This window comes from Aeromonas piscicola, assembly GCF_000820005.1.
GTDB classification, from domain to species: domain Bacteria; phylum Pseudomonadota; class Gammaproteobacteria; order Enterobacterales; family Aeromonadaceae; genus Aeromonas; species Aeromonas piscicola.
In genome coordinates, this window is sequence record NZ_CDBL01000052.1 from 224,241 (window position 1) to 280,938 (window position 56,698).

The 56,698-nt window shown below is 61.6% G+C and carries 52 protein-coding genes (2 of these 52 only partly in view); 26 read left to right on the top strand and 26 right to left on the bottom strand.

The window, feature by feature from the left end; all coding sequences use genetic code 11:
- The 11 genes from BN1128_RS11680 to BN1128_RS11735 all read right to left on the bottom strand — a co-directional run.
- On the bottom strand, positions 1-139 hold the 5' portion of the coding sequence (locus BN1128_RS11680; RefSeq protein WP_042868885.1) for a hypothetical protein. It extends 110 nt beyond the left edge of the window; only the first 139 of its 249 coding nucleotides appear in the window; its start codon is at positions 137-139; its stop codon lies beyond the left edge, outside the window.
- A gap of 64 nt (positions 140-203) precedes the next feature.
- The gene (locus tag BN1128_RS11685) at positions 204-788 is read right to left on the bottom strand and encodes a DNA-J related domain-containing protein (protein WP_042868887.1); all 585 of its coding nucleotides are present in this window, start codon (positions 786-788) and stop codon (positions 204-206) included.
- Entirely contained in the window at positions 785-2,572 is a 1,788-nt protein-coding gene (locus BN1128_RS11690) for a cation:proton antiporter (protein ID WP_042868889.1), read from the bottom strand. The genes BN1128_RS11685 and BN1128_RS11690 overlap by 4 nt, the downstream gene beginning before the upstream one ends.
- 175 nt (positions 2,573-2,747) lie before the next feature.
- Positions 2,748-3,269 carry an MltR family transcriptional regulator gene (locus tag BN1128_RS11695; protein ID WP_042868891.1) on the bottom strand — a complete coding sequence of 174 codons (522 nt, stop codon included), beginning with the start codon at positions 3,267-3,269 and terminating at the stop codon, positions 2,748-2,750.
- Between the two features lie 127 nt (positions 3,270-3,396).
- The gene (locus tag BN1128_RS11700) at positions 3,397-4,542 is read right to left on the bottom strand and encodes a mannitol-1-phosphate 5-dehydrogenase (protein ID WP_042868893.1); all 1,146 of its coding nucleotides are present in this window, start codon (positions 4,540-4,542) and stop codon (positions 3,397-3,399) included.
- A gap of 37 nt (positions 4,543-4,579) precedes the next feature.
- Positions 4,580-6,502: a PTS mannitol transporter subunit IICBA gene (locus BN1128_RS11705; protein ID WP_042868895.1), complete on the bottom strand. Its 1,923-nt coding sequence runs from the start codon at positions 6,500-6,502 to the stop codon at positions 4,580-4,582.
- Between the two features lie 455 nt (positions 6,503-6,957).
- The gene (locus BN1128_RS11710; protein ID WP_042868897.1) at positions 6,958-8,004 is read right to left on the bottom strand and encodes a heparan-alpha-glucosaminide N-acetyltransferase domain-containing protein; all 1,047 of its coding nucleotides are present in this window, start codon (positions 8,002-8,004) and stop codon (positions 6,958-6,960) included.
- Between the two features lie 34 nt (positions 8,005-8,038).
- Positions 8,039-8,632, bottom strand: coding sequence for a TetR/AcrR family transcriptional regulator (locus BN1128_RS11715; protein WP_042868899.1), 594 nt, complete (start codon positions 8,630-8,632; stop codon positions 8,039-8,041).
- Positions 8,633-9,052: 420 nt separating this feature from the next.
- Complete coding sequence (locus BN1128_RS11725; RefSeq protein ID WP_042868903.1) at positions 9,053-11,104, bottom strand: exoribonuclease II; 2,052 nt, start codon at positions 11,102-11,104, stop codon at positions 9,053-9,055.
- Positions 11,105-11,190: 86 nt separating this feature from the next.
- Positions 11,191-12,090 (bottom strand): LysR family transcriptional regulator ArgP, encoded by a 900-nt coding sequence (locus BN1128_RS11730; RefSeq protein ID WP_042868905.1) that lies wholly within the window; start codon positions 12,088-12,090, stop codon positions 11,191-11,193.
- Positions 12,091-12,356: 266 nt separating this feature from the next.
- Positions 12,357-12,980 carry an acyl-homoserine-lactone synthase gene (locus BN1128_RS11735; protein WP_042868907.1) on the bottom strand — a complete coding sequence of 208 codons (624 nt, stop codon included), beginning with the start codon at positions 12,978-12,980 and terminating at the stop codon, positions 12,357-12,359.
- A 62-nt stretch (positions 12,981-13,042) separates the two neighbouring features.
- On the opposite strand from BN1128_RS11735, the gene BN1128_RS11740 reads away from it, so the two are divergent.
- From BN1128_RS11740 to BN1128_RS11750, 3 genes are all read left to right on the top strand, one after another.
- Positions 13,043-13,825, top strand: coding sequence for a LuxR family transcriptional regulator (locus BN1128_RS11740; protein ID WP_042868909.1), 783 nt, complete (start codon positions 13,043-13,045; stop codon positions 13,823-13,825).
- 202 nt (positions 13,826-14,027) lie between these two features.
- Entirely contained in the window at positions 14,028-14,648 is a 621-nt protein-coding gene (lysE, locus tag BN1128_RS11745; RefSeq protein WP_042868911.1) for an L-lysine exporter, read from the top strand.
- A gap of 127 nt (positions 14,649-14,775) precedes the next feature.
- Entirely contained in the window at positions 14,776-16,755 is a 1,980-nt protein-coding gene (locus BN1128_RS11750; protein ID WP_042868913.1) for a bifunctional 2',3'-cyclic-nucleotide 2'-phosphodiesterase/3'-nucleotidase, read from the top strand.
- A 75-nt stretch (positions 16,756-16,830) separates the two neighbouring features.
- Here BN1128_RS11750 and BN1128_RS11755 read toward each other — a convergent pair whose 3' ends face one another.
- From BN1128_RS11755 to hslR, 8 genes are all read right to left on the bottom strand, one after another.
- A complete protein-coding gene (locus BN1128_RS11755) occupies positions 16,831-17,307 on the bottom strand; it encodes an outer membrane lipoprotein (RefSeq protein ID WP_042868915.1) in 477 nt (158 codons plus the stop codon).
- 98 nt (positions 17,308-17,405) lie between these two features.
- Positions 17,406-17,900, bottom strand: a complete 495-nt coding sequence (locus BN1128_RS11760; protein WP_042868917.1) for a GNAT family N-acetyltransferase — start codon at positions 17,898-17,900, stop codon at positions 17,406-17,408.
- A gap of 125 nt (positions 17,901-18,025) precedes the next feature.
- Positions 18,026-18,421, bottom strand: a complete 396-nt coding sequence (locus tag BN1128_RS11765; RefSeq protein ID WP_042868919.1) for a nitrous oxide-stimulated promoter family protein — start codon at positions 18,419-18,421, stop codon at positions 18,026-18,028.
- Between the two features lie 113 nt (positions 18,422-18,534).
- Entirely contained in the window at positions 18,535-20,337 is a 1,803-nt protein-coding gene (locus tag BN1128_RS11770; RefSeq protein WP_042868921.1) for an aminopeptidase P family protein, read from the bottom strand.
- Positions 20,338-20,370: 33 nt separating this feature from the next.
- Positions 20,371-21,036 carry a GntR family transcriptional regulator gene (locus tag BN1128_RS11775; protein WP_042868923.1) on the bottom strand — a complete coding sequence of 222 codons (666 nt, stop codon included), beginning with the start codon at positions 21,034-21,036 and terminating at the stop codon, positions 20,371-20,373.
- A gap of 178 nt (positions 21,037-21,214) precedes the next feature.
- Positions 21,215-22,840 carry a phosphoenolpyruvate carboxykinase (ATP) gene (pckA, locus tag BN1128_RS11780; protein ID WP_042868925.1) on the bottom strand — a complete coding sequence of 542 codons (1,626 nt, stop codon included), beginning with the start codon at positions 22,838-22,840 and terminating at the stop codon, positions 21,215-21,217.
- A gap of 149 nt (positions 22,841-22,989) precedes the next feature.
- Positions 22,990-23,874 carry an Hsp33 family molecular chaperone HslO gene (gene hslO / locus BN1128_RS11785; RefSeq protein WP_042868927.1) on the bottom strand — a complete coding sequence of 295 codons (885 nt, stop codon included), beginning with the start codon at positions 23,872-23,874 and terminating at the stop codon, positions 22,990-22,992.
- A 108-nt stretch (positions 23,875-23,982) separates the two neighbouring features.
- A complete protein-coding gene (gene hslR, locus BN1128_RS11790; protein ID WP_005315870.1) occupies positions 23,983-24,381 on the bottom strand; it encodes a ribosome-associated heat shock protein Hsp15 in 399 nt (132 codons plus the stop codon).
- Positions 24,382-24,595: 214 nt separating this feature from the next.
- On the opposite strand from hslR, the gene exeC reads away from it, so the two are divergent.
- From exeC to exeN, 12 genes are all read left to right on the top strand, one after another.
- On the top strand, positions 24,596-25,444 hold the full coding sequence (exeC, locus tag BN1128_RS11795; RefSeq protein ID WP_276325062.1) for a GspC family type II secretion system variant ExeC: 849 nt from the start codon (positions 24,596-24,598) through the stop codon (positions 25,442-25,444).
- A gap of 21 nt (positions 25,445-25,465) precedes the next feature.
- Positions 25,466-27,505, top strand: coding sequence for a GspD family T2SS secretin variant ExeD (gene exeD / locus BN1128_RS11800; RefSeq protein WP_042868931.1), 2,040 nt, complete (start codon positions 25,466-25,468; stop codon positions 27,503-27,505).
- Complete coding sequence (gene exeE / locus BN1128_RS11805; RefSeq protein ID WP_042868933.1) at positions 27,505-29,010, top strand: GspE family T2SS ATPase variant ExeE; 1,506 nt, start codon at positions 27,505-27,507, stop codon at positions 29,008-29,010. The genes exeD and exeE overlap by 1 nt, the downstream gene beginning before the upstream one ends.
- 71 nt (positions 29,011-29,081) lie before the next feature.
- Positions 29,082-30,302 carry a GspF family T2SS innner membrane protein variant ExeF gene (exeF, locus tag BN1128_RS11810; RefSeq protein WP_042868935.1) on the top strand — a complete coding sequence of 407 codons (1,221 nt, stop codon included), beginning with the start codon at positions 29,082-29,084 and terminating at the stop codon, positions 30,300-30,302.
- 151 nt (positions 30,303-30,453) lie between these two features.
- A complete protein-coding gene (exeG, locus tag BN1128_RS11815; RefSeq protein ID WP_042868940.1) occupies positions 30,454-30,885 on the top strand; it encodes a GspG family T2SS major pseudopilin variant ExeG in 432 nt (143 codons plus the stop codon).
- Between the two features lie 56 nt (positions 30,886-30,941).
- Positions 30,942-31,493, top strand: coding sequence for a GspH family T2SS minor pseudopilin variant ExeH (gene exeH / locus BN1128_RS11820; protein ID WP_156140238.1), 552 nt, complete (start codon positions 30,942-30,944; stop codon positions 31,491-31,493).
- Positions 31,490-31,849, top strand: coding sequence for a GspI family T2SS minor pseudopilin variant ExeI (gene exeI / locus BN1128_RS11825; protein WP_021139454.1), 360 nt, complete (start codon positions 31,490-31,492; stop codon positions 31,847-31,849). Before exeH ends, exeI begins: the two co-directional genes overlap by 4 nt.
- 20 nt (positions 31,850-31,869) lie before the next feature.
- A complete protein-coding gene (gene exeJ / locus BN1128_RS11830; RefSeq protein ID WP_043140839.1) occupies positions 31,870-32,493 on the top strand; it encodes a GspJ family T2SS minor pseudopilin variant ExeJ in 624 nt (207 codons plus the stop codon).
- Positions 32,483-33,508 carry a GspK family T2SS minor pseudopilin variant ExeK gene (exeK, locus tag BN1128_RS11835; RefSeq protein ID WP_042868945.1) on the top strand — a complete coding sequence of 342 codons (1,026 nt, stop codon included), beginning with the start codon at positions 32,483-32,485 and terminating at the stop codon, positions 33,506-33,508. The genes exeJ and exeK overlap by 11 nt, the downstream gene beginning before the upstream one ends.
- Positions 33,509-33,629: 121 nt before the next feature.
- Positions 33,630-34,814, top strand: a complete 1,185-nt coding sequence (gene exeL / locus BN1128_RS11840; RefSeq protein WP_156140240.1) for a GspL family type II secretion system protein ExeL — start codon at positions 33,630-33,632, stop codon at positions 34,812-34,814.
- Positions 34,811-35,302: a GspM family type II secretion system protein ExeM gene (gene exeM, locus BN1128_RS11845; RefSeq protein ID WP_042868949.1), complete on the top strand. Its 492-nt coding sequence runs from the start codon at positions 34,811-34,813 to the stop codon at positions 35,300-35,302. Before exeL ends, exeM begins: the two co-directional genes overlap by 4 nt.
- A 97-nt stretch (positions 35,303-35,399) precedes the next feature.
- Complete coding sequence (gene exeN, locus BN1128_RS11850; protein WP_042868951.1) at positions 35,400-36,158, top strand: GspN family type II secretion system protein ExeN; 759 nt, start codon at positions 35,400-35,402, stop codon at positions 36,156-36,158.
- 62 nt (positions 36,159-36,220) lie between these two features.
- On the opposite strand, the gene BN1128_RS11855 is transcribed toward exeN, so the two are convergent.
- Entirely contained in the window at positions 36,221-37,042 is an 822-nt protein-coding gene (locus BN1128_RS11855; RefSeq protein ID WP_042868953.1) for a response regulator transcription factor, read from the bottom strand.
- 160 nt (positions 37,043-37,202) lie between these two features.
- Between BN1128_RS11855 and tyrS the strand changes: the two genes are divergently transcribed.
- Positions 37,203-38,471 carry a tyrosine--tRNA ligase gene (tyrS, locus tag BN1128_RS11860; protein ID WP_042868954.1) on the top strand — a complete coding sequence of 423 codons (1,269 nt, stop codon included), beginning with the start codon at positions 37,203-37,205 and terminating at the stop codon, positions 38,469-38,471.
- A 208-nt stretch (positions 38,472-38,679) separates the two neighbouring features.
- Here the strand turns inward: tyrS and yrfG are convergent, their stop codons facing one another.
- The gene (gene yrfG, locus BN1128_RS11865) at positions 38,680-39,348 is read right to left on the bottom strand and encodes a GMP/IMP nucleotidase (RefSeq protein ID WP_042868956.1); all 669 of its coding nucleotides are present in this window, start codon (positions 39,346-39,348) and stop codon (positions 38,680-38,682) included.
- A 148-nt stretch (positions 39,349-39,496) separates the two neighbouring features.
- On the opposite strand from yrfG, the gene nudE reads away from it, so the two are divergent.
- The 3 genes from nudE to BN1128_RS11880 all read left to right on the top strand — a co-directional run bounded on the left by nudE (position 39,497) and on the right by BN1128_RS11880 (position 42,695).
- A complete protein-coding gene (nudE, locus tag BN1128_RS11870) occupies positions 39,497-40,150 on the top strand; it encodes an ADP compounds hydrolase NudE (RefSeq protein WP_042868958.1) in 654 nt (217 codons plus the stop codon).
- A gap of 45 nt (positions 40,151-40,195) precedes the next feature.
- Positions 40,196-41,017 carry a 3'(2'),5'-bisphosphate nucleotidase CysQ gene (gene cysQ / locus BN1128_RS11875; RefSeq protein ID WP_042868960.1) on the top strand — a complete coding sequence of 274 codons (822 nt, stop codon included), beginning with the start codon at positions 40,196-40,198 and terminating at the stop codon, positions 41,015-41,017.
- Positions 41,018-41,423: 406 nt separating this feature from the next.
- The gene (locus BN1128_RS11880) at positions 41,424-42,695 is read left to right on the top strand and encodes an aromatic amino acid transport family protein (protein ID WP_042868962.1); all 1,272 of its coding nucleotides are present in this window, start codon (positions 41,424-41,426) and stop codon (positions 42,693-42,695) included.
- A gap of 71 nt (positions 42,696-42,766) precedes the next feature.
- On the opposite strand, the gene BN1128_RS11885 is transcribed toward BN1128_RS11880, so the two are convergent.
- From BN1128_RS11885 to metJ, 3 genes are all read right to left on the bottom strand, one after another.
- Positions 42,767-43,105 carry a tRNA-binding protein gene (locus BN1128_RS11885; RefSeq protein WP_042868964.1) on the bottom strand — a complete coding sequence of 113 codons (339 nt, stop codon included), beginning with the start codon at positions 43,103-43,105 and terminating at the stop codon, positions 42,767-42,769.
- 84 nt (positions 43,106-43,189) lie between these two features.
- On the bottom strand, positions 43,190-43,948 hold the full coding sequence (locus BN1128_RS11890) for an AraC family transcriptional regulator (protein WP_042869352.1): 759 nt from the start codon (positions 43,946-43,948) through the stop codon (positions 43,190-43,192).
- A gap of 39 nt (positions 43,949-43,987) precedes the next feature.
- Positions 43,988-44,311, bottom strand: a complete 324-nt coding sequence (metJ, locus tag BN1128_RS11895; protein ID WP_005315809.1) for a met regulon transcriptional regulator MetJ — start codon at positions 44,309-44,311, stop codon at positions 43,988-43,990.
- A gap of 210 nt (positions 44,312-44,521) precedes the next feature.
- Here metJ and metB point away from each other — a divergent pair, with 210 nt between their 5' ends.
- The 3 genes from metB to BN1128_RS24650 all read left to right on the top strand — a co-directional run bounded on the left by metB (position 44,522) and on the right by BN1128_RS24650 (position 48,891).
- Complete coding sequence (gene metB / locus BN1128_RS11900; RefSeq protein WP_042868966.1) at positions 44,522-45,694, top strand: cystathionine gamma-synthase; 1,173 nt, start codon at positions 44,522-44,524, stop codon at positions 45,692-45,694.
- The gene (locus tag BN1128_RS11905) at positions 45,694-48,150 is read left to right on the top strand and encodes a bifunctional aspartate kinase/homoserine dehydrogenase II (protein WP_042868968.1); all 2,457 of its coding nucleotides are present in this window, start codon (positions 45,694-45,696) and stop codon (positions 48,148-48,150) included. Before metB ends, BN1128_RS11905 begins: the two co-directional genes overlap by 1 nt.
- Positions 48,151-48,462: 312 nt before the next feature.
- Positions 48,463-48,891, top strand: a complete 429-nt coding sequence (locus tag BN1128_RS24650; RefSeq protein ID WP_209428559.1) for a hypothetical protein — start codon at positions 48,463-48,465, stop codon at positions 48,889-48,891.
- A gap of 137 nt (positions 48,892-49,028) precedes the next feature.
- Here BN1128_RS24650 and ppc read toward each other — a convergent pair whose 3' ends face one another.
- Together ppc and argE are read right to left on the bottom strand one after the other, a co-directional pair.
- Complete coding sequence (gene ppc, locus BN1128_RS11910) at positions 49,029-51,662, bottom strand: phosphoenolpyruvate carboxylase (protein ID WP_042868970.1); 2,634 nt, start codon at positions 51,660-51,662, stop codon at positions 49,029-49,031.
- A gap of 214 nt (positions 51,663-51,876) precedes the next feature.
- The gene (argE, locus tag BN1128_RS11915) at positions 51,877-53,022 is read right to left on the bottom strand and encodes an acetylornithine deacetylase (protein ID WP_042868972.1); all 1,146 of its coding nucleotides are present in this window, start codon (positions 53,020-53,022) and stop codon (positions 51,877-51,879) included.
- A 287-nt stretch (positions 53,023-53,309) separates the two neighbouring features.
- Between argE and argC the strand changes: the two genes are divergently transcribed.
- The 4 genes in view from argC to BN1128_RS11935 are tightly spaced (at most 57 nt apart) and all read left to right on the top strand, a layout consistent with a single transcriptional unit that may run on beyond the window.
- Positions 53,310-54,317, top strand: coding sequence for an N-acetyl-gamma-glutamyl-phosphate reductase (gene argC, locus BN1128_RS11920; RefSeq protein WP_042868974.1), 1,008 nt, complete (start codon positions 53,310-53,312; stop codon positions 54,315-54,317).
- 24 nt (positions 54,318-54,341) lie between these two features.
- Positions 54,342-55,121 (top strand): acetylglutamate kinase, encoded by a 780-nt coding sequence (gene argB / locus BN1128_RS11925; RefSeq protein WP_042868976.1) that lies wholly within the window; start codon positions 54,342-54,344, stop codon positions 55,119-55,121.
- 25 nt (positions 55,122-55,146) lie between these two features.
- Positions 55,147-56,064, top strand: coding sequence for an ornithine carbamoyltransferase (locus tag BN1128_RS11930; RefSeq protein WP_042868978.1), 918 nt, complete (start codon positions 55,147-55,149; stop codon positions 56,062-56,064).
- Positions 56,065-56,121: 57 nt separating this feature from the next.
- Positions 56,122-56,698: the 5' portion of an argininosuccinate synthase gene (locus tag BN1128_RS11935; RefSeq protein WP_042868980.1), read on the top strand. Its footprint extends 659 nt past the window's final position; only the first 577 of its 1,236 coding nucleotides appear in the window; its start codon is at positions 56,122-56,124; its stop codon lies off the right edge, out of view.

A 56,698-nucleotide genomic window follows, 5' to 3' on the forward strand; every position in this document is an offset into this window, starting at 1 on the left:
GGGTGTCTGTCATCTCGTACAACCTGCCATCCTGACCCCTGAACTCCACGATCCAGCCCGGCAGTATGGCATCCTGCAGGATCTCGGCTTCCTTGAAGGCTTGCTGTTGGTAGAGCAGGCGAAGTTCACTGACTGTCATGACGTCCTCCTGTGACTCATAGCGCCTCTTCAAGTCTAGTGGCTGGTACCGGTGGCGGCCCGGCTCATTTGGCCGTGTTCAGGCACTCCCAGGCCCAGCGGATGCGGATGAAGGTCTCGGCATCGCCACCGCGATCCGGGTGGTGTTGCAGCGCCAGTTCCCGCCAGCGGCGGCGCACCGTCTCCTGGCTGGCATCTGCGGTCAGCTCGAACAGGGCCAGCGCCTCCGCTCTGTGTCCTGTTCCGTCATAAGCGCGCCAGAAACGGGTGAGCAGGGCCTCCACCTCCTCCCTGTCTGTCTGCCAGAACACCCGCCAGTCCAGGTAGTAACTGCGCAGAGGCTGGCCGAGGGCCAGCCTCTGGCGAGTATCTGTTGCCCCGGCAAGGGGTTCGAGCCGGATATCCAGGGTGCTGATCACCAGCCACCAGCCCTCGTCATGGAGCTCGGCCTGCAGCTGGTAGAGGGCGTTCATGATGAGGAAATTGACCCGAAACAGCTGCAACTGCTCATCCTCCGCCAACGTTGGAACCGCCCCCTGCCGGCGCAGGGCGGCCAGCAGCTCATGCACCTTGTAGCCGCCCCTGGCCTGTTGCAGCAGGGCCAGCAGCGGTGCGAGCAGCGGATTGTGGTGGTGTGACGTCTCGCTCATGAGCTGGCTGTCTCCTTCGGCGGTTGCAGGGCGATCAGCAGCTCCCCCGCCAGCGGCGTGACAGGGCCCGTTACGATGCGGGGCCTGGCCTTGCCATCCAGCACGAACAGCGGGATGGCACCGGGATTGGCCGCCTGGTATTGCGCCCAGTCAAACGCCTCGCTCAGGCGGGTCGCCTTGATCTGGCCGCCCCGGCTCAGCAGGCCGCTCAGGCGGGCATAGTTGACCTCGGGTCCGAACAGGTTCTGGCGGGCGCGGAAGGTGGCGCTCTCCCGGTTCGCCTTGCCGTGCTGCTCGCTGGAGCGCAGGGAGTAGACCTTCTCCTCCCCGTACAGATGGGCGAAGTGCAGCACGCCGAGGGCGTTGTTGTGGCGGTTGGGGGAGAGCGCCAGCACGGTACTGATGCTGGTGAGCGGCAGGTGCAGCTCGGCATGCTCCGACTGGGGGTTACCGAAGTAGCAGGGCAGGTTGCTCATCCGCGCCTGTTTGCAGAACTCCCAGGCGGGATCGCAGAGCTGCACCGGCACCCCCTGCTCCGCCAGCGCCCGGCCTATGGCCCGCGCCACCGAGTTGGCCCCTATGATGAGCCAGGTGTTGGGGGCGCTCTGGCGCATCTTGAGCAGGCCCGCCAGTGGCGCCGAGGTGAGGCTCTGCAGCACCACTGTGGAGATGATCACCGCGAACACCAGGGGCACCAGCTTGTCCGCATCGGGAATATCAGCCTGATGCAGGCTGATGGCGAAGGAGGCGCTGACCGCCGCCGCCACTATGCCCCGCGGTGCTATCCAGCTGAGCAGGGCGCGGGCTCGCCAGGAGAGATCCGAGCCCCAAGTCGAGACCAGGATGCAGAGCGGGCGCGCCACGAACTGCACCACGCACAGCAGCGCCAGCACCATGGGACCGAGCTGCCAGAGCTGGGCCAGGTCGAGGCGGGCCGCCAGCAGGATGAACAGGGAGGAGATAAGGATGACGGCGAGATCCTCCTTGAAGGCCAGCACCTCTTCCAGGTCCAGCCCCTCCTGATTGGCAAGCCAGATGCCGAACACTGTGACCGCCAACAGGCCGGATTCGTGGCTGAGCCAGTTGGAGAGGCTGAAGGTGACCAGCACCAGCGCCAGCACCCCGAACTTGTGCAGGCTGATCGGCAGCCAGTCCTTGCGAATAAGCAGTGTGGTAAGCCAGCCGGCGGCCACCCCGATGAAGGAGCCGACCCCCACCGTTTTTGCCAGTGCCAGCAGGGTGTGGCCGATGAGATCCCCCTGGCTGCCGAGGCGCACCGCCTCGAACACCAGCACCGCAAACAGGGCACCGATGGGGTCTATGACTATCCCTTCCCAGCGCAGTATGCGGTCCACCTCCCGGGTGGGGCGGATCACGTTGAGCATGGGGGCGACCACGGTCGGCCCCGTCACCACCAGCACGGCACCGAGCACCATGGCGACCCGCCAGTCCAGCCCCAGCAGAAAGTAGCTGGCGCTGCCGATGACGGCGAAACTGGCCAGCATGCCCACCGAGCAGAGGTTGCGCACCACCTTGCCTATTCCCTTGAGTTCGGCCAGATGCAGGGTCAGGGCCCCTTCAAACAGAATGATGGCCACCGAGAGGGAAACCAGCGGAAACAGCAGGTCGCCGAGCAGGTCATCGGGGTCGAGCAGGCCGCTGACCGGGCCCAGGGTCAAGCCGGTGAGCAGCAAAAACAGGATGGCGGGTACTCGCAGCGACCAGGCGAGCCACTGGGCCAGCACTGAGACCAGGGCGATCCCGGCCAGGGAGAGAGCAGTCATGCAGACCTCGATTCAGCTAATGGACTAGGGGAAGTGTAGCGGGGAAGATGGCCAGATTGACACCCTGCGGCGGCGGGAGCAAGGGCGGCGGGGATAAGCGCGACAGCCGGCGTCATGGCCGTCGGGAAGAAGGGGTGGGCAAGGGGAGGCTGCTGACCTGTCGTCACCAGCCGGATTAGATGGGGCTCTCTTTGTGGAGATCGGTGACGCAGTCGGCCACCGCCAGCACCAGCGCCGAGCGCACCACCTGATCGAGCCGGTTGAGCTGCATCTGGTAGAAGGGCCAGTCTTCCTCGTTGGCCGGGGGATCCTGCGGCATCATGCTGCCCTGGTTGAGACCGTGCAGACGATTCAGCAGATCGCGGATCGGCTTGTCGCTGAAGCGGTAATCCTTGGGATCGCGCACCAGAAAATCGCGGATCTTCAGGTAGGCTTCCAGATCCTGATAGCGCTCGAGGGAGATGAGACCGAGGGCGAAGATAAGTTTGAGGCGCACCTCCAGCTGGCCGAGGGGGCCGCTCTGGTTGAGCAGGGGTTCGATGGCGTATTTGACGGCATACTCCTCCTGGCGGAACGCGCGCCGCATCAGGGAGTCGACCGCCTCTTCCAGGATGGTCACGACTTCGAGAAAGAAGCCGCGGGGGCCATCCTGCTCGTTCAGTCGTTCCAGTACTTCATCTTCCTGGTGTGTGGTCATAGGTGCTTAGGGTCCAGCTGACTGGGAGAGAGAGTGCCTCTCTCCCGGTTTTTATCATATGGGGCAAATTTCCATGCCATTCAACCGGTTGAGGCGGTTTCCTGGCGATGAGTACGCCCCATCAGGGTCACTTCAAGCTGTCATAACGGGCGACGATGGCACGCACGATCTCGCTCTCTTCATCCAGTCCGGTGACGCGGGCCAGCGCTTTGGCCGGGCCAAGATCCGCCAGCAGGCTCTGCAGCTCCACCGCCTGGGGGTCATCGGCGTTGCAATAGTGCAGCGCCGCGGCGATCCCCTCCTGCAACTGTTCGCTGGGCAGGCCGTACTCCAGGGTGCCGAGCAGCGGTTTCACCAGCCGGTCTCCCGCTGCCAGCTTGCGCAGCGGCTGACGACCGACCCGGTCAATCTCGTCCACCAGATAGGGGTTGGCGAAGCGGGAGAGGATCTTCTCGATGTAGGCGGCGTGCAGACGAGGATCGAAGCCGTAGCGTTTCACCAACACGGCACCGCTCTCCTCCATGGCGCGGCGCACCTTGCTGCGGATCACCGGATCCTCGATCGCCTCACGAATGGTGCGATAGCCCCGCAACTTGCCGAGGTAAGCGGTGACGATATGGCCGGTGTTGAGGGTGAACAGCTTGCGCTCGACGAAGGCCATCAGGTTGTCGGTGGGCTCCATGCCCGCCACCTGGGGCAGTTCGCCCTTGAACTGGGTCTGGTCGACGATCCACTCGCTGAAGCTCTCCACCGTCACTTCCAGCGGATCGTCGTTGGCCGCAGCAGGCGGCACTATGCGATCCACCGCCGAGTCGACGAAGCCAACGCAGGATTCGAGCGTGGCATGATACGCGACCGGCAGGTACTTGAGTACCTCCTGCTTGAGATGGCTGGTGCCGCGCACCATGTTCTCGCAGGCGATGACGTTGAGCGGGCTCAGGTTGCCGGCATCGAAGCGGGCCTGTAGCCCCTTGGCCAGGGTGCTGGCAATTTTGTCCAGGATATTGGGGCCGACCGCTGTGGTGACCAGATCGGCGGTGATGATGCGGGCGATCACCTCGTGACCGGCGGAGCTGACTGCCGCCACGTTGCGCACCACGTCCAGCTTCTGATCCGCCCCCACCACGTGCACCTTGTACTCCTGACGGTGGTTGAGCTGATCGATAAGGGTCTCGTTTACGTCGGCGAAGGTGACCTGATGGCTGGCGTCCGCCAGCAGTTTTCCGATGAAGCCACGACCGATATTGCCGGCACCAAAATGCAATGTTTTCATGATATTAACCTCTACAACCAAAGACGATGAAGGACGATTACGCAGCCTGTTCGGCACCCAGCAGATCCAGAAACTCCTGGGGATCCTGGGTGCTGGCCAGCCGGTCGATGAGACCGGGTTCATCCAGTGCATTGGTCAGGCGGGTTATCACCTGCATGTGTTCGTCGTTGCGGGCGGCGATGCCGATCACCAGGCGTGCCACTTCATCGGCGCCATCGCCAAAGGCGACCCCGGCCGGATACTGGCAGATGACGATGCCGGTACGCTTCACGAACTCCTTGGCGGCTATGGTGCCGTGGGGCACGGCGATGGATTCGCCGAGGTAGGTGGAGACCAGCTGCTCGCGCTCCAGCATGGCGTTGACGTAGTCGGGCGCCACGTAGCCCCGCTCCGCCAGCAGCTTGCCGGCAGCGCGGATGGCGGCCTCCTTGTTGTCGGCCTTGAGCCCCAGGTGCACGTCCTGACGGCTCAGGGTGAATACCTCGCTGGCCTGCGGCTCGTAGTGGTCGTCGTTGGCCGCGACCAGCAACTGCGGGTTGGCGACGTCATCGTTGGCAGCCTGGGTCAGGCTCTGCACCAGCTCCTGATAGAGGCCGTTGTCGAGGAAGTTGGTGAGCGAGATGTGGTGGGCGTTCGGCGCATGGCGACGGGCCCGCTCGGTCAGATCCTTGTGGGTGATGACCCAGTCCACCTGATCGTCGAGCTGATCGATGGCGCGGTTGGTGACGCTGATGTCGAGCCCTGCGGCCTGCACCCGCTTGCGCAGCATGCCGGCACCCATGGCGCTGGAACCCATGCCCGCATCGCAGGCAACCACTATGTTGCGCACCGCCATCAGTTCGCCGCCCGGCTTCTTGGCCGCCGCGGTTTCGGGTTTGGCACCCTTCATGGCTTTCATCTTGCGAGTGGCTTCACCCAGGGCATCGGCCTCGTCGGCTTCCGGCTGCTGGGCACGCACGAACACGGCGGCGACCAGGAAGGAGACCAGGGTCGAGCAGATGATGGAGAGAGCGACCCCGATCAGGGAGGCTTTCGGCGTCATCAACAGCACGGCGAAGATGGAGCCCGGCGAGGCAGGGGAGACCAGACCGGCGTTGAACAGGGTCAGGGTGAAGACCCCGGTCATGCCACCGGCGATCACCGCCAGTATGAGGCGCGGGTTCATCAGCACATACGGGAAGTAGATCTCGTGGATGCCACCGAAGAAGTGAATGATGGAGGCACCGGCGGCGGACTGCTTGGCGGCGCCACGGCCGAACACCATGTAGGCCAGCAGCACGCCCATGCCCGGGCCCGGGTTCGCTTCTATCAGGAAGAAGATGGATTGACCATGCTCGGTCGCCTGCTGGATCCCCAGCGGCGAGAAGATGCCGTGGTTGATGGCGTTGTTGAGGAACAGGATCTTGGCCGGTTCGACGAAGATGGAGGTGAGCGGCAGCAGATTGTTGTCCACCAGGAAGCCAACGCCACCGGCCAGTACGCCTGAAAGTACCTTGACGAAGGGACCGATCACGAAGAAAGCGAGGATCGCCAGCAGCATGCCGATGAGGCCGGCGGAGAAGTTGTTGACCAGCATCTCGAAGCCGCTTTTGACGCGCCCTTCCATCACCTTGTCGAAGCGCTTGATGGCCCAGCCACCCAGCGGGCCGACCATCATGGCACCCATGAACATGGGGATGTCGGTCCCCACTATGACACCCATGGTGGTGATGGCACCGACCACGCCGCCGCGCTCACCGCCCATCAGCTTGCCGCCGGTATAGCCAATCAGCAGCGGCAGCAGGTAGGTGATCATAGGGCCGACCAGCTTGGCCAAGGTTTCACTTGGCAGCCAGCCGGTGGGGATGAAGAGTGCGGTAATGAAGCCCCAGGCGATGAAGGCGCCTATGTTGGGCATGACCATATTGGACAGGAAGCGTCCAAAATTCTGTATCTTGACTTTGGTATCCGGTGATAACATGTCGGGACCCCGTTTTAAGCCTGTTTGATTAAAAGTGGTAGTCGGGATGACGGGTTTTGCCGAACCCCCATCCCAGTCGTCTAAGCAACTTCAATCTACCAGCTTGTGATCAAATTAGGCTGAAAACGGGGTGTCTTGTGACCCACCTCTCAAATACCCAGGCCACCCCCCTCCCTTCATGGTGACGTAGATCACATTCAGGCGCTGTAGTTTGGCTACATTTCGATCTTTCCTGCTAAGTACACAGATTTAATGTGAGCAATATCACCTTATGTGGTTTGCGCAAACCAGCTGTCAATGTGATTTGAGTCACAAATACATTATTTGTATTCAAATGGGGCGATCGTAGTGACCTCCAATCGGCGAGTCTGAGCGATGGATTCTTCGATTTATGTCGTTAATAACCAATGAGTCAATTATTTTGTAACCCACTTTCAGCTTTCCACTCAGCTCCTTCAGCCGCACAGCCGGCGCATCACCCCTTCCAGCAGGCCCCGATCGAAGCGTTGACTCCACAGATTGGCAAACAGCAGTGCCGCCAGGGCGAAGAGGACGGCGGCCAGCACCACCTCGGGCAGATTTTGCCCCTGCAGCCAGCCCAGCGCCTCCAGCACGCCCATGCCGAGCATGATGTGGGCAATATAGAGGGTCAGCGTCTGCCGTCCGACCGGCAGCCAGACCCGCCACCAGCGCGCATGGGGCAGGGCGCGGTCAAGCCAGAGGCAGAGCGCGATCAGGGTGCTGGCCGCTCCCATGCCAAACAGCAGGTAGAGCGGGGCCGGAGGTATGGGTTGGGTCGCCAGCAGAGGCGCCAGCTCAGGCAGGGGAAACAGTGCCTGCAGCCAGAGCGACAGCCCCTTGGCCAGCCCCATGGCACTCAGCCCGCCGACCAGCAGCCAGCGCTGTACGGTTGCACTCGCGAGGGCCTGGCGGCTCAACCAGAGGCCGTAGAGCAGAAAGCCCAGCCAGGGCACCACGGGGTGCCAGCCATTGAACAGCAGATTGCGGACGAAGCAGTGCAGGGTCCAGAACTCGGGATAGCTGAAGCTGTGCCACTGCCAGCCCTGATCGTAATTGAAGTGAAACAGCAGGCTGACGAAGCCCGCCGCCAGCAGTGGGATCAGGGCGAGCAGCCAGAGGGAGGGCAGCCGCAGACAGCAGGTCCCCAGCAGGAAGTAGACGGCGTAGTAGTGGATGATATCGGCGGGAAATACCAGATAGTTGAGCAGCCCCAGGATCAGCAGGAACAGAGCCCGCCTGGTCGTGTGGCGCATGGCTGCCGGCCAGCTCAGCTTGCGGGTCGAGAGACCCAGGCCTATGCCTGCCAGCACCACGAAGCTGGCGGCGGAGCGCCCCTCCAGCGCATCCAGCAGGGCTTTGAGCCAGTCAGGCCCGCCCGTCAGCACCCCCATGGCGATGCGAAAGTTCACCAGTACCATGCCGAGCAGGGCCATGGCACGGGCCAGATCCACTCCTTCCAGTCGGTTGGATGACGATGTCATGAGCGGTTTGCCTCGCAGGAGATGAATCCATGGCTCAGTTGGCCGGGCCCAGCAGCAAGTCCAGCAGCTGTGGCAGCCGTTGCGCCGCTGAGGGCTGATCCGGATGGAGAGCAAGTGCATCGCGCACGGCCTGCCCCTCCAGTGCGTCCAGCAGCAGCTGGGCGGTGAGAGCGGGGTCCAGTCTTGCCTCCAGACATCCCTCCTGCTGTCCCCGCCGTACCGTATTGGCAAGGGCATCGCACAGCTGGCGCTGGTTGCTGGCGAAGGTGGCGGCCATCTCGGGGTGGCGGGTCAGCTCGGCCAGGATCTCGGTGCCGAGCAGCAGGTTCTCCGGGATCAGCGACCAGGCCAGGTAGCCGGCGGCGAAGCGGGCCAGAGCGGCACGGGCTGGTCCCAGGGTCAGCTCATCCAGCAGGGGTTGCAGCTCGGCGGCCTCCAGCGAGGCGATCAGGGCGATCAGCTCCTCCTTGCGGGCGAAGTGGTTGTAGAGGTTGCCCAGACTCACCCCGGCGGCGGTGGCTATGTCGCGCATTCCGGTCTGGTGGAAGCCCCGCTCGATGAAGCAGCCGAGGGCAGCCTGGATGATCTGCTCCCGCCGCTGCTCCAGGCGGTTGTGATTGATGGACATGGTCGGCTTCCTCTCTGCTGGTCGATATTTAGTGAGCGAACGTTCGTTCATTTGTGATGTTCACCTTATCTCCGGTGTGAAAAAGAAGCAAGCCACAGTTAGCCAAGAGGAGGCATCTCCTTGGTCGGAAGACTCCAGGGCGAGCCATGCGTCCGCCGAGCGGCCAGTGACGTTCTCGAATAACCCGGTCCCCAGGCCGGTCGGCGTCATGGCTGGCCTCCCCGTGGCAGAGGGTGAGTCTCCCCTGGCCATTACTTCGTCGGGCCGCCTGCTCATCACAGAGCATTCGCCTGCTGGCTCAAGGGAGTATGGAGGCTGGTTGCGGGCGGGGGCATTCTCTTTCTGCTGGCCGTGAACAACGGCTATAAAAAAGCCCGCAGGGTTGCGGGCTTTATAGATATCCAGTTGCTGACGCCGGGCTTATTCCGCTTTGGGGGCGGCCTCTGCAGGAGCGTCAGTGCTCTCGGCTGCAGTGCTCTCGGTCACTGCGCTGTCGGCCACAGGGGCTTCCGGTGCCGGACCCGGCACCAGATCCACCGCCGGTTTGGCGATGAGGGAGCGGGTATCTTCTACCGCCTCGGTCAGCTTGACCTCGATGATCTGGCCCAGCTCATAGACCACTTCGGTCTTGTCCAGGTAGACGCGGCCGTTGTCCCAGTTGCACTCCAGTCGCTCCTTGTTGTCCAGGATATGGCGGGCGGGCATGAAGACCACGGCGCCGTTTTCCTGCAGGCGCAGTTTGAGACCGGCGCGCATCACGTCAATGATCTCGGCATTGAACACCTTGTCGGTGCCGGCATCGGCCTTGAGGTAACGGACATAGAGCCAGTCGCCGATGTCGCGTTCCACCCTGCGGTGCAGGCGGCGGCACTCGGTCAGGTGCTCGGTCAGCTCCTGGCTTGGGCGCTCACCCGGGGTCTTGCCGGCGATGACGGCTTTGAGCAGGCGATGGTTGACCATGTCGCCGTACTTGCGGATCGGGGAAGTCCAGGTGGCGTAGGCATCCAGACCCAGGCCGTAGTGGGCGCCCGGCTCGGCGGACATCAGTGCATAGCTTTGGAAGCGGCGGATCTTGCCGTCCAGCCAGCGGGTGTCCAGGTTGTCTATCCAGCGGCGCAGGGCGCAGAAACCGGTCAGGCTGGCGATCTCTTCCTTCTCGAACGGGGCCTCGGCGCTTTTCAGCAGGTCGATGGCGCCGTCGAGGGACTCTTCATCGAACCCTGTGTGGACGTTGAAGATGCCGTAGCCGACGCTCTTGCCCAGTACGCGACCGGCGCAGATGTTGGCGGCGATCATCGACTCTTCGATCATGCGGTTGGCGATGCGGCGCGGCTCCACGTGGATGGCCAGCACGGCACCGTTCTCACCCAGCTCGAAGTCGTAGTCGGGTCTGTCCGGGAACACCAGGGCATGCTCGGTGCGCCACGCGATGCGTGCCTCTGTCATGGCCTTCATCAGCGGCAGCTGGGCCATGACGCCTGCGTCTATGGTCAGCTCCTTGCCATGTTCGGCCCAGTCGGAGACTTCGTCATAGTTGAGGCGGGCGTGGGAGCAGATGCGGGCGGCGAAGAACTCGGTCTCTTCCAGCAGCAGGCCATCTTCGGCGATCAGCAGACGGGCGCACAGGGTGTTGCGCTCCTCGCCCTCTTTCAGGGAGCAGAGCTCATCCGAGAGGGTGCGCGGAATCATGGGCACGTTGCGGCCCGGCATGTAGACGGTGAAGGCGCGCTGGGCGGCTTCCTTGTCCAGCTCGCTGCCTTCGGCCACATAGGCGGTCGGATCGGCGATGGCGACCAGCAATTCCCAGCCGTTGTCCAGCTTGCGGATGGACAGGGCGTCATCCATGTCCTTGGTTTTGGCGCCATCTATGGTGAAGAAGGGGACTGCGGTCAGGTCGGTGCGCGGCAGCTCTTCCTCTTCGATGACGTTCCACTCGGGCAGGTCGGCCGGTTCAATCTGGGCCAGGTTGTGGCGCGCCAGCACTACCCACCAGGGCACGTTGTGGTCTTCCTGATCGGCGATCTTGTGGCTGATCTCGGCGGAGAAGTTGCCATCACTCAGGGCGTGGCGCTTGAGGGTCGCCACCACCCAGTCCCCTTCCTTGAAGGACTTCTCATCCAGACCCTTCTTGGCGCGGGCCTTGATGGCGTCCTTGATCAGCGGATGGTCCGGCACCACGTTGAGGCGGTCGCGGAACATCTTCACGCGACCGACGAAGCGGGTCACCGCCTGCTCCAGCAGGGCATCCGGCTCGGCCACTTCCTTCTCTTTTTCGGTACGGATCAGGGCGCTCACCCGGTCACCGTGCATCACCTTTTTCATGTAGGGGGGCGGCACGAAATAGCTGGTCTTCTCATCGACTTCCAGAAAGCCGAAGCCCCGGTCCGAGGCGCGGATAACACCCTCTTTCTTGGGGATGTTTTCGCGGATTTGTTGCTTGAGCTGGGCCAGCAGCGGATTGTCTTGGAACATAAGTGAGGAACCTGAGTGGAGACCTGATGAAGAAACGCCCAGCACTATACGTTTTTACCCCCTCAAAGCCAAGGTGAATGGCCCCGTCAACCGGGTTGCAGTGCGCGGCGCCCCTCGCTGATCAGACGCTGGGAGATCTGCTTGTGCAACCCGCGCTCCAGCACCCAGCGGTGCCAGTAGAGGCGCTCGATGAGGTGATATGAGGGGCTGAGATCGAGCAGTCTCCCCTGGGCCAGCTGCTGGCGGATCTGCAGTTCAGGGATGAGACAGTAGGCTAGCCCCTGCTCGGCCATGGCGACGAAGGCTTCCGACGAGCGCACCGTGTGGCAGGGATAGCCGCCGGGTTCCAGCCCGAAGTGGCGCGCCATGAAGCTCACATGCATGTCGTCGCGCTGATCGAAGGCCACTGCAGGTGCCTTTGCCAGTGCCGACGGAGTGAGCCCGGCGGGAAAGTGACGGGCGACGAAGGCGGGGCTGGCGGTGAGCAGGTAGCGCATCTCGCCGAGCTCGTCGACGCAGCAGCCCGCCAGTGGCTGGCCGTGCAGGCTGACGGCACCGAAGGCTTTACCCTCGCGTACCCGGTCCAGGGTGCGGCACTCGTCATCCACCAGCAGGTTCAGCTCTATGGGGTGCTGCTCCAGCAGAGGGGCGAGGGCTGGCAGGAACCAGGTCGCCAGGCTGTCGGCGTTGACCGCTATGCTGACCCGTATCGGGGCCTGCGGTTCGTCGGGTGCGATCTCGCCTGCCAGCTCCAGTTCCAGCTGGCGCACCTGGCGGTAGTGGGCCAGCAGCTTCTGGCCAAGAGGGGTCGCCTGTAGTGGCTGGCTGCGAATGAGCAGTGGCTCGGCAAACTGCTGTTCCAGCTGCTTGATGCGCTGGGAGATGGCGGACTGGGTGATGTGCAGGCGCTGGGCGGCGCGCTCGAAGTTCTGCTCCTGCATCACGGCATCCAGTGCCAGCAGCAGCTTGTAGTCCAACGCCTTCATCAGCATTCCTTATCAGAGAAAGTATTTAGAAGAAATGCTACTGGAGAGATGGCAGGACGACAACGTAACTCTGACCGGATCGCCGAGAGGCACGGTTGGCGTGGTGTGCGGGGTGAAAGCGGGTTTGTCACTGCGAGATGTGACAGTGGTGGTCAAAAGGTATTCGGTGGATACTCTTTTGCGTCCGTTTTTGCATGGGGTGGAAACGGGCCATAGCGAGAACTTTTAATCCCGGGCCTTATCCCGGGATTTTTTTTATGTGGCGTTTACTCGGTGACCAGTTCCCTGGCATCGGCATACTCGCCCTGCATGGGGTGGCCGACGGCACGGGCAAAACGTTCATCCAGATGAAAGCGGATACCGACCCCGCGCACGGCGCCCAGATCCACTGCCTGACGGTGACCGAGTCGCTCGATGGGCAGGCCGAGACGGCGGAAGATGCGCTCCACCGGCAGGCTGACCACGGCGACCAGTTCCCGGATCCCCTTCGCCCTGGCGAAGGCATAGACCTCGCGGAAGATGATGCAGGTCAGCTCGCTCACCCCGTTGCTCATGCGCGGCGCCCGGTTGGCGTCGATGGCGAGGCGGGTCAGTTCCCACACGTCGTTGCTGCGCGGCGGTGCCTCACCGGCGAGAGCGGTGGGGAATATGCTGGGCAGCATGTAGTCCTGGGCGCAACTGAGCAGCCGGATGCAGCCGCACAGGCCCTCTTCGTCCTCGATCAGCACCCAATGGGTGTCCGGGGTGTCGAAGCTGTCCTGCTCCAGACCACGGTGGGACTCCACATCCCAGCCGAGGCGATCGGAGAAGACGCGATTACGGAAGCGATAAAGCTCGTTTTCTACCTCCCATCTGGGGTGTTCTTTTAATTTTCCTTTGAAAACAAGCATTCAGATGTCTCCATTTCAGTGTTCGGCGCTATAATCGAGGCCCTGGCCAGGGGGGCTAGCATATGAAACAAGACCAACTGCTTGAGTACCTCGAACATTTCACTTCGGTAACAGACGGGGATCGTTTGGCCGAGTTGATCGGTCGATTCACGCTCGGTATGGGCTATGACTACTACCGGTTCGCGCTGATCATTCCCATGTCGATGCAAAGGCCCAAGGTGGTGCTGTTCAATCAGTGCCCCGACTCCTGGGTGCAGGCCTATACGGCCAACCATATGCTGGCCTGTGATCCCATCATTCAGCTGGCCCGCAAGCAGACCTTGCCCATTTATTGGAACCGGCTGGAAGGACGGGCGCGTTTTCTGCAAGAGGGCAGTCTGGATGTGATGGGGTTGGCGGCGGAGTTCGGGCTACGCAACGGCATCTCGTTTCCGCTGCACGGTGCGGCGGGGGAAAACGGCATACTGTCGTTCATCACCGCCGAGCGGGCGTCGAGCGATCTGCTGCTGGAGTCCTCGCCCATCCTCTCCTGGATGTCCAACTACATCTTCGAGGCGGCGATCCGGATTGTGCGGGTCAGTCTGCGGGAAGATGACCCTCAGGAGGCCCTGACTGACCGGGAGACGGAATGCCTGTTCTGGGCCAGTGAAGGGAAAACGTCGGGTGAAATTGCCTGCATCCTGGGGATCACGGAACGAACCGTGAACTACCACCTCAATCAGGTCACCCGTAAAACGGGGTCGATGAATCGCTACCAGGCCATCGCCAAGGGGGTGAGCAGTGGCATTTTGCTGCCCAATCTGGAGCAGGTCGTTGTCACCAACTTCCCCAAGCTGATGCAATAAAACCCAATGATTCTCGGGGCAGAGCGACAGGCTCACAATTGTCAGATCATGCAATTGACAGTTGGTGTCGGATGGAATTCATCCCTGCCCTCAGGAATCGAGCTGATTAGGAAAATGAATCCATCAGCAGATTTATGAATTTCTCTGGACACCCCGCCACCCTTTATAGTGCCGTCCAATTCCTCTTCTGGACGTTCACTCCATGTTCGCAACTACCCTGCAAGGCTTCACTCTCGGCCTTGCCATGATCATTCCCATCGGTGCCCAGAACGCCTTCGTGCTGAGCCGGGGCATACACCGCAACCACCATCTGCTGGCGGCAACGCTCTGCTGCCTGTGCGATCTCATCCTGATCGGGATCGGGGTGTTCGGCGGGGCCAACCTGTTGGCAGCCAGCCCTATCGGACTGGCGCTGCTGACCTGGGGTGGCGTGCTGTTTCTTTGCTGGTTCGGCATTCGCTCTCTGCGCAGTGCCTGGCAGGGGCAGGGGGCTGCGCTTGCGGATTCACCCCAGCTGATGGGGGTCAAGAGTGTGCTGGCCATGACGCTCGGGGTGACCCTGCTCAATCCTCACGTCTATCTGGATACCCTGATGCTGCTCGGCTCCTTTGGCAGCCAGTTTGCCGAGGAGTTGCGGCCGGCCTTTGCGGCCGGGGCCATGCTGGCCTCCCTGGTCTGGTTCTACAGTCTCGCCTTTGGCGCGGCCGCGCTCTCGCCCTGGCTTGCCCGCGGCAGGGTACAGCAAGCTATTGATACTATTGTTGGTTTCATCATGCTGGGGTTGGCATTGCAATTGGCGAGCGGGGCTTTGCTGGCCTCATAAGGCTATTTTTGTGCCGTACCTCATAAAAATTAATCCCGGTTTCATGCCCTGACATATTCGTCTGTTAAATTCCCGTCGCTGGTAAAGCGACACTCATAATAAAAGGGACAAGACAGTGAATAAAACCATGAAGCTGGGTGCTATTGCAGCCATCGTGCTGTTGTCTGCCTGTAGCAACGAAAACGATAGCAAGGCGCAACCGGGAGCGGTTGCCCTGCGTCTGATCCAGACCTCCGATATCCACTCCAACGTGCTGGGGTATGACTACTACCAGAACAAGGAGGATTGCAAGTTTGGCTTCTCCCGCACCGCGCTGCTGATCCGCGCGGCCCGCGCCGAAAACCCCAACAACCTGCTGCTCGACAACGGTGACCTGATCCAGGGTACGCCGCTGGCGGATTACATCTTCGAGCAATCCGGTGCCGGCTACCTCGACAAGCAGGCCCATCCTGTGTTCAAGGCCATGAACGAGATCGGCTATGACGCCGGCAACCTGGGCAACCACGAGTTCAACTACGGGCTGGATTACCTCACCAAGACACTGCAGGGCGCCAAGTTCCCCTATGTGAACGCCAACGTGTTCGAGGCGGGCGCCTTCAAGCGCGATGCCAAGGGGCAGATCGACTGGAGCGGCAACAAGTTCAAGCCTTACCTGCTGCTGGAGCGCAAGGTGAAGGATGACAAGGGCCAGCTGCAAACCGTCAAGGTGGGCATACTGGGACTGACCCCGCCGCAAGTGCTGCAGTGGGACAAGCGTCATCTGGAGGGCAAGGTGGTGGTGGCCGACATGGTCGAGACCGCCAACCACTATGTGCCCGAGCTGCGCGCCAAGGGCGCCGATATAGTCGTAGTGGTGGCCCATACCGGCATCAACGCCAGCAGTTACGAGGCCATGATGGAGAACTCCGCCTGGCATCTGGCCAAGGTGAAAGGGGTGGATGCCCTGATGCTGGGCCATGCCCACAAGAACTTCCCGGGCGACTTCCCGGATATGCCGGAGGTGGACAACCAGGCCGGCACCCTGAGCGGCGTGCCGACCGTGATGCCCGGCTACTGGGGTAACCACCTCGGTATCATAGACCTCAAGCTGGAGCAGATAGACGGCAAGTGGCAGGTGAAACAGAGCCAGGCCAGCCTGCGCAAGATCGACTCCAGCGAAGGCAGCGCCGTGGATCAGCGGGTCGTGGACCTGGTGCAGGCCGATCACGACGCCACCAACCAGTGGTTGGATGAGCCGCTCGGCAAGATCACCTCCTCCATCCACAGCTTCTTCGCCCTGGTGCAGGATGACCCTTCGGTGCAACTGGTGAGCGATGCCCAGCGCCGCTACGCCGAACAGCTGCAACAAGACGGTCTGCTCAAGGAGTCCTACCCGATCCTGTCGGTGGCGGCGCCCTTCCGTGGCGGTCGCAACGGCATCAACGACTTCACCTATGTGGCCCAGGGTGACATCTCCCTGCGCAACGTCTCCGACCTCTATATCTACCCGAACACCCTGCAAGTGGTCGAGGTGAACGGCGCCACCGTCAAGGAGTGGCTGGAGATGAGCGCCGGTCAGTTCAACCAGATCGACACCGGCAAGACAGAGGTGCAGTGGCTGGTGAATGAGAAGTTCCCCACCTACAACTTCGACGTGATCGACGGGGTGAACTACGAGGTGGATATCACCCAGCCGGCCCGTTACAGCAAGGAAGGGGCCAAGGTCAGCGATGGTCAGCGCATCAGCGGGCTCACCTTCAACGGTCAGCCCATGGATCCGGCCCAGAAGTTCTACGTGGTGACCAACAACTACCGCGCCAGCGGTGGTGGCCATTTCCCGGGCATAGATGGCAGCAACATAGTGCATGAAGATCCCTCCGAGACGCGGGAGATCATCGCTCAGTACCTGAAGGCCCAGTCTGCCGACAACCCGGGTGGTTTCAGCCCGGCGGCCAACAACAACTGGCACATGAAGGCACTGCCGGCCAACGTGGACGTGCGGCTCTACTCCTCCCCCCGCGAAGAGGCCAAACAGCTGGCCGGCGCGGATCTGGAGTACAAGTCCACCCTGCCGATGGACGATGCCAAACACCCCGGCTACGCCATCTTCCGCCTGATCCGTCAGTAATGCCTGACTGACACCGGCGATAAAAAAAGCCCTCGCAGTGCGAGGGCTTTTTCGTGGGCGGCTGGTGGCCTGTGCTTAGTTCACCACAGCTACGTTGATGCTGCCGTTGCCCTGAGTCATGCGTACCCGGGCGCCCGGCACGAAGGTGGGACTGGCTTTTTGCACCACCACGATGGATTCGCCGTTCTCTTTCTTGATCTCGAGCTCGACGCCATCGACCTGATTGAACTTGTCACCGGCAGCCTTGCCGGCGGCAGCCCCGGCGATGGCGCCACCGGCGGCGGCGATGTCGCTGCCGCGACCGCCCCCTATGGTGCTGCCGAGCAGGCCGCCGACCACGGCGCCGCCTATGGTGCCGACCAGGGAGTTGTCATCGGCCTGGATCTTGACCGGACGGGTGGAGAGTATGGTGCCGTAGCTGACGGTCTGGACCTGCTTGGCACGATCCTTGGTGTAGACATCGCCGGAGTAGACGTCGCTATTGGCACAACCGCTGAGGGTGGTGGCTGTGGTGGCGGCCAACAAGGCGATAAGGGTGATACGTTTCAACATGATGGGCCTCCTGGGCTGCATGCAATTTGAACAATTCGGTTGATGAGATGAACTCTACTCCAACCCCGTCACACATGAAATCGGCAAAATGTAACCAATTATGCGTTCTGTAACCGGTTTTGTCCTTGAATTGCAGCTGTACCGGAGAGGGTTTTGACCAGTAGCAGACGGTCTTCTCCGGGGCCAAAATAGTCGGCTACCTCCTCCTGCAATGTGTAACCGAGCCGGTAGTAGAGGCGCTGGGCCGGATTGGCCGGATCGACCGTGAGCCGCAGCTCGCTGATCTGCAGCGCCTGCTGGTTGGCCTCCATCTGGCGCATCATTCGTTCCGCAAGGCCGAAACCGCGCGCCTCGGGCAGTACCGCCAGCGAGAGTACCCAGCCTTGCGACCGCTGCTGACCAACGCCACCCAGCACATAACCCACCAGATGCCCCTCGTATTCGGCCACCAGCAGCAGCTCGGGCCAGAGATCCATGGCCTGACGGAAGAAGAAACCGGGGTAGACATCCTTACCGAAGACGGCGACGTCTATCTGCCAGATGGCGTGCATGTCGGCGTGGCGTGCCACTCTCAAAACGGGGGGCTGATGCATCCGGGCTCCTGTCATTGCGTGCGTGCTGCCGTGCGGCAGTCAAAAAAGAAGTCACAGGTTAGTAGGCCATCCGGGCTGATGCAAGCGGGTCTGGTAATGGAGCCGGGCGTGGCAGCTTGCCCGATTCAGGGCGGCAGGGGCCGATTGCTGGGCAATCTGGGGGCCTTGCGGCGGCGGTCCAGCAGGTGGCGCAGGGCGAGCCAAGGGTGATGCCACAGCATGCGCGGGCCGCTCCACTTCATGATCAGCTGTATCTGTTTGCGCATGGCCGGGGCATAGCAGTGGATGTTGCAGTTGGCACAGGTGGGTTTGTGGCCGTGGCCATAGCGGCAGCGCCGCAGGCGCTGGTGGGCGAAGGCTTGCAACTGCTGGCAGTGGCGGCAGGCGGGATCCTGATGATGGTGGTCGCAGTAGAGGCGGATCATGGCGCTGACCGTCTGCTGCTCCCGCTTGAGCCTGGGGTGCTCGGGTGCCTTGCGGGCACGGGGCTGGCGCACGGGATCGGGGTGATGGATTTTCATGGGGGGTCATTGTCCTGACCTGCCCCGGCGGGGCCTTGATACAGGTCAAGCCGGGGGACAAAAAAACAGGGCCCTTGGGCCCTGTCTCATCAGACAACCTCGATTGTCTGCAGTTAGATGAGGCTGGTTGCCTGTTCCAGCCAGGCGAGATCCTCGCCCTCGAGCAGCGGGCTCAGGCGGCGGAACACCTCGATATGGTATTCGTTGATCCAGCGGAACTCAGCCGGGCTCAGCAGGTTGCGCTCGATGAGGCGGGTATCGAACGGCACGTAAGTCAGCCGCTCGAAGCCCAGCATGGACAGCTCGCCGATCTGCTCCTGCTCGGTCACCACCACCAGGTTCTCGCAGCGGATGCCGAACGCATCTTCCCGGTAGTAACCCGGCTCGTTGGAGAGCACCATGCCCGGTTGCAGCGCCACCAGGCTGCCCTTGGGGGCGATGCGCTGCGGGCCTTCGTGTACGCTCAGGAAGTGGCCGACGCCGTGGCCTGTGCCGTGGTCATAGTTGTAACCGGCCTGCCACAGCGGCATGCGGGCCAGTACGTCGAGCTGGATACCGGCGGTGCCGCGCGGGAAGCGGGCCTGATCCAGCGCGATATGGCCCTGCAGCACCCGGGTAAACATGGCCTTGTGCTCATCGGTGACCTCACCCACCTTGACGGTGCGGGTGATGTCGGTGGTGCCGTCCAGATATTGGGCGCCGGAGTCCACCAGATAGATGCTGTCCTGACCGAAGGCGCGCGGTGTGCCGTTGGTGTGACGGTAGTGGCACATGGCGGCATTGGGGCCCAGTGCCGAGATGGTATCGAAGCTCGGCTCGACGTAGTGCTCCTGCTCGTGGCGGAAGGCTTCCAGCTGGTCCGCCAGCGTGCCTTCGTCCACCCCTTCAAACTCGCCGGCGGCGATCAGCCGATCCAGCCAGGCGAGGAAGCGGGTGACGGCGACGCCATCGCGCAGGTGGGCACGCTGCATGCCGGCCAGCTCAACGGCGTTCTTGCACGCCTTCGGCAGCATGGTCGGATCCTGGCCGGCCACCAGGATGGCGCCTGCCTCTTCCATGATGAGCTGGGTCCAGGCGTTGGCCGTGTTGGGGTCGGCCAGCACTTTTTGCTGGTCTTCACCTATGCGTTGCAGCACGTCACCCAGCTTGTCGATGGGGTAAACGGAGACATCCTGCCCCACGTGACGGGAGAAGGCGATGCAGTCGATTTTGTCGGTGTCGACGAAGAAATCCATGCTGGTGTTGGCGTATAGCACGGCAAAGCCCAATACCACGGGCAGCCGCTCCACGTCGCGACCACGCAGGTTGAGCAGCCAGTTGATGGGCTCGGCCTGGGTCAGCAGTACCGCATCCAGCCCGCGCTTGCGCAGATCGCTCGCCAGCAGTTCACGCTTGGCCTGGCTCGACTGGCCAGCCAGCTCCTCGCTGTAGAGGATGACAGGGGTCTTGGTGGGGGCGGGGCGATCGCTCCAGTGCAGGTCGATGGGGTTCTGCTCCACGCGCACCAGCTCTATGCCACGCTCGGTCAGCAGGGCCTTGGCGTGTTGATACCAGGCCAGGCTGTGCAGGCGGGCGTCAAAGCCGACCCGGGAGCCGGACGGCAGCTGATCCGCCAGCCACTGGACGTGGGGATCTTCGTTCAGATGGAGAAACTCAAACAGCTCGGCCGGTGCCTGCATGCGCGCCTGCACCGTGTAACGACCGTCGATGAACAGGGCCGCCCGCTGCGCCATTATGATGGCGAGCCCGGCGGAGCCGTTGAAACCCGTGATCCAGTCCAGACGCTCGGCGTAGGCGGGAATGTACTCGCCCAGGTGCTCGTCATCGTGGGGGACTATGAAGGCGTCCAGCTCTTGTGTGGCCAGTGTGGCCCTGACCTGGGCGACGCGGGTTTCAATAATCTCGAAATGATTCATGTCGTTAATGCCAGATTGTTGTGATGTGAGTGTTCAGTGGTGGTGGCCGCTGTCCAGGATCCGCTTGATCGACTGGCCAGCCGCCTCGATATGTTGCTTGAGCAACACCACGGCCTCGTGTTTGCGACGGGCGCGGCACAGTTCCAGCAATTGGGCGTGTTCACGCTCGGCCTTGTCCACTCCGTCGCTGGCAAACAGCAGCTCGAAGCGTACATAGCGGTCACAGCTCAGATTGATCTGGGCAATCAGCTCCAGCGCCTGGGGGCGACCGGCAGCCTGATAGAGGGTGGCGTGAAAACTGTGGTTCAATTCGGCCCAGTGTTCGATCTGGGTGCCTGACTCGAGCGCCTGATCAAACTGGGCGAGGATGGCTTGTGCCTTGACGAAGGTCTCCTCCGTCATCATATCCACGGCGTGAAACAGGGTATCGGCTTCCAGCAGGGCTCGCAAATAAAAGAGCTCCTCGATGGCCGAGGCGTCCAGCATGGTGACCACGGCGCCGCGATGGGCCTCGAATTTCACCAGCCCCTGGGCCTCCAGCTGCATCAGGGCTTCGCGCACCGGAATGCGGCTCACCGCCAGTTCCTTGGCGATGGCGTCCTGACGCAGGGGGGCGCCGGCGGGGAATTCGCCACGCAGGATCCGGCCACGGAGATTTTCCATCACCATCTGGGTACGGGTCTTGTAGGGTGGGGTCATGGTCGGGTCACAGGGGAATCGTTACAAAATTGTATATTGTATAAAGTTGGGCTGAATCTAACGCGCAACTGCCCACAAGGCAAGGTTTGGCGGGGATCAAACGCCGCCCTCTGGTCAAAAAAATACCGGTCAGCAGGGCTGACCGGTATGGATGTCGGCAAGAGAAAGGAGGCTGGTGTTACAGCTGCGGACCCGCAGCAACCAGGCGCTTGCCCTCTTCGTTGTCGGTGAAGCGCTCGAAGTTCTTGATGAAGCGCTGGGCCAGATCCTGGGCCTTGGCATCCCACTCGGCCTTGTTGGCGTAAGTGTCGCGCGGGTCGAGGATTGCCGGGTTCACGTCGTGCAGCGCGGTCGGCACTTCCAGATTGAAGACTGGCAGCACCTTGGTCTCGGCCTTCTCGATGGAACCGTCCAGAATGGCATCTATGATGGCGCGAGTATCCTTGATGGAGATGCGCTTGCCGGTGCCGTTCCAGCCGGTGTTGACCAGATAGGCTTCTGCACCTGCGGCTTCCATCCGTTTCACCAGCTCCTGACCGTACTTGGTCGGGTGCAGGCTGAGGAAGGCCGCACCGAAGCAGGAGGAGAAGGTCGGGGTCGGCTCTGTGATGCCACGCTCGGTACCGGCCAGTTTGGCGGTGAAGCCGGACAGGAAGTGGTACTTGGTCTGCTCCTTGGTCAGCTTGGAGACTGGGGGCAGCACGCCGAAGGCATCGGCAGTCAGGAAGATCACCTTGTTGGCATGACCCGCCTTGGAGACCGGCTTGACGATGTTCTCGATGTGATAGATGGGGTAGGAGACCCGGGTGTTCTCGGTCTTGGAGCCATCATCGAAGTCGATGGTGCCATCGGCGGCAACGGTCACGTTTTCCAGCAGCGCATCGCGACGGATGGCGTTGAAGATGTCCGGCTCGGCTTCCTTGGAGAGCTTGATGGTCTTGGCGTAGCAACCCCCTTCGAAGTTGAACACGCCGTCATCGTCCCAGCCGTGCTCGTCATCGCCGATCAGCTGACGCTTGGGATCGGTGGAGAGGGTGGTCTTGCCGGTGCCGGAGAGGCCGAAGAAGATGGCAACGTCGCCGTCCTGACCCACGTTGGCGGAGCAGTGCATGGAGGCAATACCGCGCAGGGGCAGGAAGTAGTTCATCATGGAGAACATGCCCTTTTTCATCTCGCCACCGTACCAGGTGCCGCCGATGAGCTGGATCTTCTCGGTCAGGTTGAAGGCAACGAAGTTCTCGGAGTTGAGACCCTGCTCCTTCCAGTTCGGGTTGGTGCACTTGGCACCGTTCATCACCACGAAGTCAGGTTTGAAGGCTTTCAGCTCTTCATCGCTCGGGCGAATGAACATGTTCTTGACGAAGTGAGCCTGCCAGGCCACCTCGGTGATGACGCGCACGGCCAGACGGGTATCCGGGTTGGCACCGCAGAAGCCATCGACCACAAACAGGCGCTTGCCGGAGAGCTGTTTGGTCACCAGGGATTTCAGATGTGACCACACTTCCGGGGTAATAGCTTTGTTATCGTTTTTACCCTGGTCAGACCACCACACAGTATTCTGGGTAGTGGCGTCTTTGACGATATATTTATCTTTCGGGGAGCGGCCGGTGAAGATGCCGGTGTTTACGTTGACGGCGCCCAGCTCGGTCACCACGCCGCGCTCGAACCCTTCCAGGTCAGAACGTGTCTCTTCCGCGAAAAGCTGATCGTAAGAGGGGTTGCGAACGATTTCTTGGCTGTTTTTGATACCGTACTGGTCCAGTCCTAATTGTTGGGCCAGGGTGGGTTCTGCCACGATTGTCATTGTATTCTCCTGGGTTCAGAGGTTTGTAGGGTTCTATCTGGCATTCATCCTATCACTTAGGTGGTAGAGTTTAGAGATCGCCATCAAACTTTATAAAATAGGGTATTTTTTTGTTATTTAAGTTAAAGGCGGGTTTTGCCCGCCTTCAATTAGTGTAACTTGTTTGCATCATTATCGGGAGCCCTGCTGAACAGGGTTTCGACGTCGATTCCATCGAACTGGTACTGGGCGCCGCAATAATCACAATGCATGTCGATCTTGCCGAGCTCCTGCACCATCTCCATGACCTCTTCCTTTTCTATCTGCAACAGGGCCCCTTCGCAGCGTGCGCGGGAGCAGGTGCAGCGGAATTCGACCGCCTGCGGATCGAACACCCGCACCTTGTCCTGGTGGTAGAGACGGTAGAGGATCTCTTCCGCTTCCAGGCCGAACAGCTCTTCATCCTTGATGGTGGCGGTGAGCTGGGTCAGGTGATCGAAATCTGCGCTGTGATCCTCGCTCTGGGCGGGCAGCGCCTGCAGCAGTATCCCGGCGGCGCGGGGTTCACCCTGGTGGTAGCCGGTACGGATCCACAGCTTGGTGGCCAGCTGTTCCGACTGGGCAAAGTAGTGCTCCAGGCAACCTGCCAGGGTGTCGGCGTCCAGCGCTATGATGCCTTGGTAGCGTTCACCCTGCTCCGGGGTGATGGTGATGATCAGCTGGCCTTCACCGATCAGGCTCTGCAGCTTGCCATCGTTTGGCAGTTCGCCCTCAAAACGGGCCACACCGCGCAGTTGCTGGTTGTTGTCACCGTTGATGACGGCGAGGCGCACCGGGCCATCGCCCTGCAACTGCACAGTGATGGAGCCTTCAAACTTGAGGGTGGCGGTCAGCAGGCTGGTAGCGACCAGCAGCTCACCCAGGAGTTTTTGCACCTGCACCGGGTAGTTCTGGGCTTCCACCACGTGGCGGTAGGTATGGTCCAGCTGGACCAGCTCACCCCGGACTTCGTACTCTTCAAACAGATAGCGATACAGGAGATCTTGGTTACTCATCATGCATTCCTGGGTTCTTAGGTGAGGTAAATAGACAAAAACATTATTAAACAGGTGGTTAGGAACTAATCCCGTCTCCTGTCGTCATAAAAGGGCCACGTTGGCGAGTCAATATTGCTTGACCTTGATCAGCTGGCGCCGCTCCTGCTTGTCGGGACGACGCTCCGGGCTGGGGGCAAACTGGCTGTTGAAGCGGCGCGCCTCGCTGTTCTCGGCCCGTTTTTTCAGGCTGGCTTCCGTCTCTTCATAGAGCAGCTGGGCCAGCGGGGCGGACTTGCGCTGTTCGCTCACTTGCAGCACCCGCACCTCCCGTTCGTCCTGGCCTTGCCAGACACGGATGAGGGCACCGGCTTCGACGGCCTTGCCCGGCTTGCTGCGCTGGCCGTTGTAGTGCACCTTGCCCCCTTCAATCTGATCGCGGGCCAGGCTGCGGGTCTTGTAAAAACGCGCCGCCCACAACCATTTGTCGAGGCGGACCTGGGTTGTGGTTTCTGCGGGATTCGGCATGAATCGACTCCGGGATGGCTGAAAGGGGAGCCTGATTATACCAGAGGCAGGCCTCGGGATAGAAACGGGGGGGCTGATGGTGTGACGGAATGTCAATTTTCGCAGCTTCATCCCATCCGGTCGGTTGTCTCTGGGTCCATTGCCGTACACAATAGCCAACCGATTTGGATGCCAGAATATATTGATAAACATGACGCTACCGTTCAGGGATGACTTGTTGAGCTCCCTTCTGGCCCGTTGCAAAACCGTGCCGCTCTCCCGTTTCAGCCAGCCCCTGTTCTGGCTTCTGCTGCTGTTGCTGGCCCACCAGTGCGCGGGTCTCACCTGGCGTCTGCTGGATCTCGGCAGCCAGCAGGCCAGCCAACCTTGGCAACCGGCCATGGTCACCAGTCAGGGCCAAGGCTCGGCCCGGCTCGATCTCGGCGGCATCAGCCGGCTGGCGCTGTTTGGCAAGGCGAAGCAACAGGCCCAGGCGGCCGATGCTGTCGCAGCCGATGCTCCCAAGACTCAGCTCAACGCCCAGCTCAACGGTGTGTTGGCCAGTTCGGATCCGGCCAAATCCATCGCCATCATCGCTCACAACGGCGTGCAGAACTCCTATGGCATCGGTGATTTCATCGATGGCACCCAGGCCAAGATCCGTCAGGTGTTCGCCGACCGAGTCATCATAGAACGTGACGCGCGGGACGAGACCCTGATGCTGGACGGGGAAGAGTACGGCAAGCCCCTGCCCAAACCGGGCAATCAGGATGGCAAGCTCTCTTCGGTGCGCAGCGAACTGCTGGGCAACCCCGGCAAGATCACCGATTACCTCAATATTTCCCCGGTGCGGGTGGATGGTCGCATGGTCGGCTATCGCCTCAATCCGGGCAGCAATCCAGAGCTGTTCAATCAACTCGGTCTGGTCGCCAACGACATGGCGGTCAGCATCAATGGCCTGGATTTGCGGGATAACGCTCAGGCCATGCAGGCAATGCAGCAGGTGGCGGGCGCCACGGAAATGACCGTCACCGTCGAGCGGCAAGGACAGCTCTACGACGTTTATGTCGGCTTGTCAGAATAATGATTTGGAGTAGCACCAAGAATGATAAATAAAGGGAAGGGCTGGCGTCTGGCCACGGTTGCAGCGGCGCTGATGATGGCGGGCTCTGCCTGGGCCACCGAGTATTCTGCCAGTTTCAAGAATGCCGACATCGAAGAGTTCATCAACACGGTCGGCAAGAACCTGAGCAAGACCATCATCATAGAGCCTTCGGTGCGCGGCAAGATCAACGTCCGCAGTTACGACCTGCTCAACGAGGAGCAGTACTACCAGTTCTTCCTGAGCGTGCTGGATGTCTATGGCTTTGCCGTGGTGCCCATGGATAACGGTGTGCTCAAGGTGGTGCGCTCCAAGGACGCCAAGACCTCGGCCATCCCCGTGGTGGATGAGACCAACCCGGGCATAGGCGACGAGATGGTGACCCGGGTGGTACCGGTGCGCAACGTCTCGGTGCGTGAACTGGCTCCCCTGCTGCGTCAGCTCAATGACAACGCCGGTGGCGGCAACGTGGTCCATTACGATCCCTCCAACGTGCTGCTCATCACCGGCCGTGCCGCCGTGGTCAACCGTCTGGTGGAAGTGGTGCGCCGGGTCGACAAGGCGGGCGATCAGGAAGTGGACATCATCAAGCTGAAATATGCCTCCGCCGGCGAGATGGTGCGGCTGGTGACCAACCTCAACAAGGATGGCAACAGTCAGGGTGGCAACACCTCCCTGCTGCTGGCTCCCAAGGTGGTGGCCGACGAGCGCACCAACTCTGTGGTGGTCAGTGGTGAACCCAAGGCGCGGGCCCGCATCATACAGATGGTGCGCCAGCTCGATCGGGATCTGCAGAGCCAGGGCAACACCCGGGTCTTCTACCTGAAATATGGCAAGGCCAAGGACATGGTGGAGGTGCTCAAGGGCGTCAGTTCCAGCATAGAAGCGGACAAGAAGGGCGGCGGCACCGCCACGACCGCAGGTGGTGGCGCCAGCATCGGCGGTGGCAAGCTGGCCATCTCCGCCGACGAGACCACGAATGCGCTGGTCATCACGGCCCAGCCGGATGTGATGGCCGAGCTGGAGCAGGTGGTCGCCAAGCTGGATATCCGTCGTGCCCAGGTGCTGGTGGAGGCGATCATAGTCGAAATCGCCGACGGTGACGGCCTCAACCTGGGTGTCCAGTGGGCCAATACCAACGGTGGCGGCACCCAGTTTACCAATACGACTCTGCCCATCGGCTCGGTGGCCATCGCCGCCAAGGATTACCAGAATAACGGCACCACCACGGGGCTGGCTGCCTTGGCGAAAGACTTCAACGGCATGGCTGCAGGTTTCTACAAGGGCAACTGGGCCGCGCTGGTAACGGCGCTCGCTACCAACACCAAGAGCGATATTCTCTCCACCCCGAGTATCGTGACCATGGACAACAAGGAAGCCTCCTTCAACGTCGGTCAGGAAGTGCCGGTGCAGAGCGGCTCCCAGAGCTCCACCACCAGCGATCAGGTGTTCAACACCATAGAGCGCAAGACGGTGGGTACCAAGTTGACTGTGACACCACAGATCAACGAAGGGGACTCTGTGCTGTTGACCATAGAGCAGGAGGTCTCCAGTGTGGCGAGCAAGGCTGCGGAGGGCACTGCAACACTGGGTCCGACGTTTGATACCCGCACCATCAAGAACGCCGTGCTGGTGAAAAGCGGTGAAACCGTGGTGCTGGGTGGTCTGATGGATGAGAAGACCAGTGAAACCGTCTCCAAGGTGCCGCTGCTCGGAGATATCCCTGTGCTGGGCTACCTGTTCCGCTCCACCAACAACAGCACTGCCAAGCGCAACCTGATGGTCTTTATCCGGCCCACCATATTGCGCGATGCCAACGTCTACTCCGGCATATCCAGCAACAAGTACACCCTGTTCCGGGCCGAGCAGCTGGAAGCAGCTGCACAGGAGGGTTACCTCACCTCGCCCAAACGCCAGGTGCTGCCTGAATATGGCCAGGAGATTATCCAGTCGCCCGAGGCGCAGAAGCAGATCGAGCTGATGAAAGCGCACCAGCAGGCGACGGCCGACGGAGTGCAGCCATTCGTACAGGGTAACAAGTAATGGCGGCGTACCAGCTTGACGGAACGGATCTGCCAGCAGCCCTGCCCGAGCTGCCGTTCGCCTTTGCCCGCAACTTCGGTGTCGTCCTGACCGAGCGGCAAGGGACCCCCCTGCTGCTGTGCCGTCCGGGGGTGGCACCGCAAACCCTGCTCGAGGTGCGGCGGGTGGCGGGTTGCGCCTTCGAGGTGGAGCAGCTCGGCAATGACGAGTTTGAAGAGTTGCTGATGGCACACTACCAGCGCGACTCCTCCGAGGCGCGCCAGTTGATGGAAGATCTCGGCAACGAGATGGACTTCTTCGCCCTGGCCGAAGAGCTGCCCCAGAGCGAGGATCTGCTGGACGCCGATGACGACGCCCCCATCATTCGCCTCATCAACGCCATGTTGAGCGAGGCGATAAAAGAGGAGGCGTCCGACATCCACATCGAGACTTTCGAGCGGGTGCTGGTCATTCGCTTCCGTATCGATGGCGTGCTGCGGGAGATACTGCGCCCCCATCGCAAGCTGGCTTCCCTGCTGGTGTCGCGCATCAAGGTCATGTCGCGGATGGACATCGCCGAGAAGCGGGTGCCGCAGGATGGCCGCATCTCATTGCGTATCGGTGGCCGGGCGGTGGACGTGCGGGTGTCGACCATGCCGTCCAGTTACGGCGAGCGAGTGGTATTGCGTCTGCTCGACAAGAACAACGTGCGCCTCGAGCTCAAGCAGCTCGGCATGACGCTGGCCAACCGCAACATCATCAGCGAACTCATTCGCAAGCCCCACGGCATCATATTGGTGACGGGCCCGACCGGTTCGGGCAAGTCCACCACCCTGTATGCGGCACTCTCCGAGATCAACTCGCGGGATCGCAACATTCTCACGGTGGAGGACCCTATCGAATATGACCTCGAAGGGGTGGGCCAGACCCAGGTCAACACCAAGGTGGACATGACCTTCGCCCGCGGCCTGCGCGCCATCCTGCGTCAGGATCCGGACGTGGTAATGGTGGGGGAAATTCGCGACCTTGAGACCGCCCAGATAGCGGTGCAGGCGTCGCTGACCGGTCACCTGGTGATGTCGACTCTGCACACCAACACTGCCATCGGTGCCATCACCCGGATGCGGGACATGGGGATAGAGCCTTTCCTGCTCTCCTCGTCGCTCTTGGCAGTGTTGGCCCAGCGGCTGGTGCGTACCCTCTGTCCGGATTGCCGCACCCCGCGCCCCATCACGGAGCAGGAGCGTCTTGCCATGGGCATGGAGCTGGCACCGGATCAGCAGGTGTGGCGCCCGGTGGGCTGCGAGCAGTGCAACCACACCGGTTATCGCGGCCGGACCGGTATTCACGAGCTGGTGGTGATCGACGAGGCGGTGCGCGAGGCGATCCACAGCGCCAGCGGCGAACTGGCCATAGAGCGGCTGATCCGCGGCCATACCCCCAGCATCCGCCGGGATGGCATCGACAAGGTGCTCAAGGGCCAGACCAGTCTCGAAGAAGTGCTGCGCGTGACCCGGGAAGATTGATGTTCGGTCAGGCAAGCGATTTGAATCGGGATAACGAGACGTCACTGTGCTAGGGCAGAGGAGCAAGAGTATTGTCAGCATTTGAATACAAAGCCCTCGACAGCAAGGGGCGCCAGAAGCAGGGGGTGACCGAGGGTGACTCGGCCCGTCAGGTACGCCAGCAACTGCGCGAGCAGGGGCTGACCCCGCTCGAGGTGAACGAGACCACAGAGAAGGCAAAGCGTGAAGCGAATCGCTTCGTGCTGTTTCGCCGTGGTGCCTCCACTTCCGAGCTGGCCCTTATTACTCGCCAGTTGGCGACTCTGGTTGGTGCAGGCCTGACTATCGAAGAGGCGCTGCGGGCAGTGGCCGAGCAGTGCGAAAAGGCCCACCTGCGCAGTCTGGTGGCAACCGTGCGCAGCAAGGTGGTAGAAGGTTACTCGCTGGCCGATTCGCTGGGGGCCTTCCCTCACGTGTTCGATCAGCTGTTTAGATCCATGGTGGCGGCAGGGGAGAAGTCCGGTCATCTGGAGAAGGTGCTGAACCGGCTCGCCGACTACACGGAGCAGCGCCAGCACATGCGCACCAAGCTGCTGCAGGCGATGATCTACCCCATAGTCCTCACCCTGGTGGCGGTCGGGGTCATTTCGATCCTGCTCACCGCAGTCGTGCCCAAGGTAGTGGCCCAGTTTGAACACATGGGCCAGCAACTGCCTGCGACGACCCGTTTCCTCATTGGCACCAGCGAGCTGATGCAGCACTACGGCCTCTGGTTCCTGCTGCTGCTGTTTATCGGTGGGTTTGTCTGGCGCTGGTGGCTGACCGACGAGAAACGTCGTCGTCACTGGCATCAGGTGGTGCTGCGCCTGCCGGTCATAGGCCGGGTCAGCCGTGGTCTCAACACCGCCCGCTTCGCCCGCACCCTGAGCATCCTCAACGCCAGCGCCGTGCCCTTGCTGGAGGGGATGAAGATCGCCGGCGAGGTGCTCTCCAATGACTTCGCCCGTACTCGTATCGGTGAGGCCACTGAACGGGTGCGGGAGGGGACCAGCCTGCGCAAGGCACTGGATGAAACCAAGATTTTCCCGCCCATGATGCTGCACATGATCGCCTCCGGCGAGCAGAGCGGCGAGCTCGACAACATGCTGGAGCGGGCGGCTGACAACCAGGACAGGGAGTTCGAAACCCAGGTGAACATCGCCCTCGGCGTGTTCGAGCCCCTGCTGGTGGTCTCCATGGCCGGGGTCGTGCTGTTTATCGTGATGTCGATCCTGCAGCCGATCCTCGAGCTCAACAACATGGTGAATCTGTAAGGTTCGGGTGTCCGAATACGCTTCGCTATTCGAACCTACAAATCCAATCGAACTCGCAGGTTCGATTAGCCGGCAGGCGTAATCGAACGATCGCGGTTTAACAGTTAATCGTTGATGGTTCATGCCATCTCATTTCGTTAGGGAGTAAGTCATGCAAAAGCGTCGTCAATCCGGTTTTACCCTGCTGGAAGTCATGGTGGTCATAGTGATCCTCGGGATCCTGGCCAGCCTGGTAGTGCCCAACCTGATGGGCAACAAGGAGAAGGCTGACCAGCAGAAAGCCGTCTCCGATATAGTGGCGCTGGAAAATGCCCTCGACATGTACAAGCTGGACAACAACCGTTACCCGACCACGGAGCAGGGCCTGGATGCGCTGGTCAACAAGCCGACCGCCGCCCCCGAGCCGCGCAGCTACCGTGACGGTGGCTACATCAAGCGCCTGCCGCAGGATCCCTGGGGCAACCCGTACCAGATGCTGAGTCCGGGCCAGTTTGGCAAGATCGACATCTTCTCCATGGGGCTGGATGGCGAAGCCGGTACCGATGACGACATCGGCAACTGGAATCTGAAGGATTTCCAATAAGTGATTGATTGCGCTGCCATCAAGGTGCTGTGGATGAGGCTGCCGTGAGGAGCCCGTTGTCTCGTCATCACCAAGCCGGTTTCACCCTGCTGGAGGTATTGCTGGTGGCCATGCTGATGGGGCTGGTGGCCACCGCCGTCACCCTCAGCATGGGGGGCGCCAGAGGCGATCGCGAGCTCGACAAGCAGGCGCGCCGCTTCATGGCGACCCTGCAACAGGCGCAGGAGTATTCGGTGATGGATGGCCGGCTGGTGGGGCTTCGCATCGAGGATCACGGCTGGCAGTTCATGCAGCGTCAGGCCAAGGATCGCAAGTGGCAGGCGCTGACCGGCGACAAGATTTTGGGACAGGTACAACTGCCCGACACCATGCTGCTGGCCATCGAACTCGAAGGGTTCAGCTGGCGAACCGAGTCCGACGAGAAAACCGAGCGGGGTCGGGACGAGAAGGAGCGCACGCCCCAAGTGCTGATCTTCCCCGGTGGCGAGCTCAGCCCCTTCGTGCTGACCCTGACCCAGCAGGATGAGGATGTGCGCTACCTGCGCACGGTCAAGGCGGATGAATTCGGCCGCTTGCGACTGCTGCAGGACGAGGAGGAAGAGGAATGAACGCCCGTGGCATGACATTGCTGGAAGTCATGGTCGCGCTGGCGGTGTTTGCCATTGCGGGTCTCGCCGTGATGAAAACCGCCAGCGAACACCTCTCTGCGCTCAGTTATCTGGAAGAGAAGACGCTGGCGACCTGGGTGGTGGAAAACCAGCTGGTGCAGCAGAAACTCGAAGCCAAGTGGCCCGGCGATAGCTGGGTGGAAGGGGACGAGAAGATGGCTGGGCAGACCTGGTACTGGCGCTATCGCGGTGTCGCCACCGCTGACAACAACTTCAAGGCGCTGGATATGGAAGTGCGTACCGCACCCAAGGCCGAGAGCCCTGTGGCCATGATCCGGACCTATATCAGCCGATGAGCCTGGCCAACGACACTCAAATGAAGTCCCGTCAGGGCGGCTTCACCCTGCTGGAGATGCTGGTGGCCATCGCCATCTTTGCCAGCCTCAGCATGGGCGCCTATCAGGTGCTGCAGGGGGTGCTCACCAGCGACGAGGTGGCCAAGAAGAAAGAGGCCCGTCTCTCCGAGTTGCAGCTTGCCTTCACCCTGATGGAGCGGGACATCACCCAGATGGTGCCCCGCAGTGGCCGCATCGACGGCGAGAACAACAAGGTGCTGCTGGCGGCATCCCGTTTTGGCCAGCAGAGCGATGACTGGGGCATGGCCTTCATTCGCGGTGGCTGGCTCAATCCGGATGGTATGCTGCCACGCTCCGGTTTGCAGCGGGTTGGCTGGCGGCTCAAGGATCACAAGCTGGAGCGGCTGAGCTACCTCTATCCGGATCCGGTGATCGGCACAGAGCCGCGCATTCAGCCCATGCTGGATCGGGTGACGGCGCTGCGGCTCTATTTCTACGACAAGGGTGCCTGGAAGGAAGAGTGGACCCAGCGCAACGTTCTGCCTTACGGCCTGGCGGTGGAGCTGGATCTGGAAGATTACGGCACCCTTCGCCGCCAGTTCCTCATCGGGGCCGGTGGCCAGCGAGCAGAAAATGCGAACTAAGCGGACAGCGTCTGGCAGCATGCCATCTTGCCGCCGCCAGGGGGGCATGGCCCTGCTGGTGGTGCTGCTCATCTTGTCGGTAATGGTGATCATCGCCAGCAACATGAGCGGTCGCCTGCAGCTGGAGCTGCGCCGTACCGGCAACCTCACCGCCGGCAAGCAGGCCTGGTGGTATGCCATGTCGGCGGAGGCGCTGGTGAGCAAGGTGCTGGCTCAGGATTTCAAGGATGACCCCAATGTGGTGAACCTGGGTCAGAACTGGGCCAGGCAGGATGCGGTCTTCCCGGTGGATGACGGCAAACTGACCGGCCGGGTGCGGGATCTGCAATCCTGCTTCAACCTCAACAGCCTGAGCGTGCCCCTGAAAGACGGGGTGAGCGGCGATGACCTCGAGAAGCAGCCTTATCCGGTCAAGGCGTTTCGCTCCCTGCTCAAGCAGCTCGAAGTCGAGGATTACGAGGCGGTGCAGCTGACCGATGCCATCCGCGACTGGACCGACAAGGATACGGCGCTGGTCTCCAGCTACGGTGCCGAAGATGCCTATTACGAGGGGCTGACGCCCCCTTATCTGACCGCGAACCAGTGGATGCTCAGCACGGATGAGCTGAGGGCGGTGCGCGGTGTGAGCGCCAAGCTGTATGCCCGGTTGGCGCCTTATGTGTGCGCCCTGCCGAGCGAGAAACTGGTGGTCAACATCAACACCATCAAGCCGGAACAGGCGGCGCTGCTGGTAGCGCTCTATCTGGACAAGGTGGGGCTCGATGACGCCAAGCGGGTGCTGACCAGCCGCCCCCAGAAGGGGTGGAAGGATAAAAAAGCGATGACGGATCAGATGCCGGTGCAGGCGAGCACAATCACCGGGCTGGATACGGCGCTGGACGTCAAGAGCAGCTATTTCGAAGCCAAATTGATCGCCGAAGTCGGTGATACCCGGGCCAGGCTGGAGAGTGTCTTCGTGCGTGGCAAGGACAACAAGCTGGTGATGCTGCGCCGCCTCAGCGGTGGCGCCGAATAACAAACAGGCGTGGGTGACGGCTGATGGCCGAACCCACTCTGAATCCGTATTGGACAGCAGCCAAAGGCTGCGCTCCCGCCCATCCAGAGGGATGCGGACGGGAATGGCAGGAGAGATATTTGTGAGCGAGAGTCTGGTCATCCGTCTGGGGACCAATGCGCAGCAACCGGTCGAGTGGCTGGTGTGGTCGGCCAAGGAGGAGGAGATCATTGCCTCCGGCACCCTGGCCTCGGCCCATGCCCTCGGCGAGCTGCGGGAGCGTGCCGGTGGCCGCCCCGTGGTGACCCTGGTGCCGGGCAGCGATCTTATCTTCCGGCGGGTGAGCCTGCCGGGCAAATACAGTCGCCAGTCTGCGGCCGCCTTGCCCTACCTGCTGGAGGAGCAGATCGCATCCGACGTGGATGAGCTGCATCTGGTGGTGCTGGGCCACGAGGGCCACGAGGTGGACCTGATGGCGGTCGACAAGGAGAAGATGCAGATCTGGCTGGGCTGGCTGCAGCAGGCGGGCCTCAAGAGCCAGCAGCTGTTGCCGGACGTGCTGGCGCTGCCGCCCGCCGCCGACGGCTGGTCTGCCCTGCAACTTGGCAAGGAGTGGCTGCTGCGTCAGGGCCCCTGTCAGGGCATAGTGGCCGACGAGTCGCTGCTGGCCATGTTGCTGGCGGCCGAGGCCGAACCCGTTACCATCCACAGCCATACCCCCTTGCCGGCGATCCCGGCGGCCAACTGGCTGGCGGCGGATCCCGAACTGCCCATGCTGCTGCTGGCCAAAGGGGCGCTGAACTGCCAGGCCAACTTGTTGCAGGGCCCCTACCGGCCGCAGACCGAATACTCTCGCTACTGGCTGCAGTGGCGCAAAGTGGCCGTGGTGGCCGGGCTCTTGCTGCTGGTGGCACTGACCCAGCGCGGTGTGCATCTGTATCAGCTGACGGAGCAGGACAAGGCCCTCAAGGCCGAGATCAGGCAGGTCTACACCCGCATTTTCCCGGGGGAGAATCGCATCGTCAACGTGCGCAGCCAGATGGCACAGCATCTCAAGTTGCTGGGGCAGACCCCGCAGGATGGCGTGCTCTTGCTGCTGACCGAACTGGCCCCCACCTTTGCCGAGGTGCCGGGTCTCAAGCCGCAGGTGTTGCGTTTCGACGCCGCCAGGGGCGAGTTGAGGTTGCAGGTGACGGCACCCGGTTTCGCCGAGATAGAGCGTTTTCGCGAGCTGGCGGGCAAGCGCTTCGAGGTGCAGCAGGGCGAGGTGCGCAGCACAGAGGGCAAGGTTGAAGGGGCACTGGTGCTGAAGGGTAAATCATCATGATGGACAAACTACAAGGCTGGTGGCGCAGCATCAGCGCCCGCGAGCAGCGGCTGGTGGCCGTGGGTGGCAGCTGCCTGCTGATAGGGCTCTGCTACTGGATTGTCTGGCAACCCATCGCCAACCGCATCGCCGAGCGCGAGCGGCAGGTGCTGAGTCAGCAACAGACGCTCGCTTGGCTGAAAGAGAAGGGGGAAGAGGTGCTGGCGATGCAGGGCGGTCAGGGCCGCCAGATCGACACCAGCGGTACTCTGGAAGGAGTGGTGAACCGCACCGCCTTCAACCAGAAGATCAAGATTGCCCGTCTGCAACCCCAGGGTCAGGAGCTGCAGGTGTGGATCGATACGGTCCAGTTCGATGATCTGCTGATCTGGCTGGCGAGCCTGGCCGATCAGCACGGCGTACAGGTGCAGGTGATCGAGGTGGCCCGCGAGAATCTGGCGCCGGGTCTGGTCAAGGTCAGGCGTCTGCAGTTGAGTCGTCCCCAATGACGCCAGGCGTGCCTAGCGCGGTCCGGTTTCCGGCATCTCGTCCCGGTATGGTGCCGGGCCTGGCCAAGGCCAGATATTTGCAATCGAGTCGTTTTCTATGAAGCAAAAAGTACTGATCGCCGCCCTGTTCCTGGTGGCCTATCTCGGTTTTCTGCTGGTGAAACTGCCAGCCACCCTGGTGGTGCGCCATCTGCCGTTGCCGCCCAACCTGGTGCAGCTGGAAGGGGTGAGCGGCACCCTCTGGAGCGGCCAGGTCGCCCGGCTGCAATATGCCAGCGAGTCGCTGACCCAGCTGCGCTGGGAGCTCAACGGCTGGTCGCTGCTGCGCTTCGCCCCCGAGGTTTCCCTGCGTTTTGGCGATCGCAGCGGCCTCAATGGTCAGGGCGTGGTCGGCTGGAACGGCGCCGCCTTTGGTCGCGACATCACCCTCAACGTGCCCGCGCCCTGGGTGCTGGATCGGGTGCCCATGCGGTTGCCGTTCCCGCTGACGGTGGCGGGCCAGCTGCAGCTCAAGGTCGATCAGTTCGCTCAGGGCAATCCCTGGTGCGACAACCTCTACGGCAACCTCCATTGGTATGGTGCCGATGCCGATACCCCGGCCGGCAAGCTGCAGCTGGGGGATCCCGAGCTCAAGCTGACCTGCATCGACTCCCGGTTGGTGGCCGAGCTCAAGCAGGGCTCGGAGGCGGTGCAGGTGCTGGGCAAGCTGGAGCTGCAGCCCAATCGCCAGTATCTGTTCCAGGGCACCCTCAAACCTGGCCCTGAGCTGCCGGAAGAGATGAAGCAGGGATTGCCCTTCCTCGGTCAACCCGATGGTCAGGGCCGTTTCCCGCTGCGCTACCAGGGGCGTATCTGACGATATTGTCTGGTGTTGTGGACGTATGATGAAAATAACCCCGCTTCGGCGGGGTTATGTCGTTATGGGGATTGTATGTCGCCAACCGGCGCGGTGATCAGGTGATTCAGAAAGAAGCTGAACAGCTCGGCCCGCGAGCAGAGCCGCAGCTTGCCATAAAGATGCTTGCGGTGATTCTTCACCGTGCCGCTGCCAATCCCCAGCTCGGTGGCGATCGCCTCGGTATCCAGCCCCTGCAACAGCAGCCCGGCTACCTGCCGCTCCCGGCGGGTGAGCAGATCCCCGCCCACGCTGGCGATGGCCTGCGCCACCGCCGCCTTCAGGCTGGCACTGTCAGGCAGCGCCGGGCTCTCCGCCAGCAGCGGCTGGCTCTGCTGCCACTGCTGGCGACACAGCGAATGTACCAGCGGAAACAGCTGTTCCAGCCTCGCCAGCTCGTTCTGGCTCAGGGAGCTGCGCTTGTTGAGGCGGCCGAGAAACAGCATCAGCGTCAGCCCGTCCCGCACCGGCAGGATCAGCCCCACCTCCTCCTGCCAGCCGGTGGCCTGATAGAAGTGATGGCGATATTCAGGATCAAGCCGCCCTTGGGACACCTGCGCCAGCGTCCAGACGCCGGCAGGCAAGCCCTGCTCCAGCGCCTGCATAAAGGGATCCTGACTGAAGTGGCTGGTGAGGTAGCGATCAAACAGCAGGGCCCGCTGGTGGCTCAGGTTGTCGTAGAGGTAGACGGGCCGCTGCCCCACCCCGAGCAGCAGGGCGCAATCAAACGCCACCTGCTGCTGGATCAGCCGCACCAGCGCCGCAGGAAAGGCGCTGCTGTGCAGGGAATCGACCACCTCGGTCATGCTGCGGGTCAAGGCATCTGTGGCAAATGGCTGGGTCATGGTTATTGAGTCACGGTGGAGGGTTCCCGGTGGCGGGGAGCACCTCCCCACTATGGCTGGATGCTAGCACGAGAGTGGCAAAACTGTCCCTCAGGGGACATATCCGCCACCGACCAGAACGGCGAGGATGACGGCTTTCCCCCCTGCTGTTGGAGAACCCATGATCAACCCCCACCTGCTCGATGAGCTGACCGAGCGCGGCCTGGTGGCCCAGAATTCCGACCCGGCGGCCCTGGCCTCCCACCTCGCTACACCGCGCACCGTCTACTGCGGGTTCGATCCCACCGCTGGCAGCCTGCATATCGGTCATCTGGTGCCGCTCTTGATGCTGCGCCGCTTCCAGCTGGCGGGCCACACCCCGGTGGCGCTGGTGGGCGGGGCGACCGGCCTTATCGGCGACCCCAGCTTCAAGGCGACCGAGCGCAGCCTCAACAGCAGCGACACGGTACAGGGTTGGGTCGCCAGCCTGTCGGCCCAGATCAGGGCGCTGCTGCCCGCTGATGAGGGCCTGTCGGCCCCGCAACTGGTCAACAATGGTGACTGGATGGGGCAGATGTCAGCCCTCGATTTTCTGCGGGATATCGGCAAGCACTTCTCGGTCAACGCCATGCTGGCGCGGGAGTCGGTGCGCCAGCGGCTGGCTCGTCCGGATCAGGGCATCTCATTCACCGAGTTCTCCTACGCCCTGCTGCAATCCTACGACTTTGCGGTGCTGCACCAGCGACTCGGCTGCACCCTGCAGATTGGCGGCAACGATCAGTGGGGCAATATCACCAGTGGCATGGATCTCACCCGCCGCCTCCATCAGGCGCAGGTGCACGGCATGACGTTGCCGCTTATCACCAAGGCGGACGGCACCAAGTTCGGCAAGACCGAGGGTGGAGCCGTCTGGCTGGATCCGGCGCTAACCTCGCCCTACGCCTTCTACCAGTTCTGGCTCGGCACCGCGGATGAGGATGTCTACCGCTTCCTGCGCTACTACAGCTTTATGTCGCTGAGCGAGATTGATGCACTGGAGGCGGAAGATGCCAAGCGGCAGGGGCGCAAGCAGGCGCAGCAGGTCTTGGCGAACGAGCTGACCGAACTGGTGCACGGCAAGGCGGCGCTGGCGGCGGTGCAGCGCATCAGCGAGCTGCTGTTTAGCGGCGACGTGGCGCGCCTTGGTGAGAGCGATCTGGCCCAGTTGGCGCAAGATGGCATGCCGAGCAGCACAGTCCGCGGCGAGACTGATCTGGTAAGCCTGCTGGTCATCTGCGGTCTGGCGAACTCCAAGCGGATCGCCCGCGAACTGCTGGCGGCGGGAGCCATCAGCCTCAATGGCGTCATCAAGCTGGATGAGCAGCTGGTTGCAGAGGATCGGCTGTTTGACCGCTATCTGCTGCTGCGCCGGGGCAAGAAGCAGTACCAGCTGGTGGCGTGGGTGGCCTAGCCTGCAGCGCCATAGCAACGAGAAAGGGCTGCCTGGGCAGCCCTTTCCATTGTGCGTCCCCGCCGGTCAGCCGCTCGGTATGCAGGGGAAGACGGTCAATGGTTCCCCGTCTCTACCCCAACAGCCGAATCACGCTGTCAGCGGCAGCAATTCTGCGTAGTCACGGAATACATCGAGGAGGGCGGTGAATTCTGCTCCCGTATCGGTATCAAGTAGTCAGCGGCAGCAGTTCGGCATAGTCACGGATCGCCGGGAAGGCGGTGATGTGCTGCTCGGGCTGGCGGCTGTCCGGATTCTGGATGGCGAGCTGATAGCCGATGCCGTAGTCAGCGGCGGCGCGCAGGATCCGCTCGCTGTCATCCACGAACAGGGTGCGGGCCGGATCGAATGCCAGCCGTTCCGCCAGCGCCTGCCAGCAGTGCTGGCTCTCCTTCGACCAGCCCAGCTCGTGGGTGCTCACCATCAGATCCAGATGATCAGACAGCCCCAGCTGCGCATCCTTCACCGACAGGCTGGCGGGGTGGGCGTTGGTAAAGAGTACCAGTCGCTTGCCTGCCGCCCGCAGCTCAGCCAGAAAGGGGATGGCGTTGGGCCGCCACCGGATCTTCTCCAGCAGCTCCTGCTTGAGGGTGCGTATGTCCAGCCCCAGGGTCTGGCTCCAGTAATCCACGCAGTACCAGTCGAGGGTGCCGCTGACGGCGTGATAGTGGGCATCGATCCGTTCTCTGGCTTGGTCCAGCGGCAAGCCGAGGCGCTCGGCGTAACGCTCCGGCACCAGTTGCTGCCAGAGGTGGTTGTCAAAATGAAGGTCGATCAGGGTGCCATCCATATCGAGCAAAACGGTATCTATCTGGTGCCAGGGCAGCTGGGTCGGCATGGGGTCTCTTGGTGTCAATATTGGGGAGGAAAACGGGGCGGCATTATAACGGATTTTTCCGTCCGCTTTCGCCGCTTTGCCCCGTGGTGTTCGTTCGGGGAGTCGTTTACTCTTGAAGCACGATTTTTTAACGAGCAGCCAGCGCCCGATGAGTGACCACCACAAGAGCAAGCCCGAATACCTCAGTGTCGAGAACATGGCACATGACAAGAGCAAACCGGAGATCCTCAGTGTCGAGAACATGGCGCATGACAAGAGCAAGCCGGAGATCCTCAAGGCCGAGATAGTGGCCGAGAGCCGGCTGTTCAAGGTGGAATCCCTGCATCTTAAATTCAGCAATGGGGAAGAGCGGGTCTACGAACGGATGCGCGGTGGCAACCGGGGCGCCGTCATGGTGGTGCCCCTGTTCGATGCCCACACCCTGCTGCTGGTGCGCGAGTACGCGGCGGGCACCCACTCTTACGAGCTGGGCTTCCCCAAGGGGCTGATAGATCCGGGCGAGAACGCCTTCGAGGCGGGCAACCGGGAGCTGATGGAGGAGGCTGGTTTTGGCGCCAACAGCCTGATCCCCCTCAAGCAGGTGTCGCTGGCGCCGGGTTACTTCTCCAGCCGGATGGACATACTGCTGGCGCGGGATCTCTTCCCCGAGCAGCGGATCGGCGATGAGCCCGAGCCCCTGGAGGTGATCCCCTGGCCGCTCAACCGGATTGATGAATTGCTGGCGCGACCCGACTTCAGCGAGTCGCGCAGCATCAGTGCCCTGCTGCTGGCCCAGAAGTGGCTGGCGGAGCAGGAAAACTAGCCCAAGCGTGGGCAAAGGCAATAAATAAAAACAGAGGATAACAAGATGCAGGAGTTGTTGGCCTGGGTTCCAGGGGTCAAGGAGATCGCCCGCGAAGCGGGACGTATCCTTCACGAAATCTATCACGGCGGTCAGTTCGAGCGTCAGCTGAAGGAGGATGCGACCCCGGTCACCAGTGCCGATCTTGCTGCCGATGCCTACCTCAAACAGGCGCTGTCGGCGCTCACTCCCCATGTGCCCGTGCTGACCGAAGAGGCGGCAGATGTGCCCTTCAGCCTGCGAGCCAACTGGCGCCAGTACTGGCTGGTGGATCCCCTTGACGGCACCGGCGAGTTCATCGCCGGCAGCGGTGACTTCGCCACCCTGATCGCCCTGGTGCGGGACAATGTGCCGGTGCTCGGTGTCATCTATGCCCCCGAGTCGGACGTGCTCTACTGGGCGGTGCGTGGTCACGGCGCCTTCAAGGAGGTGAACGGCGAGACCTTGCCCATCAGCGCCATGCACCACGAACACGATCAGCCCGATTCGCTGGTGGTGGCCATCAGTCGTCGCCAGAAGCTGGAGAACCTGACCCGTCGCCTCAATCCGGCCATCAACTACGAGCTGATCCCGCTCGGCTCCAGTTCCCTCAAGTCCTGCCTGGTGGCGGAAGGGGCGGCCGACTGCTACGTGCGGCTCGGTCCCACCGGCGAGTGGGATACCGCCGCTGCCCAGTGCATCGTCGAGGCGGCTGGCGGTCGTATCCTCAGCCTGGCGCTGCAACCACTCAGCTACAACGAAACCGAGTCGCTGGAGAACCCGGACTTCATCGTGATGGGGGATCCGGATCTCGCCTGGGGCAAGATCCTGGCCCACCAGGCTGGCTGATCCTCTGTCGCCAGACGACACAAACAGGCGGCCTCTGGGCCGCCTGTTTGCTTGGTGTGATCCGCTGGTTTTATCGCAGATGAGGAGGGGTATTCGCTGGCAAAGCACGAGAATGACAGTGGATGATCACAATCCTTCCGGGGTAATTGGCATGATTTTTCAGGTAATTCTGAAAAGGATCCATTGGGCAAAATAAAAAAATGAGTATGAATGAAAATTTGGTTTTATATTTCATTAAAGTTGTAGTTTGTAGTTTTACTCGATTATGTGATCCCGATTGGATTCCCAATCTCACTGGCTGAAGCCCGTTATGGTAGTGATATGTTTCAGTGCCGCTTTTTGAGAATTAAATCCTGATAAACCACAATAAGCTCAGATTAAAATACTGACAAAATGTGGATTAGTAATGAGTTTATCTGTAGACGTCGTAAAGGATTTGTCCGGTTCCCAGCCCGCAGTTGCCAGCGCCACCCGCTGGCGTCGTCATGACACCCACTGGGCGATCAGCCTGTTTGGTACCGCCGTCGGCGCCGGCATACTGTTTCTGCCCATCAACCTGGGTCTGGGCGGGATCTGGCCCCTGGTCATAGTCGCCGTGCTGGCCGGCCCCATGACCTTCCTGGCTCACCGCGGGCTGGCGCGCTTCGTGCTGTCCTCCTCCCGTCCTCACGCCGATTTCACCGAGGTAGCCGAGGAGCACTTCGGCAAGATGGCCGGTCGCCTCATCTCGGCGCTCTACTTCCTCTCCATCTTCCCGATCCTGCTCATCTACGGTGTGGGGTTGACCAACACGGTGGAGAGCTTCATGGTCAACCAGCTCGGCATGGCCACCCCGAACCGGGTGATGCTCTCCGGCCTGCTGGTGTTCGCCATGATCGCCGTGATGATGGCGGGGGAGAAGGCGATGTTGCGGGCGTTTGCCTTCATGGTCTATCCGCTGGCGGCCATTCTGGCGGCGCTTTCCTGCTATCTCATTCCCCAGTGGCAGTGGCCGGAAGTCACTGCCTTTGAGGGCGGCAGCTTCCTCAACACCATCTGGCTGGCGCTGCCGGTCACGGTGTTCGCCTTCAGCCATGCCGCCGCTATCTCCGGCTTTGCCAATGTGCAGCGGCGGGAATATGGCGAGCAGGCGGAGGCCAAGAGCGGCCTGATCCTGCGCAATACCACCGTCATGCTGGTGGGCTTCGTGCTGTTCTTCGTCTTCTCCTGCGTGCTGAGCCTCTCCCCGGCCCAGCTGGCCGAGGCCAAGGCGCAGAACGTCTCCGTGCTCTCCTATCTCGCCAACATCACAGACAACCCTGTGATAGTGACGCTGGGGCCGCTCATCGCCTTTATCGCCATCAGCACCTCTTTCCTCGGCCACTTCCTCGGTGCCCGCGAGAGCCTGAAAAGCCTGATCGCCAAGCCCACCGGCCTATCGTTGGCCAAAGCGGACCGGCTCGGCATAGTCCTGATGTTCTTCGCCATCTGGGGTGCCGCCGTCATCAACCCTGGCATCCTGGGTCTGATGGAGACCCTCTCCGGCCCCGTCATCGCCATGATCCTCTTCATCATGCCGGTGATAGCGATCTACAAGGTGGAGGCGCTGGCCCGCTTCCGCCAGGGCTGGACCAACGGCTTTATCCTGCTGACCGGGTCGCTTGCTGTGTCGGCGCTGATCTTCAGCCTGTTGAAGTAACGGCGAGCGGCGGTAAAAAATGAGAGAGGCGACCCCATGGTCGCCTCTCTCATTTCATGGGGCCAACAGCATCAGCCCAGCTTGGCGCCATTCTCCACCGCCCGCTCCGGGATGGCCATTACCACGGCGCCATCCGCCCGGTAGAAACCGGTCAGCAGAAACTCCGACTGGATGGGGCCTATCTGTTTGGGGGGAAAGTTCACCACGGCGACTATCTGGCGCCCCACCAGATCCTCCGGCTGATAGAGATCCGTTATCTGGGCGCTGCTCTTGCGTACCCCGAGCTCGGGGCCGAAATCCGCCCACACCTTGTAGGCGGGCCGGCGTGCCTCGGGGAAGGGCTCGACTCGCACCAGGGTGCCCACTCTCAGCTCTATCATCTCGAACTGTTGCCAGCTTATGGTCTGCATCTTGGCTCCTCGTTTCATACACCTTGCATTGGCCTCAGCATGCCTCGAAACGGCGCTGGCTGTCTTCGGTGACTGGCCGCCCTGTTACGGTAAAAGGCCGTTTTGCTGGCGCCAGAGGGAAGGGGTCAGCCCGCTCTCGGTCAGGAAGCGCTCGGCGAAAGCCCCCTGATTCTGGTAGCCGCAGCGATTGGCGATCTCGCCTATGGGCAGTTGGGTATGGGAGAGCAGGGTGCGTGCCAGCGTCATGCGCCGCCCCCGTATGTAGTGGGAGACGCTCATCCCCAGCTGCTGGCGAAAGGCGTGCTTGAACTGACTCTGACCGAGGCAGGCGATGGCGGCGAGCCGCTCATTGCCAAGGGGCTCGGCGAGGTGGGCCTCGATATGGCGCTGCACCTTGAGGATACGGGCAGCAAGACGAGGGGAAGCAGAGGAGTGCATTCCTTGCCCTTGTGCCAGCAGGGAGAGCCACACCTGCTCCATGCCCGCCACCTGGCGACCCGCTGCCACCATGCGGTGCAGGAAGGCGAGGTAGTGGCGCTGAGGCTCGTCCAGCTCGATAAAGGGGCGGGCCGCCAGATCGCCGGGGAGCCAGTCGCTCTCCTGCACCAGGAAGGAGAGGGCCGGGTCGGCGGCGTAGTCGTGCCGCTCGCCGGGGGCTATCACGCAGACAAAACCGGGGGCGAGCCGACGTCCCTGGCCCTGCACCTCGATCTCAATGGGACCGCCGAGAGGGATCACCAGCTGGGCGAAGTCGTGGCTGTGGCTGCTGATGTCGCTCTGGTAGTGGCGCAGGCTGAAGGGGGAGGCGGCGGATAGCAATGACGCGGCACTGGGCCGCGTCATCTTCAAAGAGGGATTGCTGTTTGGCATAGGTCGCAGGTATTACTCTGCATCGAAATCTTCGATCTCTTTGCCCAGCGCTTCCATGATGGCGCGCACCTCGGCGGGGACGCTGTCCGGATGATCCTTGCGCAGATCGTCGTCGCAGGGCAGCGGCTGGCCGGTGAACGCGTGCAGGAAGGCTTCACAGAGCAGCTCACTGTTGGTCGCATGACGCAGGTTGTTCACCTGGCGACGGGTGCGCTCGTCGGTCAACACCTTCAACACCTTGAGCGGGATCGAGACGGTAATCTTCTTGACCTGTTCGCTCTTCTTACCGTGTTCCGCGTAGGGGCTGACGTAGTCGCCGTTCCACTCTGTACCCATGATCCACCTGTTCTCGTTTGGCCGTGAGCGCGGATTTTAACCCTTAAGGAAATTAATGGCAATCCAACAGCAAAGCCATTTAGACGTCTAGAAGTGTTGACGGCTTTTTTATGCTGGCGTAAGGTAGTTCACCATAGGCCAGCAATGGCAGGATAGCCGTGGCAGAGGCAGAGCGGCCATCGCCCAGCGACAGTTCAAGGAGAGAGTGACATGACCCACAAGGCCACCCAGGCGGTACGCACCGGGATTGAGACAGACACACAGCACGGTGCCGTGGTGCCGCCCATCTACCTCTCCAGCAACTACACCTTTGCCGACTTTGGCGAGCCCCGTCAATACGATTATGCCCGATCCGGCAACCCGACCCGCACCAATCTGGCGGATGCGCTGGCTGCGCTGGAAGGGGGCGCCGGTGCCGTGGTGACCGGCACCGGCATGGGCGCCATCCATCTGGTGACGACGGCCCTGCTCAAGGCGGGGGATCTGCTGATCGCCCCCCACGACTGTTACGGCGGCACCTGGCGCCTGTTCGAGTATCTGGCGGCCAAGGGCCACTACCGGGTGCAGTTTGTCGATCAGGGGGATGAAGCCGCGCTGGCAGAGGCACTGACACAGAAGCCGGCACTGGTGTGGGTGGAGACCCCCTCCAACCCCCTGCTGCGGGTGGTGGATATCGCCGCCATCGCCACCGCCGCCCATGAAGTGGGTGCCCAGGTGGTGGTGGACAACACCTTCCTCTCCCCGCTGCTGCAACAGCCGCTGGCGCTCGGTGCCGATCTGGTGGTGCACTCCACCACCAAGTACATCAATGGCCACTCCGACGTGGTGGGCGGGGTGGCCATCGCCAAGGAGCAGGCACTGGCCGAGTCGCTGGTATGGTGGGCCAACTGCCTGGGGCTCACTTCCGGGGCGTTCGACTCCTACCTCACCCTGCGCGGCCTGCGCACTCTGGCTCCCAGATTGCGCGCCCATCAGGAGAACACGGATCGCATCCTCGCCTTCCTGCAGCAACAGCCGCTGGTCAAAAAAATCTATCATCCCAGCCTGCCGACCCATCCGGGCCACGATATTGCGCGCCGTCAACAGTCCGGCTTCGGCGCCATGCTAAGTTTTGAACTCGATTGCAGCGAGGCCGGATTGCGCACCTTCCTCGCGGCCCTCACTCTCTTCTCGGTGGCCGAGTCCCTCGGCGGGGTGGAGAGTCTGGTGGCCCATCCGGCCAGCATGACTCACAGGGCCATGACACCGGCGGCGCAGCAGGCGGCGGGCATCAGCGCCCAGCTGCTGCGGCTGTCGGTCGGCATTGAACACGGTGAAGACCTGGTGGCCGATCTGGCTCAGGCTTTTGAACAGGCGCAGCAGGCAGAGCAGGTAGCGAAGTAATGGAACAGCAGCAACAAGGAGAGATCGCGGTGGCAACAGAAGCAGGATTGAAGCGGCGCCATGTGCACAAGTTTGGTGGCAGCAGTCTGGCGGATCCGGTCTGCTACCGCCGGGTCGCGGCGATAGTCGAACAACAGGTCGGCGGGCAGGAGCTGATCGTGGTCTCTGCCGCCGGCAAGACCACCAACCGGTTGATCCAGCTGGTGGAGCTGGCCGAGGCGGGGGACGAGGCCGCCGGTGAAGCCATCTCCGCCCTGCAAGCCTATCAGCAGAGCCTGATCGACGGCCTGCTGGAGGGGGAGCTGCAGCTCGACTTGAGCCAGCAACTGGCCGACGACATGCAGCTGATCGCCAAGACCCTGGAGGGGCAGTTTGACCGCTTCGCCCGCAACGGCCTGCTCGCCTTTGGTGAGGTGTGGTCGGCGCGCCTCTTGGCGGCCCTGCTCACCAGCCGCGGCGAAAAGGCCATCTGGCTCGATGCCCGCAGCTTCCTGCGCGCCGAGGACGGTGCCCTGGTCAAGGTGGATACCGCCCTCTCCAGCGAACTGCTCAAGGCGCGGCTGGCCGAACATGCTGGCCGCATAGTGGTGACAGGTTTCATCGCCGCCGACATGGAGGGACGCTCCCTGCTGCTCGGTCGCAACGGCTCCGACTACAGCGCGAGCCTGTTGGCGCTGCTGGCGGACGGCGAATCCACCACCATCTGGAGCGATGTGGCCGGGGTCTACAGCGCCGATCCGCGCCGGGTCAAAGAGGCCCGTCTGCTGGAGCGCCTCAGTCTGGCCGAAGCGAACGAACTGGCCCGCCTCGGCTCCTCCGTGCTGCATTCGCGCACCTTGCAACCCGTGGCAGACAGCCGCCAGCGCCTCACCCTGCGCTGCAGCTACAACCCGGATGAGGGCTGTACCCATATACTGCGCCGGGCGCCGCGCTCCGGCGGTGCCCGCATCGTCTCCTCGGTGGACCAGATCGCCCTCATAGAGCTGAAGGTGCTGCCGCAGACCCATTATGAACAGACGGTGGCGGCTATCGAGGCCCATCTGGCCCGCCACCGCCTCAACCCGCTCACCCTGCAGCGTCAGCCGGATCGGCGGGTACTGCGTCTGGCCTACACCCTGGAAGTGGCGGAAGGGGCGTTCGAGATACTGCGCGACTTCCAGCTGCAGGGCAGCTTTACCGGCCTTATCCAGAAAGAGGGATTCAGTCTGGTGGCCCTGGTGGGCGCAGGTGTCACCGACAACGCCGAGCAGTGCCACCGCTTCTATCAGTTGCTGGCGGATCAGCCGCTGGAGTTCGTGCAGGTGGCCAGAGATGGCCTGAGTCTGGTGGCCGTAGTGCGTCAGGTGGTGCTGGAGCCGCTGCTTATCGCCCTGCACAGCGCCCTGTTCAGCCGCCCGACCCGGGTCGGGTTGGTGGTGTTCGGCAAGGGCAACATAGGCGGTCACTGGCTGAGCCTCTATGGCCGCGAGAAGGCGCGCCTCGAACATGAACTCAATCTGGCGCTGACTCTCTACGGGGTGTTCAGCTCGGAAGGGGGCCTGCTGGACGAAGAGGGACTGGATCCCCTCAAGGTGCAGGACAAGTTCAACCCCAAACCGCTGATCTGGCCCGAGCTGCTGGCCCAGCTTGAGCAGCACAGTTTCGATACCCTGATAGCCCTCGACATGACCGCCAGCGAGACGGTGAGCCGCTACTACCCGGATTTTGCCCAGCTCGGCATCCACATCATCGCCGCCAACAAGTTTGCCGGTGCCGCCGACAGCGAGTTCTACCAGCGCATCAAGCAGACCTGCCGCGACCATCAGGTGCAGTGGCGTTACAACGCCACCGTGGGCGCCGGGCTGCCAATCCAGTCCAGCATCCAGATGCTACGCCAGAGTGGCGACCGCATTCAGGGGGTCTCCGGCATCTTCTCCGGCACCCTCTCCTGGCTGTTCCAGCAGTATGACGGCACACGCCCCTTCTCCGAGCTGGTGGACGAAGCGTGGCAGCACGGCCTGACCGAGCCGGATCCCCGCGAGGATCTCTCCGGCCAGGATGTGCGCCGCAAGCTGCTGATCCTGGCGCGAGAGGCGGGTTTTGAGCTCGACTCCGCCGATATCGAGCTGGAGAACCTGGTACCCGTGCCTCTGCGCAAGGTGAGCACGGATCAGTTCATGGACAGGCTCAAAGAGCTGGACGGCCCGATCCAGTCAGCCTTCGAAGGGGCCAAGCGCCTCGGCAAGGTGCTGCGCTACGTCGCCCGCTTCGAGCACGACGGCAAGGCACGGGTCGGGCTGGAGGCGCTGGAGCCGCACCACCCGTTTGCCAACCTCTTGCCGTGCGACAACATCTTCGCCATCGAGAGCGACAGCTACCGCACCAACCCGTTGGTCATTCAGGGCCCGGGGGCTGGCCGGGAAGTAACGGCTGCCGCCATCCAGTACGACCTCTGGCAGATTTGCGCGGCACTCTAAGTCATATGGGCGGGCTTTGTTACAAGCCGCCGAACTGAAAAGCAAAAAGGCGCCATGTTGGCGCCTTTTTCATGTTTCGATAGCGGATATATTATTTTAATTAAAGTTATGATAAATATGTGATTTTAAACTTCAGATAGCCAAGCTATTTTTTAATATTCTAGGTTAACGTTTAAGTATTCCTGTTTCCACACAATAAATAGTTTGTTGGTTGCATGTATAAGCCCCCCATATGGAGTATGGTGCACATAGTTGTACTAGACGCTGAGTATACAGAGTGTTAAAAGTCCCTTTTTAAAAAAGGAACTCAATATGAATAAGGCAAAAATTTTTAAAAATGGTATCAAGGTTTTACTTTTCCCTCTCATGTTTTTCTCCGCAGCATCTGAATCTGCCACTATGGTCTCGGTCGATGCTCAACGTAACTGTTTTGCAACCCCATGGGAAAGTGCATCAGGTGGTACCGCTGCTAAGTTCAAACTAGCACAAGGTCGCTATGTACTCTCATTGGTGAACAACAGTATGAGTTGTTCATATGGACAAATGGACGGCTGTAAAATTAATACATTGTTTGTCCAGGGCAGCTTCGGTAACAGCAGATGGGGAGTTTCAGTGACATCCACGCCAATTGTGGTTGATGTTCCTGTTGAAGGGCCTAAAGATCTCATTGCATTTGTCAGTGATAGTTATTGTCAGGACAACACAGGCGGTGTTTTTTTACTTATTCAAGAAGCAAAATAATAATTTAATTTGAAGTTACATTGTCGACTTAATATTGTTCGTTTCTTAGTGTGAAGGTGTTCTTATTTGAGCACAAAAGAAGAAAAAGGGCGCCAATCTGGCGCCCTTTTTCTATCTGCGTTGCAGCTTGTCAGCCATTAACCCGTGTTGCGCATACCTGCTGCGATACCGGCGATGGTGACCATCAGCGCCTGATCCAGCTCGGGGTGCAGGATCTCGGCATGGTTGCGCGAGCGGCCCAGCAGCTCGACCTGCAGCACGTTGAGCGGGTCGGTATAGGGGTTGCGCAGCTTGATGGACTCCTTGATCCAGGGCTGGTCGTCGAGCAAGTCGCCCTGCGGACGCAGCTCCAGCACCACCTGGATGGAGTCGGCAAGTTCCTGGCGCAGCTGTTTGCCCAGGCCCCACAGCTCCTTGGGTACCAGACGGGTGTCGTAGTACTCGGCGAGCCAGAGGTCGGCCTTGAGGAACACCATCTCCAGCATCTCGAGGCGAGTGCGGAAGAAGGGCCACTGGCGGCTCATCTCTTCCAGCACGCTCTTCTGACCGTCTGTGATGGCCTGCTGCAGCCCCTTGTGGGCACCGAGCCAGGCCGGCAGCATCAGCCGGTTCTGGGTCCAGGCGAAGATCCAGGGGATGGCGCGCAGGCTCTCGACGCCGCCGTTGGGTTTGCGCTTGGAGGGGCGGGAACCGAGCGGCAGCTTGCCGAGTTCCATCTCGGGGGTGGCGGCGCGGAAGTAGGGGACGAAGTCCGGGTGGCCGCGCACTATGCTGCGGTAGTGATCGCAGGAGACGGTGGCCAGCTGCTCCATCACGGCGCGCCAGCACTCCTTCGGCTTGGGTGGCGGCAGCAGGTTCCCTTCCAGCACGGCGCTGGTGTAGAGGTTCAGGCTGTGGATGGCCACTTTTGGCAGGCCGAACTTGAAGCGGATCATCTCGCCCTGTTCGGTCACCCGCAGGCCACCGCGCAGGGATCCCGGCGGTTGTGACAGGATTGCCTGATGGGCGGGGGCGCCGCCACGGCCGACGGTGCCGCCACGGCCATGGAACAGGGTGAGGCGCAGATTGCTGGCTTCGGCCAGCGCCACCAGGGATTCCATGGCCGCGTATTGGGCCCAGCCGGCGGCCATCATGCCCGCATCCTTGGCGGAATCCGAGTAGCCGATCATCACGTACTGGCGACCCTGGATGTAACCGCGATACCAGTCCACCGACAGCAGGCGCTCCATCACGGCGGTGCCCGCCATCAAGTCTTCCTGGGTTTCGAACAACGGAGCGACCGGCATGCGGAACTTGCAGCCGGCCTCTTTGAGCAGCAGCTGCACCGCCAGCACGTCGGACGGTGCGCCGGCCATGGAGATGATGTAGATGCCGAACGCATCCGGGTCGTGTTGGGCGATCACCCGACAGGTGTCTATGGTCTCGCGGGTCTCGTCGCTCGGTTCCCAGTCGGTCGGGATCAGCGGGCGGCGGGAGTTGAGCTCATTGAGCAGGAAGGCCTGCTTGTCGTCTTCGCTCCACTCGGCGTAGTCGCCCATGCCGAGGTAACGGGTCAGCTCGGAGAAGACCTGGCCGTGGCGCTCGCCATCCTGACGTATGTCCAGCTTGACCAGATGGATACCGAAACAGGCCAGCTTGCGCAGTACATCCAGCAGCATGCCATCGGCGATGTTGCCCATGCCGCAGGCGTGCATTGAGTGGTAGCAGAGCTCCAGCGGCTCGCGCAGCTGGGCTGTGGTGGTGATCAGGTCGCGGCTCTCGCTCACCTGACCCTGCACCTTGGCGGTGAGGTATTCCTGGGTCTCGCGCAGCGCTTCACGCAGCTCGCGCACCAGGGCGCGATAGGGTTCGGGGTGATCGCCAACCCGCTCGCGCACTGCGTCTGTGCAGTCGGACATGGAGAGCTCGGAGGTGAGCTCCTTGATGTCCTTGTAGAAGAGGCTCACTGCCATCCAGCGGCCCAGCTCCAGCACCTCGGCGGTCACCTTGGCCGTGACGAAGGGGTTGCCGTCACGGTCACCGCCCATCCAGGAGGTGAACTTGACCGGCGCGGCATCCAGCGGCAGCCGCACACCCAGATGCTGTTGCAGACGCTCGTCCAGGTTGCGCATGAATTCGGGAATGGCCGGCCACAGGCTGTTTTCCACCACTGCGAAGCCCCACTTGGCTTCGTCGACCGGGGTCGGACGCTGCTCGCGAATCTCGTTGGTGTGCCAGGCCTGATTGACCAGCTGTTCAATGCGATTGAGGATCTTGTCCCGCTCGCGGGGCAGCAGATCGGAGAGTTCCAGCGCTTCCAGGCAGTCGTTGAGCTGCACGTGTTTGTGGATCAGGGTGCGACGGGTCACCTCGGTCGGGTGAGCGGTAAGTACCAGGTCGATATCCAGCTCGCGCACGGCCTGGATGATGGCTTCCTGTGACAGGTTGGAGGCCTTGAGCTTGGCGAACATCTGCTCCAGCGGATCCGGGGTACAGACCTGCTCTTCGCAGCGGCGGGAGATGGTGTGGAACTGTTCAGCCACGTTGGCCAGGTTGAGGAACTGGCTGAAGGCGCGTGCCACCGGCAGCAGCTCGTCATCGCTCAGGGTGCGCAGGGTATCGAGCAGACGTTCCCGGTCTGCCTCATTGCCTTTGCGGGAGGATTTGGCCAACTGGCGAATGGTTTCGATCTTGTCGAGGAAGGCTTGACCCTGATGATCCTTGATGGACTTGCCCAGCAGTTGACCCAGCATGCCTACGTTGGCGCGTAGCGCGGCGTACTTTTCGTTCATTCCACATCCTTATCTGGTTGGTGTCTCTCTCCATCCGAGGTGAGAGACAGCCTCACTTATTGTTGTGTGATTACAACATATGCTCCGTCATCTTAGGGTGACAATCTACCCAGATTGTCTGCGCAAGGTCAAATAACAGGCCGATTCAGAACATGTATTTCCCTCACCTGTCCCGAGGCGGCATGTTATGTAACTTACTTACATTCCCGTCAATTCAGAGGCAAAACCGGCGGATCAGGTGTTGCAGCACAGCCGTGGTCGGTTTGACGAAGGAGAGATCCAGGTATTCGTCCGGCTGATGGGCCTGGGTGATATGGCCGGGGCCCAGCACGATTGTCTGGCATCCCAGCTGCTGGATAAAGGGCGCCTCGGTGCAATAGTTCACGGATTCTGCCGCCCGGCCGCTCGCCTTCTCGGCCTCGCGCACCAGCACTGAGTCGTCCGCGCAGGCATAGGCGGGGATGGGTTCATGCAGGTGTTGCAGGTGCAGACAGCCCGGCTGGTGGATTTCGATGGGGGCGAGCGCCTCCTTCAGCATACCCATCAGCTCGTCCGGCCCCACCTGCGGGGTGGGGCGCATGTCGATGTGCAGCTCGCAGCAGCCGCAGATGCGGTTCGGACTGTCGCCCCCCTGGATGTAGCCAAGGTTCAGGGTGGGTTGCGGCACGGCAAAGCGGTGGTCGGCGTAACGATCTTTCAGATCCTGCTGCAGCCTGAGCACCTGGCCCATCGCCTGGTGCATTATCTCCAGCGCATTGACGCCGTTGGCGGGATCCGAGCTGTGACCGCTCTTGCCCGTGATGCGGATTGCCTCCGACATGTGCCCCTTGTGGGCCACCACGGGCACCAGTCCGGTGGGCTCGCCAATCACCGCGTAGTCGGGTTTCAGCTCGGCCGCCGCGGCGATGGCGCGGGCCCCCGCCATTGTGGTCTCCTCATCGGCGGTGGCCAGGATGCGCAGCGGCTTGCTGAGGGTGGTCAGATCTATCTCTTTGAGCGCCTCCACTATGAAGGCAAAGAAGCCCTTCATGTCGATGGTGCCGAGGCCGTACAGGCGGTTGCCCTCTTCGGTGACCTTGAAGGGATCCTTGCTCCAGGCGCCTTCGTCGTACGGGACAGTATCGGTATGGCCCGCCAGCAGCAGGCCGCCCTCGCCCTGGCCGATCGTCGCCACCAGATTGAACTTGCCCGGCAGATCCGGCAGCGCCGTCACCTCGCACTGAAAACCGAGCTGGCCGAACCAGTCGGCCAGCAGCCGGATCACCGCCTCGTTGCTCTGATCCCAGCGGGGATCCGTGCTGCTGATGGAGGGAATCGCAATAATATTCTTATAAAGTGCAAAAAAATCCAGATTGGCCATCAGCTCCTCCTTGCGTCCCCGGAATGTTTCTGTTAGAAAATACAAATGCAAAGTGAGTGCATGAATATTCTGTAAGTTTGCCTGAATATCTGGCTCATCGACAAGGCTTCTAGTTGTAAGGGAAAGTTAATGTTCTGTCACCTGATCTATAACCGACGACACACACCCGCCTGAATTGCCCCTCCGCACGCGTTGCGTCAAAGGGGCGGTTTCTCACCCCTTGCACCATCTGCACCATCTGCAGCACCATGCTGTGAATTTCGAACCCTGACTTGGAATACTCAATAATGCTTAACACCGTTATCGTCGGTGCCAGTGGCTACGCGGGAGCCGAACTGGCCGCACTGGTCCAGAACCATCCACAACTCAAGCTGTTCGGTCTCTATGTGTCGGCCGGCAGCCAGGATGCACACAAGCGTTTCTCTTCTCTGCATCCCCAGTGGGTCGGCGCGCTGGATCAGCCGCTGCTGCCGCTGGACGAGGATGGCATGAGCCGGATCCTGACCCAGGCCGATCTGGTGCTGCTGGCCACCGCCCACGAGGTGAGTGCCGAGCTTGCGCCCAAGTTCCTGGCCAAGGGGCTGCCGGTGTTCGATCTCTCCGGTGCCTTCAGGGTCAAGGATCAAGGCTTCTACCACAACTTCTACGGCTTCACCCATGACAGCGAGCAGTGGCTGGATCAAGCCGTCTACGGTCTGGCGGAATGGAACAGCGATGCCATTGCCGCCGCCCAGCTGATTGCTGTGCCAGGTTGTTACCCGACCGCTTCCCTGTGTGCCCTCAAGCCGCTGCAGCAGGCCGGCCTGATCGCCAAGGGGTGGCAGCCCATCATCAACGCCGTGTCCGGTGTCTCCGGCGCCGGTCGCAAGGCCGCCATCAACACCAGCTTCTGCGAAGTGAGCCTGAATCCCTACGGCACCTTCAACCACAGGCATCAGCCGGAGATCAGCCACCACCTGGGCTGCGAGGTGCTGTTCCAGCCTCACCTCGGCAACTATGTGCGCGGCATCCTGGCCACCATCTATGTGCAGCTGGCGGACGGCGTGACGCCGACCCAGGTGGATCAGGCCTTCCTCAAGGCCTACGAAGGCAAGCCGCTGGTGCGCCTCACCGGCCAGATGCCCTCCATCCGTGGCGTGGCAAGCACCCCTTACTGCGATATTGCCTGGCAACAGCAGGGCAACATGCTGGTGGTGGTTTCCGCCATCGACAATCTGCTCAAGGGCGCCGCCTCCCAGGCTGTGCAATGCATAAATATCAAATTCGGATTTGAACCGGCCACCGGCCTGATTTAAGGACTTAAGGAAGGATTGAGAGATATGGACAAGCAGACGTTGGTAATCAAGCTGGGTGGTGCCCTGATCGAGAACGACGAGGCGCTGACCGCCCTGTTCGCCACCCTCAAAACTTTTCTGGATGAGCAACACAGACCCCTGGTGCTGGTGCACGGTGGCGGCTGTCTGGTGGATGACCTGCTCAAGGGGCTGGGGCTCAGCTCCACCAAGAAGAACGGCCTGCGGGTGACCCCGTTCGAGCAGATCCCCTTCATTGCGGGTGCGCTGGCTGGAACCGCCAACAAGCAGATGATGGCCAAGGCCATCGCCACCGGCATTCCGGCCGTGGGTCTGTGCCTCGCCGATGGCGGTCTGTGCCAGGTGACCCAGCTCGACCCGGATCTCGGTGCGGTGGGCGATTGCAAACCGGGCAATCCGGCGCTGGTGACCGGCATCTTGGGGCAGGGCTTCCTGCCGGTTGTGAGCTCCATCGGCATCACCGCCGACGGCCAGCTGATGAACGTCAACGCGGATCAGGCGGCCACCGCCATTGCCGAGGCGCTCGGCGCCGATCTGGTGATGCTGTCGGATGTGAGCGGCATCCTGGATGGCAAGGGCAAGCTGGTGCCGCAGCTGGACAAGGCGACCGCGCTGGATCTGATGGAGAAGGGCGTGATCCGCGACGGCATGGCGGTCAAGGTAGAAGCCGCCCTGCACGCTGCCGAGACGCTCGGCAAACCGGTCTGTGTCGCCAGCTGGCGCTACCCGGATCAGCTGCTCAAGCTGCTGGCCGGCGGCGCGGTCGGCACCCAAGTCGCTATTTGATCTCCACCGGAACAAGGAACATCCGATGCAACATCTTCTGAAAGACAGTGATCTGAACAAAACCCAGATCGAGGCGCTGATTGCGCTGGGCAAAGCGGTCAAGGCCGACCCGAAGAAGTACAGCCAGGCGCTGGCGGGCAAGAGCGTGGTCACCCTGTTCGAGAAGCCCTCCCTGCGCACCCGGGTCACCTTCGACATCGGCATCGCCAGACTCGGTGGCCACAGCGTCTATCTGGATCAACAGAACGGCGCCCTGGGCAAGCGCGAGTCGGTGAAGGATTTCGCCGCCAACCTGTCGCGCTGGTGTGACGCCATAGTCGCGCGGGTATTCGACCACCAGACGCTTGTTGAACTGGCAGAGCACGGCACAGTGCCGGTGGTGAACAGCCTGTGCAACCTCTACCACCCCTGCCAGGGGCTGGCCGACTTTATGACCATTGCCGAGCACTATGCGGATCTGTCGAAGGTGAAGCTGGCGTATCTGGGCGATGGCAACAACGTCAGCCACTCTCTGCTGCTGCTGGGGGCGACGCTGGGCACGGACGTGACCCTGATCTGCCCCAAGGGCCACGGTCCGGATACCCAGATCTTCCTGCAGGCCCAGGCGCTGGCGGCCGATTCCGGCGCCACCATTCACATCAGCGATGACGTGGCGGATATCGAAGGGTTTGACGTGGTTTACACCGATACCTGGGTCTCCATGGGTGACAGCACGCCAATGGAGCAGGTAAAAGATATCTTTATGCCTTATCAGATCAACCAGGCTCTGCTCGACCGCACCGGCATCCAGCATGTGCTGCACTGCCAGCCGGCGCACCGGGAGCTGGAGATCACCTCCCAGGTCATGGATGGCCCAGCCTCCCTCATCATGGACGAGGCAGAGAACCGTATGCATATCCAGAATGCCGTGCTGCTGACCTTGTTTGGACAGGGTCACAAGTAACGCGGCAACCGAACCTGAATCACAACCTTTTATCGAATCATCATGGAGAGAAGTAAAATGAGCGGAATCAACAAGATCGTATTGGCTTACTCAGGCGGACTGGATACCTCGGCCATCATTCCCTGGCTCAAGGAGCACTACGATGCGGAAATCATCGCCTTCGTCGCCGACGTGGGTCAGGAGCGTGACGATCTGGAAGGGATAGAGCAGAAGGCCATCGCCTCCGGCGCCACCAAGTGCATCGTCAAGGATCTGCGCGAAGAGTTCGTCAAGGAGTATGTCTATCCGACCCTGAAGACGGGGGCCGTCTACGAAGGCACCTACCTGCTGGGCACCTCCATGGCGCGTCCCATCATCGCCAAGGCGATGGTGGAAGCGGCCTTGGCGGAAGGGGCTGACGCCATCTCCCACGGTTGTACCGGCAAGGGCAACGATCAGGTGCGGTTCGAAGGCGCCGTGGCCGCGCTGGCCCCCCAGCTGAAAGTGATCGCCCCTTGGCGTCTGTGGGACATGCGTTCCCGGGAAGATCTGCTGGCCTATCTGGAAGCCCGCGACATCCCCTGCAAGGCGACCCTGAAGAAGATCTACAGCCGCGACGCCAACGCCTGGCACATCTCCACCGAAGGTGGCGAGC

What these genes read in the sequence shown, in the direction of transcription:
- pckA (WP_042868925.1), bottom strand. Translation starts at nt 22,840, where the DNA reads ATGACAATCGTGGCAGAACCCACCCTGGCCCAACAATTAGGACTGGAC.
- hslO (WP_042868927.1), bottom strand. Translation starts at nt 23,874, where the DNA reads ATGAGTAACCAAGATCTCCTGTATCGCTATCTGTTTGAAGAGTACGAA.
- ppc (WP_042868970.1), bottom strand. Translation starts at nt 51,662, where the DNA reads ATGAACGAAAAGTACGCCGCGCTACGCGCCAACGTAGGCATGCTGGGT.
- lysE (WP_042868911.1), top strand. Translation starts at nt 14,028, where the DNA reads ATGTTCGCAACTACCCTGCAAGGCTTCACTCTCGGCCTTGCCATGATC.
- BN1128_RS11750 (WP_042868913.1), top strand. Translation starts at nt 14,776, where the DNA reads ATGAAGCTGGGTGCTATTGCAGCCATCGTGCTGTTGTCTGCCTGTAGC.
- cysQ (WP_042868960.1), top strand. Translation starts at nt 40,196, where the DNA reads ATGCAGGAGTTGTTGGCCTGGGTTCCAGGGGTCAAGGAGATCGCCCGC.
- BN1128_RS11695 (WP_042868891.1), bottom strand. Translation starts at nt 3,269, where the DNA reads ATGACCACACACCAGGAAGATGAAGTACTGGAACGACTGAACGAGCAG.
- BN1128_RS11710 (WP_042868897.1), bottom strand. Translation starts at nt 8,004, where the DNA reads ATGACATCGTCATCCAACCGACTGGAAGGAGTGGATCTGGCCCGTGCC.
- BN1128_RS11760 (WP_042868917.1), bottom strand. Translation starts at nt 17,900, where the DNA reads ATGCATCAGCCCCCCGTTTTGAGAGTGGCACGCCACGCCGACATGCAC.
- metB (WP_042868966.1), top strand. Translation starts at nt 44,522, where the DNA reads ATGACCCACAAGGCCACCCAGGCGGTACGCACCGGGATTGAGACAGAC.
- BN1128_RS11705 (WP_042868895.1), bottom strand. Translation starts at nt 6,502, where the DNA reads ATGTTATCACCGGATACCAAAGTCAAGATACAGAATTTTGGACGCTTC.
- BN1128_RS11855 (WP_042868953.1), bottom strand. Translation starts at nt 37,042, where the DNA reads ATGACCCAGCCATTTGCCACAGATGCCTTGACCCGCAGCATGACCGAG.
- BN1128_RS11775 (WP_042868923.1), bottom strand. Translation starts at nt 21,036, where the DNA reads ATGACCCCACCCTACAAGACCCGTACCCAGATGGTGATGGAAAATCTC.
- tyrS (WP_042868954.1), top strand. Translation starts at nt 37,203, where the DNA reads ATGATCAACCCCCACCTGCTCGATGAGCTGACCGAGCGCGGCCTGGTG.
- BN1128_RS11770 (WP_042868921.1), bottom strand. Translation starts at nt 20,337, where the DNA reads ATGAATCATTTCGAGATTATTGAAACCCGCGTCGCCCAGGTCAGGGCC.
- exeJ (WP_043140839.1), top strand. Translation starts at nt 31,870, where the DNA reads ATGAAGTCCCGTCAGGGCGGCTTCACCCTGCTGGAGATGCTGGTGGCC.
- hslR (WP_005315870.1), bottom strand. Translation starts at nt 24,381, where the DNA reads ATGCCGAATCCCGCAGAAACCACAACCCAGGTCCGCCTCGACAAATGG.
- BN1128_RS11740 (WP_042868909.1), top strand. Translation starts at nt 13,043, where the DNA reads ATGAAACAAGACCAACTGCTTGAGTACCTCGAACATTTCACTTCGGTA.
- BN1128_RS11730 (WP_042868905.1), bottom strand. Translation starts at nt 12,090, where the DNA reads ATGAAGGCGTTGGACTACAAGCTGCTGCTGGCACTGGATGCCGTGATG.
- BN1128_RS11890 (WP_042869352.1), bottom strand. Translation starts at nt 43,948, where the DNA reads ATGACGCGGCCCAGTGCCGCGTCATTGCTATCCGCCGCCTCCCCCTTC.
- metJ (WP_005315809.1), bottom strand. Translation starts at nt 44,311, where the DNA reads ATGGGTACAGAGTGGAACGGCGACTACGTCAGCCCCTACGCGGAACAC.
- exeI (WP_021139454.1), top strand. Translation starts at nt 31,490, where the DNA reads ATGAACGCCCGTGGCATGACATTGCTGGAAGTCATGGTCGCGCTGGCG.
- BN1128_RS11755 (WP_042868915.1), bottom strand. Translation starts at nt 17,307, where the DNA reads ATGTTGAAACGTATCACCCTTATCGCCTTGTTGGCCGCCACCACAGCC.
- exeG (WP_042868940.1), top strand. Translation starts at nt 30,454, where the DNA reads ATGCAAAAGCGTCGTCAATCCGGTTTTACCCTGCTGGAAGTCATGGTG.
- exeK (WP_042868945.1), top strand. Translation starts at nt 32,483, where the DNA reads ATGCGAACTAAGCGGACAGCGTCTGGCAGCATGCCATCTTGCCGCCGC.
- argB (WP_042868976.1), top strand. Translation starts at nt 54,342, where the DNA reads ATGGACAAGCAGACGTTGGTAATCAAGCTGGGTGGTGCCCTGATCGAG.
- BN1128_RS11735 (WP_042868907.1), bottom strand. Translation starts at nt 12,980, where the DNA reads ATGCTTGTTTTCAAAGGAAAATTAAAAGAACACCCCAGATGGGAGGTA.
- exeD (WP_042868931.1), top strand. Translation starts at nt 25,466, where the DNA reads ATGATAAATAAAGGGAAGGGCTGGCGTCTGGCCACGGTTGCAGCGGCG.
- BN1128_RS11725 (WP_042868903.1), bottom strand. Translation starts at nt 11,104, where the DNA reads ATGTTCCAAGACAATCCGCTGCTGGCCCAGCTCAAGCAACAAATCCGC.
- yrfG (WP_042868956.1), bottom strand. Translation starts at nt 39,348, where the DNA reads ATGCCGACCCAGCTGCCCTGGCACCAGATAGATACCGTTTTGCTCGAT.
- exeE (WP_042868933.1), top strand. Translation starts at nt 27,505, where the DNA reads ATGGCGGCGTACCAGCTTGACGGAACGGATCTGCCAGCAGCCCTGCCC.
- BN1128_RS11930 (WP_042868978.1), top strand. Translation starts at nt 55,147, where the DNA reads ATGCAACATCTTCTGAAAGACAGTGATCTGAACAAAACCCAGATCGAG.
- BN1128_RS11715 (WP_042868899.1), bottom strand. Translation starts at nt 8,632, where the DNA reads ATGTCCATCAATCACAACCGCCTGGAGCAGCGGCGGGAGCAGATCATC.
- BN1128_RS11885 (WP_042868964.1), bottom strand. Translation starts at nt 43,105, where the DNA reads ATGCAGACCATAAGCTGGCAACAGTTCGAGATGATAGAGCTGAGAGTG.
- argC (WP_042868974.1), top strand. Translation starts at nt 53,310, where the DNA reads ATGCTTAACACCGTTATCGTCGGTGCCAGTGGCTACGCGGGAGCCGAA.
- BN1128_RS11690 (WP_042868889.1), bottom strand. Translation starts at nt 2,572, where the DNA reads ATGACTGCTCTCTCCCTGGCCGGGATCGCCCTGGTCTCAGTGCTGGCC.
- exeM (WP_042868949.1), top strand. Translation starts at nt 34,811, where the DNA reads ATGATGGACAAACTACAAGGCTGGTGGCGCAGCATCAGCGCCCGCGAG.
- exeN (WP_042868951.1), top strand. Translation starts at nt 35,400, where the DNA reads ATGAAGCAAAAAGTACTGATCGCCGCCCTGTTCCTGGTGGCCTATCTC.
- BN1128_RS11765 (WP_042868919.1), bottom strand. Translation starts at nt 18,421, where the DNA reads ATGAAAATCCATCACCCCGATCCCGTGCGCCAGCCCCGTGCCCGCAAG.
- BN1128_RS11685 (WP_042868887.1), bottom strand. Translation starts at nt 788, where the DNA reads ATGAGCGAGACGTCACACCACCACAATCCGCTGCTCGCACCGCTGCTG.
- argE (WP_042868972.1), bottom strand. Translation starts at nt 53,022, where the DNA reads ATGGCCAATCTGGATTTTTTTGCACTTTATAAGAATATTATTGCGATT.
- BN1128_RS11905 (WP_042868968.1), top strand. Translation starts at nt 45,694, where the DNA reads ATGGAACAGCAGCAACAAGGAGAGATCGCGGTGGCAACAGAAGCAGGA.
- BN1128_RS11700 (WP_042868893.1), bottom strand. Translation starts at nt 4,542, where the DNA reads ATGAAAACATTGCATTTTGGTGCCGGCAATATCGGTCGTGGCTTCATC.
- BN1128_RS11880 (WP_042868962.1), top strand. Translation starts at nt 41,424, where the DNA reads ATGAGTTTATCTGTAGACGTCGTAAAGGATTTGTCCGGTTCCCAGCCC.
- nudE (WP_042868958.1), top strand. Translation starts at nt 39,497, where the DNA reads ATGAGTGACCACCACAAGAGCAAGCCCGAATACCTCAGTGTCGAGAAC.
- BN1128_RS24650 (WP_209428559.1), top strand. Translation starts at nt 48,463, where the DNA reads ATGAATAAGGCAAAAATTTTTAAAAATGGTATCAAGGTTTTACTTTTC.